A 56,918-nucleotide genomic window follows, 5' to 3' on the forward strand; every position below is an offset into this window, starting at 1 on the left:
CGGTACCCGCTTCGTGGGATCAAGGGCCCGATGGGGACCGCTCAGGACATGCTCGACCTCCTCGACGGCGATGCGGCCAAACTCGAGCAGCTCGAAGCGAAGGTTGCGGAGCACCTCGGATTCGCTCACGTGTTGACCAGCGTCGGCCAGGTGTACCCGCGTTCCCTCGACCACGACGTCATCTCCGCGCTCGTTCAGGTCGGCGCGGGCCCGTCGTCGTTTGCACACACGATCCGCCTGATGGCCGGCCACGAGTTGGTCACCGAAGGCTTCCAGCCCGGCCAGGTCGGCAGCTCGGCGATGCCGCACAAGATGAACACCCGCTCGTGCGAGCGAGTCAACGGACTTCAGGTGATCCTGCGCGGATACGGCTCCATGGCAGCCGAGCTTGCGGGTGCGCAGTGGAACGAGGGCGACGTCTTCTGCTCCGTCGTGCGCCGCGTCGCGCTTCCGGACGCGTTCTTCGCGATCGACGGCATGTTCGAGACCTTCCTGACCGTGCTGATCGAGATGGGCGCGTACCCGGCCGTCATCGAGAAGGAACTGACCAGGTATCTGCCGTTCCTCGCCACGACGCGCGTGCTCATGGCCGCCGTCCGCGCCGGCGTCGGACGCGAGACCGCACACGAGGCGATCAAGGAGAATGCCGTCGCAGTTGCGCTGGCGATGCGTGAAGAGGGCAAGGAGCCCGACCTGCTCGATCGCCTTGCCGCCGACGACCGTTTGCCGCTCGACCGCGTTGCACTCGACGAGGCCCTGGCCGACAAGGCTGCTTTTGTCGGTGCCGCTTCGGCTCAGGTCGATGCCGTTGTCGCCGAGGTGCAGAAACTTGTCGACGCCAACCCCGAAGCTGCGGCGTACGCGCCGTCGCCGATTCTGTAAGGGCTACGCCCCGTGCGCCTTTTCGGTGGTCACCACTACCGAAAAGGCGCACAGGGGCCGGAGACCATGGACTGCATCTTCTGTTCCATCATCGCCGGTGAGGCCGAGGCCAGCGTCGTCTACGACGACGCGAATGTCCTTGCCTTCATGGATATTCGGCCGTTCACATCCGGCCATCTCCTGGTCGTGCCGAAGCGCCACGCCAGTGGATTGTCCACGCTCGATCCCGACGACGGTGCCAGGATCTTCGCCGTCGCGCAGAAGATCGCCGCGGCGATGCGTACCGGATCTCTCCCCGTCGACGGAGTGAATCTGCACCTCTCCGACGGAGCTGTTGCGGGGCAGGAAGTCTTCCATGTTCATCTGCATGTCATTCCGCGAAATCGCGGCGACGGCTTCGGCCTGCGCGCCCTACCTCGCACGCCCAATCGGACAATCCTCGACAGCACGGCTGCCGTCATTCGAGGCGCACTGAACTAGAGGTTCACCCGGTGTGGGTGATTCGCGCCGAGGTTTCTCCCAGCACCATCTGGGTATGGCCGACATCGAACTGACGTATTCCTCCGGACTTGTCCCGAGGGACGGAGAGCTTCCCGCTCGCGAAACCATCGCAACGGTCTTCGACGAGCTCGACTTCCAAACAGCAGTGCAGGCGTACTTGTGGGCCATACCCATCGTGTCCTGGGCTCAGTGGATGGACGTGCATACCAACATCTTCGGAGCAACTGCCTCCGATATCGTCGTCTACCGCTCATATCGTGACCGACTAGGCCTGATCACCGCCAACGCGACGACTCCGTACATCTTGAACTTTTTCGATCTCGGTGCAACGGGGCCGTTGGTGATCGAATTGCCGCCAGGGCCGACCGCCGGGGGCATCGCAGATTTCTGGCAACGAGAATTCGCGGTGCTCGGTGAGATGGGCCCCGATGCAGGCAAGGGTGGCAAGACCCTGGTAGTCGGCCCAGGTCAGAGTGTCGAGGACACAGGTGATTACACCGTTGTCCACTCCCCGATGATGCACATCATGTTCGGCTTCCGCACGCTCGATCCCGACCCGGCGCGCTCGGACGCGTTGGTCGACGCCGTCCGGGTGTACCCATACTCCGATCGTGAGAATCCGACTCCGACGCGTCTGGTCTCACCGGACGGCAAGCCCTGGAGCGGAATTCAGCCGCGAGACCTTCGATACTGGGAACTCCTGCACGACATCGTGCAGGACGAACCTGTCGAAGAGCGCGACCGCTTCCCGATGGCGTGGCTTCGGCAGCTGGGGATTGAGAAGGGCAAGCCCTTCGCCCCGGATGATCGAGTGAGAAAGATCTTGCAACGGGCCGTCGAAGTGGGGGAGGTGTTCGCCCAGGCGAATGCGTTCGTCAAACGCTTCCCCGGTTCGCGCTACTGGCCGGATCGCCAGTGGGACTTGGCGATTGTCCTGGACAACTCAGCTCAGCGAGGGGACAACTACGACGAGTTCTACGAACGCGCGTCGTGGTTCTACGAGGCGGTCACCTTCTCCGAGGCGATGAAGAGTACGACGCCCGGACTCGGGCAGGCGTATCTGGGTAGCTACGCCGACGCCGAGGGGCACTGGTTGGACGGAGGAAAGAGTTACACACTCCACGTACCCGCCGATGTCCCGGCAAAGTTGTTCTGGTCCGCGACGGTCTACTCGGTCGACACACGCTGCCTTGTCGACAACCAGCAGGGCCGAGGCGACCGTGGCTCGCGAGATCCCGATCTTGTTGTCAACGAGGACGGTTCGGTGGATCTCTACTACGGACCTACAACTCCGGTAGGGAAGGAACCCAATTGGGTTCAGACCATTGCGGGTCAGCACTGGTTCTCGTACTTCCGCTTCTACGGACCGCTCGAACCGTATTTCGATCGGACTTGGAAGCTTGGTGACATCGAGCCGGCCTAGAGCGTGGTCTGTCTCACGGACTGCCGATCAGTTCGACAACGGAGTCCAGAAGGACACTGCGCCAGCACAACCAGTCGTGGCCGCCGTCGAAGATCCGACACGACACTTGCGCTCCTGCGGCCTCCAGCGCCTGTGCGACCGCTGCGCTGTGCCCGACCATGTCGGACTCGTGCTTACCTACTTCGAGGACAACGCGTAAACCGTCCGGTACGCCGTCGCGCTCGATCCGTGCGGCTATGTCTCCACCCGGCGGGCCGTCTTCCCCGCGCTTCAAGCCGGTTGGCCACCAGAACGAACCGGACCCGCTGGCGACCAGCGCGAAGTGTTCGGGGAATTCGAGTGCTGCGAACATCGAAGCCAGGCCGCCGAAGCTCTGCCCCGAGACCACCGTTCGCGTTCGATCAGACGAGAAAGGTGTGACGGCGCGCACCTGCGGAAGCAGTTCGTCGACGACTGCACTCCAGTAGTCGCGGTTGCACGGCAATTCCTGCGAACGGCGTTGATTGTCAACGGAATCGATGGCCAGCAGAACGCAGGATTTCAGTTTGCCGGTCTGGACCGCACGATCGAAGGCGGCGCCTGCCGGCATGACCTCGGCCCAGTGACGCCCGTCGAGAAGTATCACGAGCGGCCGTTCTTCGAGCGGTGTCAATCCGTCGTCCACGGTCTCGTAGATCCACACCGGCCGCTCGACGTCCAAAGTCGAACTAGCCCAGGTGAGCTGTACCGACTTCCTGAAAACTGGAGCATCCCAACCGAACTGGACCGGCGCCAAGGGCATCTCGGCGACGGAACGCCTTGTGTTCACACCTGCGGAAAGCGGATTGAGTGGGTCGGCAATTCGGTGCTCGAGCAACCCCAACCAGCGTGTGCGGCGGGTCGAGTCTTCCTTGCCTGCTCCCGGATAGTCGAACTCGTCGACTACGGACTTCGGTACCGGGATGATGCTGTAACTGCTACGCCAGGTGTTCGAGACTTCGGCGGTGTAGAACCACACCGGACTGTCTCCGAGTCGCTGCATCACGCTGAGTTGTTCTGCGTGATGGTCGGTCAGCGAATTTGCATCCAGGTAAACGCGCTCGACCTCGGTCTCCTCGGGCTGACGCCAGAGGAACGTAACTCGAACAGTCTGTGTATCAATGCTTTCGATGATCGGCGTTCCTTGTTGCACTATCCGATTCCAGGACGTCTCGATGTCGGGCGAGGCTGCGAGGGTAGCGGACAATTCGGTCACCGCCTGAGTTAGCATGAGCACAGCCTAACCTAATTTGATGGGCTTTTGAATTCGAGGAGTGGTCCGCCAGTGGGCGTCACAATGAAAAAATCACGCACCCTGAAGGTGCTCTCCGCAGTCTTGGTAGCAGGGTTCGCCCTCGTCGGTTGTAGTTCTGCGGATGCCGATTCCGATGCTGACTCAGCTGCATCGCAGGGTAATTGGCCGCGTACCGTGGAAACGCCGAAGGGGCCGGTGGAGATCACGTCGAAGCCGGAGAGGATCGTCTCGACCAGTGTGACGCTGACGGGCACGCTGTTGTCGATCGACGCTCCGGTGGTGGCTACCGCATCGACGGGACCGAACACCGACGTCTCGGATGCGCAGGGGTTGTTCACACAGTGGGGCGACATAGCAGAAGAACGCGGACTCGCAGTGTTGCCGATGGGCGGTGCGAACGCGGAATCCGTTCTGGCGCAGAACCCGGACCTGATCGTCGTCTCGGCAACTGGAGGTGACTCCGTCGTCGATCTGTACGAACAGTTCACGGCCATCGCGCCGACAATCGTGGTGGACTACGGCGGAAGTAGTTGGCAGGAAGTCGCCGCTGTGCTGGGTAAGGCGACAGGTCTCGAAGACAACGCGGCGGCCACGGTCGCGAAGTTCGACAGCGCAGTAGAGGCCGCGAAGGCCAAGATCACACTTCCCCCGCAGCCGACCACTGCGCTGGTCTACTACGAGGACGGCAGCGGTGCCAACATCTGGACGCACGAGTCGGGGCAGGCGAAGTTGCTCACGGCGATGGGTTTCACGGTCGCCGACATTCCCGAGTCCGCGAAGAGCAGTGAATCCATGGGTAAGCGCAAGGACATCATTCAGGTCTCGGCGGAGAACCTCTACGACGGTATCTCGGGCAACACCCTGATCTTGGTCAGTGCCGACGACGGTGCGGTGAAGGCGGTCGAGGCACTTCCACTGTTGGCCCAGCATCCGGCAATTCGTGATCACCACGTCTATGCCGTGGGTCTGGACACCTTCCGTCTCGACTACTACAGCGCAACCAACATGGTGAACCGGTTGGTCGAGCAGTTCAGCTGAGCCATAAGTACTAGGTCTTTCACCTTCAACTAGTGCTTTGGTAGGAGCCGGGAATCGAACATTCCCTTCACGTTCGCCGAATGTGGGACCAAGTGGTGCGCGCATGCCACCATGAACGTCAATCATCGGATGCGGAATGGGGAGTGGATGTTCGACTCGGCTGGTCAGAATGCCCCGGGGCAAGCCCTGGCATCGCGAGGGTGGGGACGTTTCAACCTGAACAACCCGGCCACGGCGGCCGTGATCGTCGGCCTGCTGAGTGTGCCGTGGGTGTTCGGTCTCGCCAGTCTCAAGACTGAACCCGAGACGAGCAATCGAGTGCTGAGCGATCCGGGAACCGTCGTCGGCATCATGGGTTTCCTGACGGTGTTGACCGTTGTGGCGTGTGCGCGCCGGCGGTACCCGATCGCGTACTACCTCCTGACGTTGGCAGGATCCGGCGGATTGATGCTCTTCCTCGGCAGTCGATCGCTGGGGGCCACGCCGCTTTTCTGGTTCGCGATCATGGCAGTGTCCATCCGAGTGACAGGCATGCGCCTGGTCGGACTGCTGGTCCTCGGAATGGCGATGGACGTGATCTTGGCGATGTATCTCACCGAACGGGACGGGCTGACGGTCGCCGAGGTTCAGGTGGGGGAGTTGCCTCACTTGTTCCTCGAACCGGCGGCAAACACCGTCACGAGTTTTCTGGTCGTCGCAGCCATGGGAAAGATCGTCGCGCGCCTGCGAAAACAAGCAGTGGAGAACAGTCAGGCAGTAGCGGATCTGCACCGGGACCGCGAACGCAAGATTGCGAATGCCGTTGTTGCCGAACGGCAGGACATGGCACGTGAACTGCACGATGTCGCTGCCCACCACATGACCGGCATGATCATCCAGGCTCGTGCCGCCGACAAGTTCTTCTCGAGCAATCCCGAACAAGCACAAGCCCTTCTGGGGGGCGTCATCGAGCAGGGTCAGCGGGCCCTCAACAGCTTGCGGCAGATCGTGGGGATACTTCGCCTGGGTGAGGAAGACCCCGATTTCCCGACGCCCATGGTCTCCGACATCGACGAGTTGGTGGACGACTGCAAGCGCACCATCTCGTCGATCTCGTTGGAGAAGGTCGGCCGCTTCGACGACCTGGACAGCGGAGTCCAGTTGACGTGTTACCGCATCGTGCAGGAGGCGTTGTCGAACGTCCTTCGCCATGCGCCGGGTAGCGAGTCCAAGGTGTGTCTGAGTCGAGAAGCCGGTGCGGTGAGGGTACGGGTGGTCAATACTCTCGGGAATGCTCGCCCGGCCTCCGACGGGCAAAACCTCGGAATTGTGGGAATGCGCGAACGCGCGACGCTCATGGGTGGTCAACTGGACGCCGGACCGAATTCGGAAGGTGAGTGGGCTGTGCAGGCACTGGTGCCGGTGAACGGGAGGATCAACGCATGATCGATGTCCTTATTGCAGACGACCAGCAGGTGGTACGGCAGGGGTTCGAGCTGTTTCTCTCCGGTCACCCCGAGATTCGCGTCGTCGGGCATGCCAAGACGGGAGTCGAGGCGTACGAGCAGGTGCGTGCACTGCGTCCGGACGTCGTGCTGATGGATATCCGAATGCCGCATGGCGACGGGTTGACTGCGACCCGGGAGGTCCTTGCCGAGTTTCCCGGGACCCGCGTCATCGTGATCACCACGTTCGATCTCGACGAGTACGTTTTCGAGGCGCTCGACAGCGGTGCCGCAGGGTTCTTGCTCAAAGACGCCGATCCCGAAGAGCTCTCGTCGGCAGTGTTGACCGTGGCCGAAGGTGGTTCGGTGCTCTCGCCGAGATTGACGTCGAGACTGATCGTGGAGTTCGCGAGGCGCAAGCCGGCACCGATGTCCACGGCGCGCTCCGGATCGGATCACGGTCTCAGTGCGCGTGAGATGGATGTGGTGCAGTTGCTGTCACAAGGCTTGGGAAACAACGACATCGCAGATTCCCTCAGCCTCGAACAGAGCACGGTGAAGTCGCACATCAGCAACATCTGCAAGAAGCTGCAGGTGCGTACCCGTGTGCAGATCGTCATCTGGGCGTACCGAAACAACGTGATCGCCGTATCGCGCTGACGCACGGGACGCTGCGGCGCATCCGCCGCGGCACGGGCAGAGAAGTACACGTGCCCCGGGTCCGATCCCTCGTCGAACCCGGGGCATCCGTGCCACTCAGCCCAGCAGTTTGGCTTTGAGCGTCATGACAGTCGCCGGGCTCAGACCCAGGCCCTCGGTCAGGTACCGATCGACCGACCCGTAGGTCTGGTCCAACTGGGCGAGACCGGCATCGAGATAGCTTGCCTCGACACCCAACAGGGGCTCCATGTTGACGGCCATCTGTTCGCCCAGGCTCGCCGCGATGCCCGCGCGCGTGGCCTTCATGCCTTCGGCTGTGTACTCGTTGGTCAGCAAGTAGTCGTTCATGATCACCGAGCGGTCGACACCGGCGATACTCAGCAGCAGAAACGACGTCCAGCCGGTGCGGTCTTTGCCTGCGGTGCAGTGGAAGACCTGTGCACCTTCGGTTTCCGCGAGACCCGTGAGCAACTGCGCGAACCCGGCTCGCTCCGTCGCTCCGGTGACGAAGGCGCGGTTCATGTCCTGCATCATCGATCGTGAGTCCTCGGGGGACTTGATCTTCGCGATCATCTCGGCGATGTTCCCGGACAGGATCGGAATGTTCTCGTACGCAACCCCGTCGGGCAAGACATCGGGCTTACTGGCGATCTCGGGTTCCGTGCGCAGATCGTAAACCTTTGTCAGTCCCAGCTTTTCGAGATTGCTCATGTCATCGCCCTTGGGCGTGATCGCGTTCGCGCGGTAGAAGACTCCCTTGTTCACGGGCAGGCCGAAAGTTCCCGAGTATCCGGCGCCGGTGCCTGCGACGTCGCGGAAATTGTCGATCCCGGTCAGCCGCGGCGCATCTGGGGTCTGCTCGGAACTGCCGAAGTTGCTGGATCCGAAATCCAGCGAGCCGAACAGCGGAGCCGAGGGGCCAGGTTCGGCCTGCGCGATCGAGGCGCCGAAACCGGTGATGAGAAAGCTACTGGTCAACGCAATGGCCGCGGCAGACCGTAGTGAGCAGGTACGGGTGGATCGGGACATGTGTGAGCCCTTCGTCGAGCGGAGAGAGTGGCGAGTCGATGAGGTATCGCGAAGGCAAGGTAGCGAGTTCGCGTGTCCGATTCGAGAGGAATCTTGCTTTGCTCCCTCTCAGTGGGAGGCGTGCTGCTGTGAGCGTGGGCGGCTCGGGAGGCGCAGTTCATTCCTCGGGAGCTGTGTTTGTGTAAAGGTCCAGTGCCCTGATATTGGTTAGCCTCACCAAATTAATTCCGGAGCAGTCCGGTGCGTTCAGATGGAGTTCAACATGCGGGTTCAAGGTCTGTCGCGGTTTCGCCGCGCAGTGGTGATCGGCGCAGCAGCTGCGCTGGCGGTCGGCGTCGCCGGCTGCAGCAACTCCGAGGAGGCGTCGTCCGAATCGTCGACGACAGCCGCGAGCTCGCAGACCCGTGTCTTCGAGGCACAGAACGGATCCATCGAGATCCCGAGCGACCCGCAACGGATCGTGGCCTGCGGATACGCAGTTCTGCCGCTGATTCAGGCGGGAGCGAACCTGGCAGCAGTATGCGAGTGGACCCGTGAACTCGGCAACATGGACGACAAGACCAAGGCCGCTTACGAAGCTCTGCCGAAGGTCGCACCCGACGGCAACGTCTCCCAGCTCAACTACGAGGGAATCGTCGCTGCCGAGCCCGATCTGATCATCATGGGCGTTCCCGCTCGAGTCGAAAGCCAGCTGGACATGGCGCAGCTCGAGGCGGCCGCTCCCGTCGTCTTCCTGGGACCGACGGTTCCTGCTGATTGGCGAGTACTGGGCGAGCAGTTCGCCGATGCCGCGAATGTCTCCGGCACCTACGGCGAGTTCAAGGACGACTACGACGCCAAAACCGCCGAACTGGCCGCGAAGTACAAGGACAAGCTCGGCTCGCTCACCTTCGGCGGCGTGTGCAACGTCTGCAAGCCGGAAGCCGGCACCTTCTCACGCGAGTACGCGTCCTCGTACACGACCAATCTCTTCGACGGACTCGGACTCCAGTTCCCCGGCACCCCCGCAGACCCTGCCGACATCCACGTCGAACAGGTATCCATCGAGAAGATCGGTGAAAATCTCGGAAATGTCGACGTGATCGTCTACGGCCTCAATGCCGACGGCTCGATGTCGCCCCAGTTGCAGGAGCTGGTCAATTCCGAGCTGTGGAAGGAATTGCCCGCAGTGAAGGCCGGCAACGTCGTCCAGGTTCAGCATTCGCTGGCCGCGACCTATCAGACGGCTCTTCTGACGCTGGATTCGATCGACGAGGGCCTGTCGAAGCTGCCCGCAAACCAGTAGTTCATCGACTGTGACGGTGGCCTCTCGCCTGCTGGCGAGGGGCCACCTGCATATCCGGATGAGCAGGGCGGACAGCTCTCCGATCGGCGAGGACGCTTACCTGTCCCGGCTACCGGGGTTCTGTACGAACTGCGAACGCCCGATAGGGTGACCGGGTGCGTCCTACACTTGATTCCTACACTCATCTGGCCGGTGGCAAGGTCCGTGACCTTTACACGATCGACGACGAGCATCTGCTGCTTGTAGCGAGTGATCGGATCTCGGCCTACGACCACGTGCTCAGCACGCCGATCCCGGACAAGGGTCGCGTGCTCACCGCGATGAGCGTGTTCTTCTTCAACGTCCTCGGTGGCACCAACCACCTGGCCGGCGAGCCCGACGACGATCGCATCCCGGAAGAGGTACTCGGCCGCGCTCTCGTCGTGCGCTCCCTCGACATGGTTCCCGTCGAATGCGTCGTTCGTGGCTTCCTCACCGGCTCCGGCTTGGTCGACTACAACAACACCGGCGCAGTGTGCGGCGTCGCGTTGCCCGAGGGCCTCGTCGAGGCGTCGCGTCTGCCCGACCCGATCTTCACCCCGGCGTCCAAGGCGGCTCTCGGGGATCACGACGAGAACATCAGCTTCGATCAGGTAGTGGAGAAGGTCGGCCAGAAGCTGGCAGTGCAGCTTCGTGAGGACACTCTCGACGTCTATGCCCGCGCCTCCAACTTCGCAGCCGATCGCGGAATCATCCTTGCCGACACCAAGCTCGAATTCGGTCTCGACTCCGCTGGAAACCTCGTGCTCGCCGACGAGGTGCTCACCCCCGACTCGTCGCGCTACTGGCCTCTCGAAGGCTACGAAGCGGGCAAGGTGCAGCCCAGTTTCGACAAGCAGTTCGTGCGCGACTGGCTCACGAGCCCCGAATCCGGCTGGGACCGTAGCTCGGACACGACACCGCCGCCGTTGCCGCAGGAGATCGTCGACGCGACCCGGGCACGCTACATCGAGGCGTACGAGCGCATTTCCGGTCTGTCCTTCGACGATTGGGTCGGTCCCAGCGCATGAGCCTGATCCCGCCGGTCGCAAAGAAGGTCCCCACCGAACGTACCCATCACGGACACACGTTCGTCGATGACTACGAGTGGCTGCGGGACAAGGACAACGCCGAGGTAGTCGCATACCTCGAAGCCGAAAACGCGTACACCGACGAGCAGACGGCCGCGCTCGAGCCATTGCGCGAGAAGATCTTCCAGGAGATCAAGTCGCGGACGCAGGAAACCGACATGTCGGTGCCCACTCGCATGGGTAAGTGGTGGTACTACTCGCGCAGCGTGGAAGGCAAGTCGTACACCGTCCAGTGCCGGTGCCCCATCGCCGGTGAAGACGACTGGACTCCGCCCGACCTGACGCCCGGCGTCGAGCTGGCCGACGAGCAGATCCTCATGGACGGTAACGTCGAAGCCGAAGGGCACGAGTTCTTTTCGCTCGGCGCGTTCTCCATCAGCGAGGACGGCACGTTGCTCGCGTACTCGGTGGACATCGTCGGCGACGAGCGGTACACCTTGCGGTTCAAGAACCTCGAGACCGGTGAGATGCTCGCCGACGAGATTCCCGATACCGCGCCTGGCGCCACCTGGGCGATCGACCACAGTCACGTCTTCTACATGACGGTCGACGACTCCTGGCGTCCGGACACGGTGTGGCGTCACAAGCTGGGAACGCCGCAGAGTCAAGATGTTTCGGTGTTCCACGAGCCCGACGAACGGTACTGGGTTTCGGTGGGGTCCACCCGCAGCGAGAAGTACCTGATGATCTGGGTCGGTTCCAAGGTGACCAGCGAAGGCTGGATGCTGGAATCGGCGAACCCGGAAGGCGACTTCCGCGTCATCATCCCGCGTCGCGAGGGCGTCGAGTACGGGGCCGAGCACGCCGTGATCGGGGGAGAGGACCGCTTCCTGATCCTCCACAACGACGTCGTCGACGGCATCAAGGCCGAGAACTTCGTGTTGGTGGAAGCTCCCGTGTCGGATCCGACGAACGTGACGACGCTGATCGAGCACAGCGCAGACGTTCGTCTGGAAGAAGCCGAAGCCTTTGCCGGACACCTCGTCCTGAGCTACCGCCGCGAGGCGCTCACTCGGGTTGCCGTGTGGCCGTTGACGGATGACGGCTACGGCGAACGCCACGAAATCGACTTCGACGAAGAACTCTTCAGCATCGGCATGGGGTCCAACCCGGAATGGGCGCAGCCCACCATCCGGCTCGGATTCACCTCATTCATCACTCCCGGGCAGGTGTACGACTACTACGTCGCCAGTGGTGAACTGGCACTGCGTAAGTCGCAGCCCGTTCTCGGAGACTTCGATGCGAGTAACTACGAGCAGCGTCGCGACTGGGCAGTAGCCGACGACGGAACCCGCATTCCGCTCTCGATCGTGAGGCGCGTAGGTGCGCCGGAAGGTCCCGCGCCGCTGCTGTTGTACGGCTACGGTTCCTACGAGGCGAGCATCGACCCGTCGTTCTCGGTTGCCCGCTTGTCGTTGCTCGATCGCGGTGTCGTCTTCGTCGTCGCACACGTGCGCGGCGGCGGCGAGATGGGCCGTCACTGGTACGAAAACGGCAAGACGCTCACCAAGAAGAACACCTTCACCGATTTTGTCTCTTGCGCAAAGCATTTGATCGACACCGGTGTCACGTCGGCCGACCGGATGGTTGCCGACGGCGGTAGTGCAGGTGGATTGCTGATGGGCGCTGTCGCCAACATCGCTCCGGAACTGTTTGCCGGCATTCTCGCCAATGTTCCGTTTGTCGACCCGTTGACGTCGATTCTCGATCCGTCGCTGCCGTTGACGGTCATCGAGTGGGACGAATGGGGAGATCCGCTGCACAACAAGGACGTCTACGACTACATGCGCTCGTACAGCCCGTACGAGAACGTGGAAGCCAAGGACTATCCCGCCATTCTTGCGATCACGAGCATCAACGACACCCGTGTTCTGTACGTGGAGCCGGCCAAGTGGGTCGCAAAACTGCGCGCCACCAAGACCGGTGATGCTCCGCTACTTCTCAAGACCGAGATGAGCGCCGGACACGGCGGTGTCAGCGGTCGGTACGAGAAGTGGAAAGAGGTCGCGTTCGAGTTCGCCTGGGTGTTGGACACCGTGGGCGCGAACTAGCTTCTGTGTCAATCAGGTTCGGTGACTGTCAGGTTCTGTGTCAATCAGGTTCTGCGGTAACGAACCTGAGGGCGCCCAGCGCGCCCGTACTCGGTCTCCCGGGTGAGCATGCCGTCGTCTGCCAGCTTTTCCAGGTAGCGCCAGGCTGTCACCCGGGACACGCCGACCGATGCTGCCACCTCTGCAGCGGTCACGGGTCCCTCAGAATCCCGGACAGACGCTGCGACGAGTCCGAGTGTTTGAGACGCAAAGCCTTTCGGTGCCGCTGCTCGATCGTCGGACGTTCGTAGCGCGGACATCGCGCGGTCGATGTCGTGTTGACTGACCGCAGACTCTCCAGCGGGAAGCGCTGCACGATATTCGAGGTAGCGCTCGAGCTTGTCGCGGAATGCTGCGAAAGTGAACGGCTTGAGAAGATAGAGGACGATCCCGCGAGCCACGGCGCTTCGGACCACCTCCAGATCGCGCGCCGAGGTAACCGCGATGATGTCCGGACTGGGCCGCAAACCGCCCAGGGCGGAAGCCACGTCGAGACCGCTGGCGTCGGGCAACCCGATGTCGAGCAGGACCAGGTCGATGGGCTGGTCGGTGGCGTTGGCCGCCGTAACTGCACGCACGGCGGCGTTCCCGGAATGAACCACGCCGTGGACCACGAATTCCGGCACACGCTCGACGTACGAACGGTGCGCCTGGGCGATCAACGGTTCGTCGTCGACTATCAGCACACGGATCATCGCGGTGCTTCCACCTCGCGCAGCGGGATACGGACAACCAGCATGGAGCCCATCGCCGGCTCGCTGGTGAGCGTGCCGCCGTGCCGTTTCACCACTTGAGAGACCAGTGCGAGACCGAGTCCGCGAGAGCCGGATTTTGTGGAGTAGCCACGGCCCTTGGCCTTTTCGAGTGCTTCGGGTGTCATTCCCGGGCCGCTGTCGGCGACGGCAACAACCATCATCGAATCCTCTTCCATTACCGTCACTTCCACCCACGGAGACTCGCTCGCGCGCGATGCGTCAATAGCATTGTCCACGAGATTGCCGACCAGCGTGACCAACTCGCGTGCATTGAGCGAAGGAACCGGACCGAGCGCGGTGTCTTCGGTGATGGTCAGGTCGACCCCGCGTTCGGCCGCTTCACTCATTTTCCCGAGCAGCAGTGCGGCGAGCGCCGGCTCGTGGACCGCATTCATCAGACGATCTATCAACTGTTGGGACACTCGCAATTCATTGGTGGCGAAGGCCACTGCGTCTTCGTTCCGGCCCAACTCGACCATCGTGATGATCGTGTGAAGACGATTTGCACTCTCGTGGGCTTGCGATCGAAGCGACTCGGCAAAACTCCGTACCGAATCCAATTCCCCGAGTACGTTCTGCAATTCGGTGTGATCGCGAATTGTCAGCACGGTGCCAATTCTGTTGCCCTCCCACTCAACCGGGTGTTGGTTGACCACCAGCACACGCTTGTCGGTGAGGTGCACTTGATCCTTCGCGGGAGAGGCGTCGTCGACTCGCATGGTCTCGGGGATGGACGAAAGTGGCACGGGCCCGTCCGGTAGATCGAGGAGGCGACGCGCTTCGTCGTTGACGATATCCACTCGCGCATCTCTGCTTCGGCCTCGCCCGATCACCACCAGACCCTCACCGATGCTGTGCAGGACGGCGTCGTGGTGTTCGTACATGGTGCGCAGTTCATCCGGCGCCATCCCCAGGGTCTGTCGCCGGATACGCCGACTCACCAGAAGTGAACTCAGGAGGGCGGCAAGAAGACCGCCGCCGGCAACGAACAGGATGACCGGAACACTTTGGGCGAACTGCTTGCTGATCTGCTCGCGGGTGACACCGGCAGAAACCAGACCGACCAGGGTTCCGCCGGAATCGTAAACAGGAGTGACTGCGCGGATCGACGGCCCCAGCGACCCGGCGTACGTCTCTGTGAAGGTCACGCCGGCAAGTGCGCGGTCGATGTTCCCGGTGAAGAGTTGACCGATCAGCTCCGGGCTCGTGTGGGTGAACCGAGTGCGATCAGGCGCCATCACCACGATGAAATCGACGCCGGTTGCCTGTCGGATCTTCTCGGTCTGTGGTTGCAGAATCGCGGTCGGGTCCGGACTCGTCAGGGCTGCCGCCGTCGAATCCGACAGGGCGAGAGTCTGCGCTATCGAGCTCACCTGCCTGCGGATCGCGTCGTCGCTGTCTCGGCGTTCGTCGACAACTGCGAGCGCGGCCCCCACACCGATGACCAGCGCCAACAACGCCAATTGCAGGAGCAGGATCTGCCTGGCGACGCTCATACGTCGGCCGGTCTTTCGTTCGACCATCGAGCGCCTCCTGAACGTAATGAACACAAACTTCCGGGCCCACCTGTTTGCAACAAGAATTCTCCACGACTCGAAGTGATCCCGATCACTTCACAGATATCCGATCCAAAGGACACCCCATGAGCAGCACGGCAACAGGGACAGTAGACGGTTCCCCACAGCCCGAGGGCACCAAGGCAAAGCGCGACAAGACGCATTGGCTCTACATGAGCGTCATCGTCGCGGTCATCGGCGGCATCCTCGTCGGTTGGCTCGCACCCGAGTTCGGTAAGTCCGTCGGTGTACTCGGCACGTTGTTCGTCAGCCTGATCAAGATGATGATCAGCCCGGTCATCTTCTGCACCATCGTGCTCGGCATCGGCTCGGTTCGAGCGGCGGCCAAGGTCGGCAAGGTCGGCGGCCTCGCACTCGCCTACTTCATCGGGATGTCCACCATCGCACTCGCGATCGGCCTGGGCGTCGGCAACCTGCTCAACCCCGGCAGCGGCCTGAACATCACGCCCAATGCGGCCTCCGTGGCCAAGCTTGCAGATCAGGCCCACAGCGCGGGCGGTACCTGGGACTTCATCGCGTCCATCATTCCGACGTCGATGCTGTCCTCCCTCACAGCCGGCAGCGTGCTGCAGACTCTGTTCGTCGCCCTTCTGGTCGGCTTCGCGATCCAGTCGCTCGGCAAGTCGGGTGAACCGATCCTCAAGGCCGTCGGATACATCCAGAAGCTCGTGTTCAAGATCCTGACGATGATCCTCTGGCTCGCCCCGATCGGTGCTTTCGGTGCCATCGCCAGCGTCGTCGGCCAGACCGGTTTGAACGCCGTCGTCCAGCTCGGCACCCTGATGATCGGCTTCTACCTGACCTGCCTGATCTTCGTCTTCGGTGTTCTCGGAACGCTGCTGCGCGCCGTCACCGGATTCAACATCTTCAAGCTGGTCAAGTACTTGGCCCGTGAGTACCTGCTCATCTTCGCCACGTCGTCCTCCGAATCGGCACTGCCGCGTCTGATCGCCAAGATGGAGCACGTAGGCGTCGAGCGCACCACGGTGGGCATCGTCGTTCCCACGGGCTACTCGTTCAATCTCGACGGCACCGCGATCTACCTGACGATGGCCTCGATCTTCATCGCCGACGCCATGGGACAGCCACTCGGTTTCGGTGAACAGCTCTCGCTGCTGGTGTTCATGATCATCGCCTCCAAGGGCGCTGCCGGAGTCAGCGGCGCCGGTCTGGCCACGCTGGCAGGCGGACTGCAGAGCCATCGCCCCGAGCTTCTCGACGGCGTCGGACTCATCGTCGGAATCGACCGCTTCATGTCGGAAGCGCGAGCGATCACCAACTTCTCGGGCAATGCGGTTGCGACTCTCCTGGTCGGCGCCTGGACCAAGACGATCGACAAGGAACGCGTCGTCCAGGTACTCGACGGGAAGATTCCGTTCAACGAAGCCACGATGCTCGACGACGAGGACGAAGAAGAGCAGCACAAGCTCGAAACGGCTCCGACCGGCACCAAACAGTCGTTCGTGAGCCATCACTAGAAACGTCCGCTCTGCTGAACGTTTGACTGCGCTGCAGGCGCGGAACCCGATCTACGATCAGTGATCCTGGTCGTAACGATGAAAGAGACCGCCGCACCAACCGTGCGACGGTCTCTTTCTGTTCGTGGCTAGGTGTACCAGGTCGGTTCGGGAATCTCGCCGGTCAGAAAACGACTACCGACTTCACGGCGTTTGTACGCGAGCGGATCGTGAAGGGTATGCGTCCGAATGTTGCGCCAGTAGATGTCCAGGCCGACGTCGTTGGACGTGGCTCGGGCACCGGTCAGCTCGAAGATCTTGTTGCTGATCTCCAAGGAGACGTCGGCGGCGCGAAGTTTTGCGGCCGCGATGCGTACGGCGAGGTCGCCGCGAGCCTGCTCGGTGAGGTTTTCGCGAGCGTCGTGGAGCACTGCGTCGGCCTCACGGCTGACCTGGTCCACGAAGGCCTCCGCTGCCCACAGCTTGGATTGCAAGTCGCCGTAGCCCTCACGGAGGTACCACTCGTCGGTTGCGATTTCGCGGTTGTCACCGCCGTACGGCCATGGACGCGTACGGGTTCGGGTGTACTCGGCGGCAGTGTCCAGTGCGCCACGAGCGATCCCGAGGTAGAAGTTGGCGAACACGATCTCGATCGCCGGGAAGTTCAGGGTGTTGTAGACCAGAGGTTGGAATTCCTTGTCGACAAAGCCTGCCGCACTTGCCCAGTCGACCTCGACGTCGTTGATCTCGACACTGCCGGAATCGGTGAGGCGCTGCCCGAGATTGTCCCAATCACCGCGGAAGACTATGCCGTCCTGAGCAGTCGGCACGATTGCGAACACATGCGTCGCAGTTCCGTCGATGATTCCTTCGAGCACCGTGAGGTCGGTGACTCGGCCGCCGGTGGAAAACGACTTCACACCGTTGAACACCAGGGTGTCTCCGCGGTCCGCGACGGTGAGGTCGGTGTCTCGAGGGTTGACCGCGCCGCCGAAGAAGAATCGGTTGCTCGTGTACAGCTCCTCGACAGCGGAGATCTGCGGATCGGTTCCGACCAATCTGGCTGCCCATGCCCACAGGTAGTGGTATCCGAGCAGTTGTCCGATGGAGCCGTCGGCGCGGGCGATCTCCCGAACCACCTTGTAGGCGGTCTCCCATCGCTGCCCGCCGCCGCCGAACTCGACCGGGCCCAGGAGCGTCACAAGACCACTGTCCTTGAGCAGCTGAACTTCTCGGAACGGTGGTTCGCCGGCTCGGTCGCGGGCGAGTGCGTCGGCGGCAAGGATGTTGCTCACCTCGCGAGCCCGGTCGATCCAGCCCTCGGATGTGTCGGGAACGCCGACGAAGACTTCGGTTTCACTGGTCACGGTCATGCCTGTTCATCCTTTTCGGTCGGTGCGGTCCCGATGGCCCACACGTAAATCGGTTCGGTTCCGTTGATTTCGTAGTCGCCGACAACTTTGGATTTGAAGACGACCGGATTGTGGCTGGCGACGGTGCGGGCGTTGCGCCAGAATCGATCGAGATCGAGGTCGCGGCTGACTCCGGAGGCACCGAGTGCGTCGAAGATCTTGGCCGTGGCCGGCACGACGAGTCCGATCGAGGCGACTTGCCCTCGCCCCGAATCGATTTCGGCTGCGATGTTGGCGGCCTTCTCTTCCTCCGGCGAGCCGGAGAATGCGGCTTCGTAAGCCCATTGGGACGACTGTGCTGCGTGCAGTGCAACGGCCTCGGCTGCAAAGGCAGCAGAGGACACCTCGCCGACAACTTGCTGGATCTGCGAATCCTGCGCGTATCTCGGAGCGTTGCCGTGACTGAAGGTTCGAGTACGAGAGGCAACTCGACGAGAGATCTCGATCGTCGCAGCCTTGGCGATGCCGGCGAGAGTGGCGAGGTGGAACAATTGGTAGAACGCGGTCTGGTATTTGAATCGTGTCGAGAAGTCGAAGATGTTCTCCGGCTGTACAATTGCGTCCTCGTAGACGGACGAACCGGAGCCAGTCGTCTGCTGGCCGAACCCGTTCCAATCGTCACTGTGTGTGACACCGGGTTGTCTCGCCTCGACCGCCGCGATCACGAATGCGCCGGTGTCGGTGCGCTGCGAGTACAGGTCGATCCAGTCGGCGAAGATGGAACCCGTGCTGTAGAACTTTGCCCCGTTCGCCAGGAAATGGTCGGCATCGGGTGCGGGCGAGACCTTGGTGTTGGCTTCGCCCAATGCAACGTCGCCGATTTCGGTCCACGCGTTGCCGACCAACTGTCCCTCCGCAAAGCGTCGGAGCCAGATGTCACGCTCCGGGCCGGGGTCGGCGACCAGTCGGTCTTCGACAAACGCGAAATGTCCGCGCAGGGCCTGGGTGATATTGGAATCGGCGCTCGACAGCTCGACTAGTAAGCGGATCAATTGCGGGATGCTCGCACCGGATCCACCGTGTGTTGTCGGCACCCGAACGGCGCCGAAGCCTGCATTCTTGAGTGCGTCGATCTGTTGGAAGGGAAGCACGTGATCGCGTTCGCGTTCGACGACGCCTTGTGCGATGTCCGCGAAGATCGGACGGAATTTCTCTGCCAGTGTTTCGTAGTCGACCTCACTTTTGATCGGATCAGCAGACCGGGGTACGGCATTCGGCGTCAGTGCGGTGGTCATGGGAAGAATGCAAGCTGTAAACACCAGGGGCGTCGATCCTTCATCGCGACCTGATTCGAAGTGTTGTCAGTCAGCGCAAATCTCGGTTCGATGGCCTGCCGGGCACTCTTGTCGAAATCGAGTGGTCAGTGGGGTTGCTCGCGAACGTGCTCGACGGTCCATCCGCTCCATTCGACGGTCCCTCCGGCACCACAATCATGTCGGAACGGCAGCCCTGGAGGACCGGAGCGAACGACGACGCGAAAGTCTCTCCCCTCCAACCGAAGATCGACAGTCGTGTGTTCTCCGTCGACACTCTCGCTGATGCTCTCGAGTGCGTCCGTGGCGACGATGTCGGTGGCGCGTCGGACTGCGTGTTCGGCGGCCTGAGCGGCCTGTGACAGTGCCGCCCGGCCGCGCAGGTGCAGCAGCTCCAATTCTCCGGCTTGGTATTTTTCGGCTGCATCGATTGCGGAGTTGCCGTCCAGTCGGCTGAAATAGACTGCGGCAGGCCACGCAATCATGTTGGCCGCGAAACGATCTCCGCCGATGTGACTGCATTCCCACACATCTGCGATCTGTGCCGCGTTCAGCGCCGAAACGACCGGGCGGCCGAGTTCCGCGCAGCACGCATCCTTCTTTCCATGCGTGCAGACTGCGAAGAGCGGTTCCGTGCGGGAGCGGCCGAAGTCGGGTTCCGCTCCGGCGGCCATCGATTCGAACGGCAGTACCGACAGGTCCTCGTATCGGTCGACCGCCCCTTCCCGCATCCATTGGCGTGTGCCGTCCGTCCAGGCGAGTACACACGTCGGGGTGAGCACCCGGCGGTTGCGGGTCCGCCGGATCACCACGACACGGATACGGCCCTGCGCTGCGTAGATCTTTTCGGTGAGTGCGACGGGGAGAACGTCGTCAGGGGCGGACGCCGGCCAGGGGCCGGGATGCTCGATCAATACCCACAGATGTGTCATTCCGGCGCGACCGACCATAGGTTCGCCGGCGGTCGACGACTGCCGTGTACAGGCGTGAGGGCGTCGACTGGTTTGCGGATTGGCGACAAATTCCGAAAGGCACTGCATAGATCCTTTCCCCAGGACACCGTCGCTGTGGCAGGGGAGGGAAGACATGATGAGGCTCCAGTCTCGTAGGTTAGGCTCACCAGACTATTGGATGGTGAATCCTTTGCTCAGCCGCGGTGAATGCACGTGGCTGTGACGGTCGGAAGCAGTCGGTAACAGGAGTTTGTGAATGAAACGCAGTAACTCGCGGACGAAGTACATGCTGGGTGGTTTTGTCCTCGCCGCCATAGTGGCAACGACAACGGCGTGTGGCAGTGACGACAAGACGGATACCGGCAGTCAGTCTGCCGACACCGTGCACGCGGTCACCCACGCCCGCGGAACTACCGACGTACCGACGGATCCGCAGCGAGTTGTCGTGCTCGAGCCGGTTCAGCTCGACACGTCGGTAGCGCTGGGCGTGATTCCCGTGGGCACCGCGGTACTCAGCGAGACGACCGGCGTTCCGGCGTACCTCGGTGAGAAGGCGGCGGAGATCGAGATGGTCGGAACCGTCGCGGCACCGAACCTCGAGAAGATCGTCGCACTGAGCCCGGACCTGATCATCGGAACGGAATCGCGGCACGGTGATCTGTACGAGCAGCTCGCTGCCATCGCACCGACCGTCTACATGGCAACTCAGACCGATCCGTGGCAGGACAACGTCCAGTTCGTCGCAGAGGCGTTGAACAAGACCGATCAGGCAGGTGAACTGCTCGGTGACTACACGGCACGCTGCGAGGAAGTGGCGAGCAAGCACAGCACCGAGGGCAAGACCGCTCAGCTGATCCGCCCACGCGACGACGTTCTGACGCTGTACGGACCCACGTCGTTTGCCGGAAGCACTCTCGAATGTGCTGGACTCACGATTCCCGCACGCGACTGGGAGAACTCGATCTCGGTGGACCTCTCCCCGGAATTCGTCTCCGGAGCCAACGCCGACCTCATCCTGGTCACCTCCGCGAAACCGGCCGATGCCGGCACGATGCCGAAGGCCGTGGCCGACAACGCCGGATTCTTCCCGAACCCGCATCTGGTGGACATGTCCTACTGGATCACCGGCGTCGGACCGCTCGGCGGCCTCACCGTTCTGGACGACCTCGATCGCATTCTCGGAGCGTCGAATTAGCAGTGCGCGAAGGAGCAGTGCGTGAGAGAGTCGCTAAGTTGGAGCCTATGACAACTCCAGTACAGAACATCGCGATCAACACCCTCGGTGGCGTGCCCACCTCTTTGGGTGAATACGACGGCCGCGCCGTCCTCGTGGTCAACGTCGCGTCCAAGTGTGGACTGACCCCGCAGTACTCGGCGCTCGAGAAGCTGGCCAGCGAGTACGCCGATCGCGGTCTGACCGTGATCGGTATCCCGTGCAACCAGTTCATGGGGCAGGAACCGGGTACCGCCGAAGAGATCGAGACGTTCTGCTCCACTACCTACGGCGTCACGTTCCCGCTTCTCGAGAAGATCGAGGTGAACGGCGAAAACCAGCATCCGCTGTACGCCGAGCTCACCAAGGCGGCCGACGCCGAAGGCGCTGCGGGAGACATTCAGTGGAACTTCGAGAAGTTCCTGATCGGACCGGACGGCACCGTCGTCAACCGCTTCCGTCCGCGGACCGAGCCTGACGCACCCGAGGTTGTCGCCGCGATCGAAGCTGCGCTTCCCAAGAACTAGAGGTTTCCAAGAACCAGTAGGTGCGCTGAAAACTGCCGCCGGATGATCATCCGGCGGCAGTGTGCTGTTCACCCACAGCTGCCACTATCGGAGTATGTCCGCAGAACTGATCGTGTCGGTATCCGGAATCAGAGACGAGACATGTTATCTCGCTGCCGGATTCGCAGACGAGATGGACACTCGAGGTGTCCGCTTGTCGCTCCTGGTGGCGCCGCGACTGAAGGACAAATACCGACTGGCCGACGACGCGGTGACGACGGCTTGGCTGCGTGAGCGTCGCGAGCACGGCGATGCCATCGTTCTGCACGGCTACGACCAGGCCGCGACCAAGCGTCGCCGAGCCGAGTTCGCCACTCTGTCGAAGCACGAAGCGAAACTGCGACTACTCGCTGCGGACCGCGTTCTCGAGCATGCAGGCCTTCGGACCCGGGTGTTCGCACCGCCGCGCTGGGTGGCATCGCCCGGTGCCATGTCGGTGTTGCCGGAGACGGGCTTTCGCACGATGGCAGGCCTCGGGGCAGTACATGATCTGACCCGCGGAACCTTGCAACGGGGAAGGGTTTTCGGGATCGGCGAAGGCTTCAAGGCCGAGCCGTGGTGGTGTCGCGCATTGGTTCTCGGAGCCGGGCGTGCCGCCAAACGTGGGGGACTGGTCAGATTGTCGATCACGGCCAAGCAGTTGGGAAACGAGGGCCCACGTCAGGCCGTCCTCGACGCCGTCGACCTTGCCCTCTTCCACGAAGCCGACTCGCAGGTGTATCGGTGGAACTCCCCGTCTCAGGAGCTCGGCGCTGCCTGAATTCGGTAGTTGGCAACTATTTGATAGCTACGAGACTATGTCGTCTGTCCGGGTTGTCCGAGCAGGCAGACTCTTCGTGTTTCTCCACTTCCTTGCTGGTAGTAGTGCAGAATGGGTCAAAATCGCATAAAACGGACGATTAATTAGAGCGCTGGGTCAGCCAACTCTCCCACTGCTAGAGTGCGTGCAGTTAATCTGCCGCTAGTAGATGGGATTGGGATCTCGCCATGCGCACGAGAGTGTTCTCCAAGTCGGCCGAGGGTCTTGTCGCCGTGGCTGTGGGCGCAGTCGTCTGTGCTGCGTTCGTTCCGGCGCTCGCGTCTGCCGCTCCGACCGGCGCGGTTCACATGCTGCCGACGGGCAGTGTCGACGGCGGGTCGAGCGGATCGAGCGATGGCGTCCGCACCGCAACCGTCGACGATGAAGGTGAGCAACTCACACTGCGCCTTCGCAAGATGAACCTGCGGGGATCCGAGTTCTCGATGGCTGTGCAAGACAGCGACGGAGAGCTGACCGACGCGGTGATCCCGGCGCCCCGTTCGTACATCGGCAGCGTGGAAGGGCGTCCGGACGCAATCGTCTCGGCCATCGTCGACTCCGCCGGAACACTGCGCGGGCAGGTGATTTTCGATCGTGGTGTTTCGATAGAGTTCGTCGGATCCGAGGTGGTCGGTCGCAGCACGGCGCCGATCGACGCAAAACCCAAGTGGCCCACCGCGGCCATTGCGCCGGCCTCGGCCGCAAGGGTCGGCAAGACGGTCAAGCAGTTCGTGGTCGGACTGGACCTCAGTGGCGAGTGGTACTCCGCGCACGGCGCAGGCAGTGCCGCCGTCGCTCTGGATCGGGCCGAGGAATCAATGGCCCGCACCGCTGCCATCTGGATCAGAGACGTCGGGATTCGGCCGGTCCTCGGTCGAGTTGTCCTGCGGGCAGATTCCGCCGGCGATCCGTACTCGAGCAGTTGTGAAAATCTCGAGCAGTTGGAAGATCTGTGGTCCGATCAGGTCGGGTCGAGTGTCGATCAGGCAACCGTCGTGTGCGCATCCGGTGGCGGAAATGCCTACTACTCGAAGTTCGAACTCGACCACAGCTACGCGCATGTCGGTGCCGAGTCCGACGGCAACTTCAGCCGCGTTCTCCGCCACGAGTTGGGCCACAACTTCTATGCCGACGACTACCACGGCGGCGGCGCCGAGGGATCGACCATCATGAACGGTAACGACCTCTCGCGCTTCGACGGCACCGAATTCGCTGCCATCGTCGATGCGGCGGAGGTTGCCTCGGCTCGACTCGACGACGTCGGTCGGTACACGGCAAGCCCGATCCCGCCGTACGCCGCACTCGACACCGCGCGGGTCCGCTCAGGCGGCACAGTCACCGTCGACGCCGTCGCGAATGATCATGACAGCAACGGAGATTCGATCAAAGTGACCGGCGTCGGGGCGACGTCACTTCTCGGTGGCACCGTGAAGCTCGAAAACGGCGAAGTGGTGTTCGAAGCCGGAACGAAGGCAGGCACCGACAGGATTCTCTACACACTCACCGACGCAGCCGGTGGCACGAGCACCGGCTGGATCATCGTCGATGTGAGTGCGTGAGAACCGAATCAGGCGACTTCGACGCTCGACTCCTCGTCGAGAACTCGGAACTCGGTGCCGTCGGCAGCCATTTCCGAGTAGCGACCGTAGAAGATGCCTGCGGCCTCGTCGCGGATGATCGCTTGATGAATGGGAACCGCAACGCGCGGCGCCACCGCGCGGAGGTAGTCGATGGCCTCCGAGATCTTGAGCCACGGTGCGGCGGCGGGGAGGGCGAGAACGTCGATCTTTTGTTCGGGGACGTAGAGGGAATCGCCGGGATGCATGAACCGTGCCGGGTTGGTGGCGTCACCGAGGAGGAACGCGGTGTTGTCGATCATCGGTAGGTCCGGATGGATGATTGCGTGCTCTCCGCCCGTTCCGGTCACCTCGACGTCGCCGATGCTGAACCGGTCGCCCGGCCGGACGCCGGTCCAGCGCCCACCGAGCTTTTCAGCCGTCTGCGGATCGCTGTAGAGCACGGCGTCGGGATTCGCTTCGGCCAGTTCGGGCAGCCGCGCAGGGTCGGCGTGATCGGGGTGTTGATGTGTCACGAGGATGGCGTCGAGGCCGGTGATGCCTTCGAATCCGTGCGAGAAGTTGCCGGGATCGAAGAGGATCTTCGAGCCGTTCAACTCCACGAGCACACAGGAATGGCCAAAATGTGTCAGTCGCATGATTTCGAGTATGCGCCGCCCCGAAGGGACTCGCAGGCGGGTTTCACAGGTGGTCGCCGTCACGCCCCGATCACTCGATGCGAACCATCTCGGGTCCGCCCGGTAAACTGGCCATCACCCGAGCGTTTCACTCCGGGTTCGCGCACTAGTACCGAGGAGCAGCACGTGGCCCGTGTCGTCGTCGAAGTCATGCCCAAGGCCGAGATTCTCGACCCCCAGGGACAGGCAATTGTCGGGGCACTGTCTCGCCTGGGCTTTGCAGGAGTATCCGATGTCCGTCAGGGCAAGCGGTTCGAGTTGGAGATCGACGGCAGTGTCGAAGACGCCGAACTCGAGAAGATCGCCGAAGGCCTGCTGGCCAACACGGTGATCGAGGATTGGACCGTCAGGCGAGTCGAGGCATGAGCGCACGTATCGGAGTAATCACTTTCCCCGGCACGCTCGACGACATCGACGCGGCGCGGGCAGTGAACCTGGCCGGCGGTGAAGCTGTCGAACTCTGGCACGGCGATGCAGACCTCAAGGGTGTCGACGCGGTCATCGTTCCCGGCGGATTCTCGTACGGCGATTACCTTCGTTGCGGCGCGATCGCACGTTTTGCTCCCGCGATGGGCAAGGTTGTGGAAGCAGCCAAGGGCGGCATGCCGGTCCTGGGCATCTGCAACGGTTTCCAGATCCTCTGCGAAGCAGGTTTGCTCCCCGGTGCCCTGACCCGTAACCAGGGTCTGCACTTCATCTGCCGCGACGAGTGGTTGACGGTCGAAGCCAACAACACGGCGTGGTCCTCGCGATACGAGGCCGGCGCGCAGATCCTCATCCCCCTCAAGTCGGGTGAAGGTCGCTTCCAGGCGTCCGAGAAGGTTCTCGACGAACTCGAGGGCGAAGGCCGCGTCGTCTTCCGTTACTCGGAGGAGAACCCCAACGGCTCGCAGCGTCGTATCGCCGGTATCTCCTCGGCCAACGGCCGGGTCGTCGGTTTGATGCCTCACCCCGAGCACGCCACCGAGGCTCTCACCGGTCCCAGTGACGACGGATTGGGCTTGTTCTACTCGGCCCTCGACGCGATCGTCACTGCCTGATCGCCTGCTGATTTTCACCACTGAACGCCGACCGGAAATCCGGTCGGCGTTCAGTCGTATGTGGGCCCGGTACCCAGGGCTACTGGCTGTAGGAACTGAGGAAGTTGCCGAGTCGCTCGAGTGCCGTCGAGAGATCGTCGGTGTTGGGGAGAGTCACCAACCGGAAGTGATCGGGTTCGATCCAATTGAACGCGCGACCGTGGCTGACAAGAATCTTCTCCGATTCCAGTAGATCGAGAACGAACCTCTCGTCGTCGACGATGCCGAACTTGTCGACGTCGAGCTTGGGGAACAGGTACAGCGCCCCGTCGGCCTGTTGGCAACTGATCCCGTCGATGCTGTTGAGCGTGGTGTGTGCGAGATCGCGCTGGGCCGTCAGCCGACCTTGTGGAAGCAACAGGTCCTCGATGGACTGGCGTCCACCGAGTGCAGTCTGGATAGCGTGCTGCGCCGGCACGTTGGCACACATTCGCATGTTGGCCAGCAATTTGATGCCTTCGATGAAGCTCGACGCCCGCTCGAGTGGTCCGGTGATGGCCAGCCATCCGGCTCGGAATCCGCACACGCGGTAGGCCTTGGACAGTCCCGAATACGTCAGACACAGAACGTCTCGCCCGGTCATCGTCGCAAGGTTTGTCATGGATCGGCCGTCGTAGACGATCTTTTCGTAGATCTCGTCGGCGAAGAGCATCAGATCGTGTTTGCGCGCTAGATCCACGAAGCGTTGCAGCACCTCCGTCGAGTAGACGGCGCCCGTCGGATTGTTGGGATTGATGACGACAATCCCTCGGGTGCGCGGCGTGATCCGAGCTTCCAGATCGTCGAAGTCCGGTGCCCAGCCTTGGCTTTCATCGGTGAGGTAGTGGACGGGCGTGCCGCCGGCAAGTGAAACCGAAGCCGTCCACAAGGGATAGTCGGGAGCGGGAATCAGGATCTCGTCCTCTGGATTGCAGAGGGCCTGCATCGTCAGGGTGATCAGTTCGGACACACCGTTTCCGAGATAGATCTCGTCGACGGTGACGTCGGTGATACCCCGCGTCTGGTAGTACTGGACCACCGCAGTGCGCGCCGAATACAGTCCGCGAGAATCGCAATATCCCTGCGCGGTAGGGAGATTGCGGATCATGGCCATCATGATTTCGTCCGGAGCTTCGAACCCGAAGGGGGCCGGATTGCCGACGTTGAGTCGCAGGATCGTGTGTCCCTGATCCTCGAGTTCTTCGGTCTTGTCGAGAATTCGCCCTCTGATGTCGTACCTGACATTCTCGAGCTTGCGGGCCTGATCGATGGGTGTGTTCACGCGGTTACGTACCTCTCCGGTTCGGGTGGGCGAGTTGTGTTTCAGATGAGAAGGGCGCCTCAGGGTTCGGTCTGGAAACGGACATTGATTCGCGATAGCGCTAGCGGCGAAAGAGGAGTAGCGCTACTATGATTCGACATGTCCAATGATAGCAGTTCGAGGATTGTCGCAGCCTTGCGTGAGTGGATCGCGACGGCTCCTCCAGGCGCGAAGCTTCCGTCCACTCGGTCGCTCGTCAGCCTGCACGGGGCGAGTCCGGTCACCGTGCAGAAGGCGCTGCGAACACTGGTATCTCAGGGGGTTGTGGAGGCTCGTCCCGGTGTGGGGACCTTCGTGCGCGCGGCGCGCGTCGTGCGACCCAACGACTACGGGTGGCAGACAGCGGCGCTTGGATCGCCGAACTATCGTCTGCAGCTGCCCATGGCGCTGCAGTCCACCTCCAACGACGTGATCGCGCTGCATTCCGGCTATCCGGCCCGAGAGCTGTTGCCGGAAGGTCTGGTTCGTGCAGCCTTCACCAGGGCGACGCGAACCGACGCCGTGTTCAATCGGCCCCTCGCTGCCGGGCTTCCGGAACTGCAGTCCTGGTTTGCCTCCGAATTGGGTTCCGCCACTCCTGCCGGGATCACTCCGCCGGGGCCGAACGACGTGGTTGTACTTCCCGGCAGTCAGGGTGGGCTTGCGACGTCCTTTCGCGCGTTGGTGGGGGAGGGGCGTCCGTTGCTCATGGAATCGCCGACCTACTGGGGAGCGATCCTGGCCGCCGCGCAGGCTGGAGTCACGGTCATTCCGATTTCCAGCGGCGCCAACGGTCCTGATCCTGAAGAGCTTTCGCGTGCATTCGAACAGACCGGTGCCCGTGCGTTCTACGCACAACCGAGCTTCGCGAGTCCGACGGGAGCGCTGTGGTCGCCGTCGTTGGCTGACAAGGTTCTCGACACCGTCCGTCGGCACGGCGCATTCCTCATCGAGGACAGTTCGGCGCTCGACTTCGGAATCACCGCAGATCCCAGCCCCATCGCTGCACGAGACGACAGCGGTCACGTCGTCTACCTTCGTGCGCTGACCAAGAGCGTGTCCCCATCGGTGCGAGTTGCCGGATTGATCGCTCGGGGTCCGGCGTACGAGCGGATTCTGGCTGATACACAGGCAGATTCGATGTACGTCAGCGGGATGCTGCAAGCGGTAGCGCTCGACGTCGTGACCCAACCGGCCTGGCGAACGCACTTGCGCAGGCTTCGTCACCAACTCGAGGCCAGACGCGACCTCCTCGTCTCGAGTCTGCGCGAGCACGCGCCGGACGCTCACCTCGATGCCGTACCGAAAGGCGGACTCAACCTCTGGCTTCGGCTCCCGGACACCACGAACGTCGAACGCGTGGTGCAGGACTGCCGGTCGGCCGGCGTCATCGTCGGGGCCGGTGACGATTGGTTCCCGGCAGAACCGACTGGAAAGTTCTTGCGGCTCAACTACGCCGGACCGAACCCGGGTGAGTTCCCCGACGCCGCCCGCATTATCGGCCGAGCAATCACGCAACATATGTAGAACTTCACCTCACTGGTGGTTGACCTGAACTTCCGTTGAGGTTTTATCGTCGTGTGCATGAACAAACAAGCGATGCAGCCACCGGCCAACCAGCCGATCGGATTCTGGACCGCGCGAGCCGGTGAAGCGATTCGCACGCGCACGCGCGGAGCACTCGAAGCGATCGGCGTCACCCAGCCGGGGTGGTGGGTCCTGCACCAACTTTCGCTGCACCCTGAAGGGGTGGAGCGTGCTGTCCTCTTGCGGACGATCGGTCCGAACGAATCCACCGACGTGATCGATGACGCCGTCGACTCTGCCCTCGAACTGGGGTGGGCGCGCGAAGACGGGTCTGTCCTTCGCCTGACTGGTGCGGGCTCCGAGCAGTTCGATCGCGCCGCGCGGGTACAGCAGATGCTGCAGGAAGAGCGGATGCAGGGAATCACCGAAGAGGAGTTTGTCACCACCATCACTGTGCTGCAGCGAACCATCAAGAACGTGGGCGGCGACGCCTGGCACTGGTAGCAGACATTATCTGGGCCCGCTGCCGGGTAGAGCGGCTTCGATCAATTCGACGGCACGGGACACACCGCCCGCCGCTGCGAGTTCTTCTGCCAACTCCGTGCTGCGTCGGCGGAACTCGTCGGCGCTCACCAGAGTCAGCGCCTCACGAAGCTCTACTGCCGTGACGGTAGCGCTGTCGACGCGTACTGCGACACCGGCGTCGACGAGCGAGTCGGCGTTGCCGAACTGATCGACGGCTTGCGGCACTGCGATCATGGGTGTCCCGGTCACCAGTCCCTCGCTGGATCCGCCCATACTCGCGTGGGTCACGAACGCGTCGGCCTGCTGCAGAATCGCGAACTGCGGTACCCAACGGTGTATTTCGACGTTGTCGGGCAATGGTCCGAGATCTGAGATCTGCACCTGCTTTCCGATCTGAAGGACGACGTGCCAGCCGTCCATCTGGCCGAAAGCCTCGACGCAGGTGCGGTAGAAATCCGGATGATCGGTGAATGCTGAACCCAGCGAGATCAACAAGAGCTTGCGTTCGGGATCCGGGTTCACCCAAGGTTGACTGCTCGGTTCGAGTGCGGGGCCGACGAACGTGTAGACGTCGCAGTTCACGCGATCGGCGTTGGGCTGCATCGATTCTGCGATCAGCACGATTGCACGGGGTGGGCGTCCGGTGAACTCACGTGGATCGACCTCGACGCCTTCGGCGCGGAAGAACCGGGTCTCCCGATCGAGCAGGTCGACGCCTCTCGGATCGGAACGAATTTCGTCGTACATCGGTGCGGCGTCGGCTTCGTAACCGTCCCAGGCAACGTACGTCGGCGACAACTGGATGATGGGAACGCCCCACTGCTGAGCCAGTATTCGTGCCGGAATGCCGGCGATGTCGTAGAGAAAGAGGTCAGGGCGATCGTCTTCGTAGATTCGGCGTAGCTGCGGCAGCATCGACTCGTAATCGTCCTGGAAAATCGTCAACTGATCGATCAGATCCCCGTCCCAGCTCTTCTCGGGTTCGGCGCCGTCGGGAGAAGGGACGAGGCTGGGCAGCGTGGAGACGTACGGTGCGAATTCGGCCCCGGTCGCCTCGATGATCTCACGCATCGACTCGTCGTTGGCATAGGTGACGCGGTGACCGGCGGCGACGAGACGCGCGATGATCGCCAGGCTCGGATTGACGTGGCCCGGTGCCGGAATGCTCACCATGGCTATATGTCTGCGGGTCATCGATCACTCCTGCCGTCTGACTGTTCTGGAACAACTCCGGATACCGGACCGAGACTATCCACCAGGATGGGTAACGGCATCTGATTTTTGCCGGGGAAGTACCGTGCGCACTCGAGTAGGACTACGCATCCGAGTGCCGGGATGGGCGAGCAGACTTCGAAGCATGAGCACACCGACAACACCCTCGAAGACCACTGCAGCCTTCTATCTTCAGGCCGGAATAGCCTTTGCCGTCAGTTTTGTCGGCACCCTCCTCGGAATTGCGTATCTTCCGATCGATGCGTGGCAACGCGGATTTCTCGGAATGTCCTTGCTGTTCTTGGTCACCAGTACGTTCACGTTGGCCAAGGTGATTCGTGATCAGCAGGAGGCATCCACAGTCAGGGTTCGAGTGGACGAGGCTCGACTCGAGAAGCTGATCGCCGAGCACGATCCGTTCAAAGCGGCAGCCTGAAACCTGTCGGCAAGGTGAGGATCAGCGTGCTGCCGAGAGGTTGCTCGTTTCGGAGCGCCGACAGATCGCCGCCGTGTGCGAGCGCGAGGCTGCGCGCAATCGTGAGCCCCAAACCGGAACCGTCGGATCGATCACCGCGATGGAAACGGTCGAAGACTGATTCGAGTTGGTCTGCGGGAATTCCGTCACCGGTGTCGGTGACGGACACCGAGAGGTGGTCACCTTCCCGTGCGAGTGTCACCGTCACCGAACCTCCGCTCGGAGTGTGCCGCAACGCGTTTTCGAGCAGATTGGCGAGGATCTGTTCGATTCGTTGGCGATCGACCTCGGCCGTGATCGGTTGAGGAGACAGAGCGGTCGTCAATTCGACTCCACGCTCGGCGAAACGTGGCGCCGCTGCTGCCGTTGCGCTGCAAACGATGTCGTCGATCTTCTCGTCTCGGCGATCGAGTTCGAGAGCGTGTTCGTCGGCCGCGGAGACGTCCGCCAGATCGCAAGAGAGCCGACGCAGTCTTTCGAGTTGATCGCGCATGACCAACCATGAAGAGTTGTCCGTGGGGAGGACGCCATCCTCGATGCCGTCGACGTACGCAGCCAAAGTCGATACCGGAGTGCGTAATTCGTGGGCAAGATCGGCAAGCAGGCGTTTGCGGACCCGATCCGAATGATCAAGGCGTGCCGCCATGTCGGCAAAGGCAGTTTCGAGACGCGTGAAATCGGCATCTACGTCGGACCTGCCGATAGTCACGTCGAAGTTCCCGTCTGCGACGCTTTGAGCCGCCTCCGCCAGCGTTGAGATCGGGGCCGTGATGCGTCGGACGATGTAGACCGCGGCGATGCTTGCGCCCACCAGTGCGACCGCGATCCCGCACAACAGTGCAATGGTCATGGTCTGAGCGAATGCCTCTTCGGTGTGGGTACGGACATTCGAGTCTTCGATGCCGGCCATCATGAGGTGGTTGTGAAAGAGCGGGGCAGCGACGGCAATGGCGACTGCGGCGATGGCGAGGCAGGAGACGAACAGGACGACAAGCTGCGCCAGCAGCAGTTTTCCGCGTAGCCCGAGTTTCTTCATGACGACCCCGTTCATGACGACCGCGTTCATGACGACCTCAGGGAGTATCCGACGCCCCTGACGGTTCTGATGAACCGAGGATCGGTCGCGTCGTCGCCGAGTTTGCGGCGTAATGCACGCACATGGACGTCGACGATGTGCTGGTCCCCGAACCAGGACGAGCCCCACACCGAGGTGATGATCTCGGCCCGACTCCAGGCAGCGTCGGGTCGGGACGCAAGCGCGGACAACAGGGTGAACTCGGTGGGAGTGAGATCGACCAGGGTGTCGTCGACACGGACCGTGCGGGCCACGACGTCGATGTCGAGTCCGGGAGGCGTCGGCAGCACTTTTGGCAGCAAACTCGACGCGCGTGGCCGTCTGAGCAGTGCTTTCACTCGCGCAACCAGTTCGCGGGGGCCGAAGGGTTTGACCACGTAGTCGTCAGCGCCGGCCGCCAGACCCGTCACCTTGTCCGACTCTTCACCGCGGGCGGACAGCATCAGGATGTACGCATCGGAGAAGGTACGGATTCGTCGGCAGACTTCCATGCCGTCGAAGCCCGGGAGCATCAGATCGAGCACTATCAGCGCGGGCTCGAATTCGCGCACCGAACGTACTGCGCTCGGCCCGTCGTGGGCGAGGCGCACGGTGAATCCTTCGCGTGTCAGATAGTTGGCGACAACCTTGGCGAGGGCAGTCTCGTCGTCGACGACAAGAACGCGCCCCGGTTCCTCGCCAGGTCGTAGTTCGGCGCTCATCAGACCGAGGTTAGTCGACTGCGTGTCTGCATTGCTGTCGCGTGGTGGTTTCCACTCGACTGTGAAGATTCGATGAAGGAAGCCTGTTCGAGCCGGTTATCGGGCTTCGCGGTGGATTTTCGCCGGTAACGTGGCAACTGTGCATGTGCAGCACTCTTGTCAAATCAATTGTGGTGCAGTGCATATCGAACAGAATCAATTCTCGGGAGTGAAAACATGTCTTTGACGGTCAGGAAGAGCGCCGCGCGGTTCGTTCCGGTTGTGGCAGCGGCAGCACTGTTGATTGCCGGATGCTCGGACAACTCCGGGGAGAGCATCAACCATTCTTCCGAAACAACCAGCGTCGCAGCACAGTCGGAGATTCCTGCGGGTGTCAATGCCGCCGACATCGAGTTTCTCGAAGGAATGTACCCGCATCACGCGCAGGCATTGGACATGGCCAGAATGGTCGACGGTCGAACCGACAATGCCGAACTTCTCTCTCTTGCAGCGCAGATAGAGGCAGCGCAAGGCCCGGAGATGGCTCAGATGACCGAATTGTTGACGGAGTGGGGACGCCCCGAGCCTTCGTCGAGTTCGATGGAGGGCATGGATGAGTCGGCGCACGCGGGACACGGCGTCGGGATGGCCGAGATGCCGGGAATGATGTCGGCCGACGACATGACCGCCCTCACCGATGCCAGTGGCGCGGAGTTCGACAAGTTGTGGCTGACGATGATGATCGAGCACCACAAGGGTGCCATCACCATGTCCCAGACCGAACTCGACAACGGGCTCGACCCGTCGGCGGAGAAGATGGCAGAAGCGATCATTGCCGGTCAGCAGGCGGAAATCACTCAGATGGAAGCGATGTTGAAGGGGAGTTGAACAGGAGGCCTTGGCCGCGTGACCTTGCTCGGGTGGCTACCTGGGCATACGTTCGAGGCTGATGGCTTGACCGGTGCTGTGCTGCAATCACACGCGAGGGGATGACCGCCACATGGATCACAGTCAGATGGACCATGGCCAGATGGACCATGGCCAGATGGACCATAGCGAGATGAGCCATGGCCAGATGGAGCATGGGGCACACGGTGGTCACGGGGATCACGTCGCACAGTTCCGGACGTTGTTTGCAGTCATGCTGGTCATCGCGGTTCCGGTCGTTGCGGCAGACGCGATGTTCGCTTATCTGGTCGGGTACACACTGCCGGAAAACTCTCTGGTGGAATGGATCTCACCGGTACTCGGCACGGTGATGTACTTCTGGGGTGGCAAGCCGTTCCTCACCGGCGCTGTTGCCGAAATCCGTTCTCGGCAGCCGGGAATGATGCTGTTGATCGCGCTCGCGATCACCGTGGCCTTCTTCGCGTCATGGGCTGCGAGTCTGCACTGGGTGGATCACACTCTCGATTTCTGGTGGGAGCTCGCGCTTCTGATCGTGATCATGTTGTTGGGCCACTGGATCGAGATGCGTTCGCTCAGTCAGACATCGAGCGCCTTGGATTCACTTGCCGCTTTGCTGCCCGACGAGGCAGAACGGGTGGTGGGGGAATCGGTGGAAACCGTGCCCACCGCAGCTCTGGCGACCGGCGACCTGGTGATAGTTCGTCCCGGCGCCCGTGTTCCCTCGGACGGAACGGTGGTCGAGGGAAGCGCCGACATGGACGAATCCATGATTACGGGCGAGTCGAAGACCGTCCGCCGGACTGTCGGAGATCAGGTGGTGGCCGGCACGGTAGCCACCGACTCGGCACTTCGGCTTCGAGTCACCGCCGTGGGAGAAGACACCGCGCTCGCCGGTATCCGGCGCCTGGTCGAGCAAGCCCAGAACTCGTCGAGTCGCGCGCAGGTGTTGGCGGACAAGGCCGCTGCTCTGCTGTTCTGGTACGCACTCGGCGCGGCAGTGCTGACCGCGATCGCCTGGAGTATCTGGGGCACCCCGGAGAGCGCAGTCACCCGGACGATCACCGTTCTGGTGATCGCCTGCCCGCACGCGCTCGGGTTGGCGATTCCACTGGTCGTCTCGATCGCGACGGAACGGGCGGCTCGGGCTGGGATCTTGATCACCGACCGCATGGCCCTCGAGGCGATGCGTAACGTAGACACCGTTCTCTTCGACAAGACCGGCACTCTCACCAAGGGGGAGCCCGCAGTGGTCGGTGTACGCGGTGTCGACGGGTATTCCGATGACGACGTTCTCAGCGCAGCGGCTGCCGTCGAGTTCGACAGCGAACATCCACTCGGGCGCGCCGTCGTCGCGGCGGCGCGGGAGTTGTCGCTCGAATTCACTGCGGGTTCCGACTTTCAGGCGCACAACGGGATCGGGGTTGCTGCGGACGTCGCCGGTGCACGCGTCGGTGTCGGCGGACCGGGGATGCTGCGATCGGTCGGGGCCACCGCGATCCCGGGGACCGAAGAGTGGCTCAGTGACGGGTCGACCGTCCTGCATGTAGTGCGTGACGAGAAGGTAATCGGCGCATTGGCATTGGCCGACGAGATTCGCCCGGAATCAGCATTGGCCGTCGACGCCCTCCATGCTCGCGGTGTGCGGGTGGCCATGGTCACCGGAGACGCGGAGGCCGTGGCCCATTCGGTGGCTCGCAGGCTCGGGATCGACGAAGTTTTCGCCGAAGTGCTTCCGCAGGACAAGGGAGCGCAGGTATCTCGGCTTCAGGCTGCGGGCCACCGCGTGGCGATGGTCGGTGACGGGGTCAACGATGCGCCGGCACTCGCCCAGGCGGATGTGGGCATCGCGATCGGTGCCGGAACCGACGTGGCGATCGCGTCGGCGGGAGTTGTTCTGGCCAGCGATGATCCGCGTTCGGTGAGCTCGGTCATCGAGCTGTCCCGCGCCACCTACCGGAAGATGGTTCAGAACCTTTGGTGGGCAGCGGGATACAACGCGATCTCGGTTCCCCTCGCTGCGGGAGTGCTGGCGCCCGTCGGGTTCGTGCTGCCGATGGAGGTCGGAGCAATCCTGATGTCGGTATCCACTGTGGTCGTTGCCGCGAATGCCCAGTTGTTGAGGCGCTTGGACTTGCGGCAACCACCGGTGACCGCGTTGGAGTCGAGAGTGCTCACATCGCAGTAGCGAGAGGTTGAAGGCGGACTACTGTCGGCTCAGGAACGGAATGAGCGCACGCAGTACAGCATCGGAGTCTGCGACTGCGCTTGCGTGGTCAGCCCCTTCGATCACAGTCAAGGCACTGTCCGGGATCAGCGACGCGAGATGCTCGGTATCCGGCAGGCGCTCGCGATCTCTCGATCCGACGAACAACAACGCCGGTGTGGTGATCCGTTGCAGCACGGCGTCGTCGATGCCGTGCTCCTTCTCTGCGCGGCGCATGTAGGCAGCGAGCGCGAGGGCATCATTGATTCGGAAGGCAGTCGCAGTCTGAGGATCCACCGGTTTGCCGCGCCTCACGCCCCAACCGGTCAGAAATCCCTCGATACCGCCGCTTTCGAGTACGTCGATGCAACCCGGGAAGAACAATGCGTCGAACGCGCCCGTCATCGGTCGGCTGCTACCGCCCCCGACGGTCAGCGATCGCACCCGTTCGGAGTGCTCGACTGTCAGCGACATCACCGAGCGTCCGCCGAACGAGTATCCGAGGACGTGTGCCGGTTCGAACGGAGACTCCGTGTCGAGGATCTCCAGGAGATCGCCGACCACCAGATCCATTGCATACGAATCGGAGTCGTGTGGTTTGTCACTGCGTCCGTGACCCCGCATGTCGACGAGGATCAGACGATATTGCTCCTGAAGTGCCTTGACGTACCCGAAGCCACGCCAGATGGAGCGCGACAACGCTGTGCCGTGCACCATCAACAGGGGTGGGCCATCGCCCACGATCTGATAGGTGATCCGCGCACCGTCCACCGGATTTCTCACGTCGTGCAACACCCGTCCAGTATGGGTGCCAGTTGCTACGCACGTGAACTCGAGTAGTCGTCCGGACCCATTCGACGGATGGCGTGGACTCTCACGAACAGTCGGGCCGTCAACTCGGCCTCCCTCAGAGCTACCGGTCACTGCCCGGCGGGGCAGTACCCACTGTTCCAAGCAATGCATCGGTGGAGGGGTCTGCAGTGCTGACGCCTGCGGCTATGCCCCGAATCAGAGCCTCGAAATCAGCGGCGACGATGGTGACCTCCTCGAACTCCGGCTCTCCTCCACGGACAACCTGACCGTCGGGTGCGAGCGCCAAGTACTCGTACCCATTGCGCACCGACATCAGGACCGGGAGATGAGTGGACCAGAAGGCGTTGATCGCCGCGCGCTCCGCCGGCCCGGAAGCGACCGCCAGGCTCTCGTGCCGGAACGCATTCCAGGGAAACGCCTCATCGCTGACGCCAACGCCACCGGCATAGTTCTCCGCCGAGAGAAACCACACCTGGTCGTCGGAACTGGCAAGTACGGAGAACGAACTCGCCCACACTACGAGTTGGTCACAACCGCCGACCAGTGGTTGCGGAACTGGGGCAGAGGCCGATCGAGTAGGTTCTTCGCGAACCCAACCTGCGAGCGACAGCGCGGCGGTTGCGTCGAGGTGAAGGCACATCGCCCCACGGTAGGCCAGACCGTCGAGCACCGACAGCGTCAACCGTCGGCCTACTCGGGATCGATGTCTCGAATACCAGTCTCGTCCATGCTGATCCATCGCGTTATGCCGATGCCGCGAAGGAACGGCAGATCGTGACTCACCACCACCATGGCGCCGCGAAAATCGGAAAGTGCCTGCGTGAGGTGGGCGAGACTCGGTAGGTCCAGGTTGTTGGTCGGCTCGTCGAGAAGAAGCAGCTGGGGCGCGGGCTCGGCCAGCAGGATCGTGGCTAACGCCGCACGCAATCGTTCACCGCCGGAGAGCGCGGATGCCGATACGTCGGAATCCGTTCCCCGGAAAAGGAACCGTGCCAACTGCCCGCGAATTTCCTCGGCTGTCGCGTGTGGCGCGGCCAACGCGACGTTGTCCGCCACCGAGAGATCCTCGTCGAACACGTCGAGACGTTGGGGGAGCGCACGAGAGGCTACGAACGGAGTCGACGCGGCGAGTGCATCGAGCAACGTCGTCTTGCCGATTCCGTTGCGTCCCACTATCGCAATCCGCTCCGGCCCGGTGATCTGGAGCGATACCACTTGGCCGCTCTGCAACGTCACCTCGTCGAGCCGCGCAACCTGCTGCCCCGGATGAACCTCTGTAGCAGGCAGATCCAGACGAATCTCGCGATCGTCTCGAAGGAGTTCCTCTGCCTCCGACAGGACAGACTTGGCCTCGTCCACCTTCCCGATATGGTTGAGGGCCAGCTTTCCCGCCGAAACTTGGGCCTGACGTTTTCGTGTCTGCGCGATGATCGGCGGCATCCGCTTGTTCTCGAACATCTTCTGCCCATCGCGCTTACGCCGGTCCAGTTTCGTTCGAGCGTCGATCAGCTCGCGGCTCTGCTTTGCCAGATCGGCCTTGGCGTCGCGAACGGTGGCGAGTGCGTTTTCCTGCTCAGCGGTCACGACCTCCTGGTAGTGCGAGTAGTTGCCGCCGAACACGCGTAGATCCCCCCGACGTAGTTCGATCGTGTACTCCGCGGTGTCGAGCAGTTCCCGGTCGTGGCTGACGATCAGTACGGTTCCCGGAAACTGTTGGACTGCAGCATGAACTCGTGATCGAGCGTCGCGGTCCAGGTTGTTGGTCGGCTCGTCCAGGAGCAGTACCTGTGGATTCTTCAGCAGCGTTGCGGTCAGGCCGAGTAAGACGGTCTCTCCGCCGGAGAGGGTGCCGACAGTTCGGCTCAATGCTGCGGTATCCGGAGCCACCTTCTCGAGGCCGAGTCGATGCAAGGTGGAGAGAGCGCTCTCCTCGATATCCCAGTTGTTGTCCACGAGCGCAAAGTCGGATTCGGAGCCGTCGCCGGTTTCGATGCGGTGCAATGCGTTTCGGAGTTCGTGGATACCGAGGATGTCATCCACCCGAACGCTCGGATCGAGTGTGATGTCCTGACGGAGGTAGCCGACCTCGCCGGAAGCGGTCACGGATCCGGATTCCAGTGAGAGCTCTCCTGCGATCAATCGCAGCAGAGTCGACTTTCCCGATCCGTTGAGTCCCACGAGACCGACACGGCCACTGGGGAATACAAAATTGGTGTGGGAAAAGACTGATTCGCCGTCCGGCCAGATGAAGGTGAGATCCGAGAGCGACAGAGAAAGATGGGATTGGGTCATGAGTACTCCAGAGGGTGCTTGGACTGTGCGCCCGGCTCAGCAAGTGCTGATGGGTGCGAGTGCCTTCGCGTGATGAACCTCTAGAGGAGCAACGGCCCGTTTCCTGTTCTGTCGGGAATGATTCGTGTTCCAGGTTAGAACACTCGAACGGTCCCGTGCAATCGAATTATTCTGTGCTGTCGGTCTCGTCGGTGTTCGGTGCTCAGATTTTCGGGCCTTCAGATTTTCGGGCCGTCAGATTTTCGGGCCTTCGGACCGAAGATCGTCGACCTTCGACATCGCTTCGCGGAGTTCGGTGAGCCATTGTTCGCTGTGCTTGCCCGCCAACCGGACTGTCCACATGAGAGCGTCCGCTCGGGAGCGAGCAACACCCGCGTCCACCAGAGTGTCGAGAACCTTGCGTTCGGGCTGACGTAGTCGTGTCATCACCGGAACTGCGAGATGTGTGAACAGGACGGTCTTTTCGTCCAGACGTACACCCCAGGCGACCTTGCGCCCGTAGCGAGCCTCGGCCTCGTCGGCGATGCGCATCCGGTCGGCGCGCGTGGTTTCGCGAAAGCGTGAGATCCTTCCGTCCGCGGCGGCCTCGCCACCGTCGACTGCCGGGAGTTCACCGATCACGACGATTTCTTCGCGGTCGACCTGGACGTCGGCCGTTCCGGTGAACCAGTCATCTGGAAGTCGACCGGCAAACCAGTCGGACGCATCACTCGCGTCGGGAACCGACGCCTGTTGCCAACCTCCGGGACGGCCGAACCTGCGGTCGCCGGAGTTTTGTGAGTTCTTCATGGCGTTCTCCTCGGAGAGCTGGTGGAGTGTGGCGTGCGTTTATTGCACTGATTACATGATTACACCGATAGTCGAACTGGCGCCACAAATTCGGGCATGATCGGAGTCGTGCGCCTTTCACACGCTCGTCAGAGCTTCCGAACTTTCCGTCGTCCCGTGGCTGCCGTGGCTCTGGGGGTATTGGCCGCAGGATCGGTAGTTGCCTGCAGTTCTGGCCCTGACCAGCCGAAATCAGTGGCAGAGGAGTTCGCGTCCGCGCTCACGTCCGATGACGTGCAAGCGGCGGCAGCCCTGACCACCGATCCGGCGGCGGCGTCGACTGCGATTTCGGCCCTGATCGACGGACTGGGCAAGGACGAGGGAACATTCACCGTCTCCGACGCCACCGAGTCCGGAGATTCCGCGGGAACATTCACACTCGACGCGGCGTGGAAGTTCGGCGAAGGTCAGGACTGGAACTACTCGACGCAGGGAAACGCGTCGAAAAGCGGGGACAACTGGCTGATTCAGTGGGACCCGGCGCTGTTGGCTCCGGACCTGACCTCCTCGACGACCCTGCGCTACACACCCACCACCGGTGCTCCGCCGTCGGTGCTGGACGCGGCGGGCCAGCCGATCATGGAGCAGCAGGTGGTGACGTTGGTCAATCTCGATTCTGCCGCGGTGCCCCCGGTGGACACGGCAGCCGTGGCGGCCCTTCTCTCGCCCGTCGCGCCGACGATCACGGCGGCATCGCTGAGCGGCGATCTTGCGTCGGCAAGTGGGAAGCCGGTCACCGCAATCACTTTGCGGGCCGAGGATCTTGCACCGATCGAGGAGAGGTTGGCGGCGATTCCCGGAGTGAGCTTGGCGCCGCAGGCTCGGTTGCTCTCGGTGGACAAAACTCTGGCGTCGCCGACTTTCAGTGGGTTGTCCGATCTGTGGCAGGAGGGGCAGGACAAGTCCGCGGGCTGGGCGGTACAGCAGGTGAAGCAGAACGGAACCGTCACCACCGTCGCCGGCCAAGACGGGCCGGTTGCTCCGAACATCGCGACAACGATCGACCGACCGATGCAACTCGCGGCCGAGAATGCGCTCGCCGGGGTGACACAACAGGCGGCGATCGTTGCGCTGCAGCCGTCGACCGGAGCGGTGTTGGCGGTGGCCCAGAACGCCCCCGCCGACGCACAGGGCCCGATCGCTCTGACCGGCCTGTACCCACCGGGTTCGACGTTCAAGACCGTGACGACGTCCGCGGCCCTGCAAGCCGGCGTCGCTACACCGGACACCGTTCTGCCGTGCCCGGGTACCGAGAACATCGAGGGCCGTCAGATTCCCAACGACGACGAGTTCGACCTCGGATCGGTTCCGCTGCACACCGCGTTCGCGAAGTCGTGCAACACCACAATGGCGAGGATGGCCGTCGGTCTGCCCGCCGATGCTCTGCACAAAGCGGCGCTGCAGTTCGGGCTCGGCGTCGACTACGTCACCCCCGGACTCACGACGGTGACGGGCAACGTCCCTGACGCGAACACCCCCGCCGAACGCGTCGAGTCCGCGATCGGACAGGGCACGGTGACCGCCACGCCCTTCGGGATGGCTCTCGTGGCGGCCTCGATCGCCAACGGAACGACACCCGCGCCGATGTTGGTCAAGGGACAGCCCGGCGTGGCAGATCAGACCGTTGCACCGGCTCCCGCGGAGGTGACCGAACAGTTGCGGGTGATGATGCGCGAGACCGTCACCGGCGGTACGGCGACGTCGTTGCAGGACATTCCGGGGCTTCTCGGCAAGACCGGCACGGCCGAAACCGAGGGTGGCCCGGCACATGGGTGGTTTGTCGGAATCAAGGGAGACCTCGCATTTGCGGTATTCATCGCGGGTGCGGACAGCTCTTCGCCTGCAGTGCAGGTAGCGGGCACTTTTCTGCGCTGAAACCTGTTTTCCGTTGCAGTTGGATCACACCGTCGTAGCTCAACCGTGACACGTTCGTAGGCATCCCGTGCTTGTTACTCGTGTGACAGAAGTAAAGAGTTACATGCATGGGGCCCGGAGGACAGCACAACCGTCGTGGAAAATATGTCGTTGCGTCGATAACTGCTGTCGTTCTGACAGTGGCGCTCGCGTCGTGTGTCATCGGTGGGGAGAAGAAATCCGACGCCGCCTCGGTGGTGGAGGACTTCGTCACCGCCCTCAACAACCACGACGCCGAAGCTGCCGCGGCGCTCACGTCGTACCCCAACGCGGCGCGGCCGTCGATCCAGCAGATGTTCGACGGACTGGCCGCCAAGTCCACCGACTTCGACGTCGCTCAGGTCATGGATCTGGGTAGCGACTCCGGACTCTTCACACTCGACGCGTCCTGGAACTTCGGCGAAGGCAAGGACTGGAGCTACCAGTCGCAGGGTGAGGTTCGTGATCTGTCGGTCGGCTGGCGTGTGTCCTGGGACCCGTCGGTCCTCGTCCCCGACCTCGGCAACGGTCGCACCGTTTCGTACACCCGCACGGACGCAGCGCCGCCGAAGGTAGTCGACAGCACCGGCACCCTGCTCATGAACGAGCAGACCATCAACGCGATCACTCTTGACCCGGCCACCATGCCGGACCCCGTCGACACCACTCGTCGCCTCGCCACGGTGCTCGAACCTGTCGCACCGTTGGTCACTTCGGAGTCGATGTTGGCCGACCTCGCCGCAAACCCCGGCAAGCCCGTCACCGCCGTACTGCTCCGCGATCCCGACTACGCCTACCTGGAAAGCGATTTTGCGATCCCAGGTGTCGTCGTGGTCAAGACACCCAAGCTGATCGCCTCCGACCGTCGCATCAACTCGCCGTTGCTGGACCCACTGCGGACCGTGTGGCAGGCCAATCGCGACGCCACCGCCGGCTGGGCGGTCAATCTGGTCGAGCCCAACGGATTCCCGATCAAGCAAGCCGGCTTCCAGGGACCTCCCGGCCCCGACGTCGCCGCGACCCTCGACTCGCACGCTCAACTCGCCGCGATCGAAGCTGTCGTCAGTGCAGGTACTCCTGCGGCCATCGTCGCGATCCGCCCGTCGGACGGCGCCATTCTGGCTGCCGCACAGAACAATCAGGCCATCGAACAGGGCCCGATCGCCTTCACCGGGTTGCGCCCGGCCGGCGGTGCCCTCGATCTGGTCCGTCTCGCATCGTCGATGCAGAACGGCGTCGACCCCGGCGCCGTGTCAGCCGAGCAGTTGGCCGACACCGGGCAGCAACTCGGACTCGGCAACGGCTTCCACATTCAGGGACTCGAACAGCAGACAGCAGTGCTTGCCGCGAACCGCCCCGGCGTGGACCAGGCGATGAACAACGTCATGGCCAACAAGACGTCCAACGACGCGAGCACACCGACGGTAACTCCGTTCGGAATGGCGATGCTCGCGGCATCGATCGCCCGCGGCAGTGCCCCGATGCCGATGATGGTCTTCGGACAACCGGCTACCGCCGACGTCACGCCGACGGCGTTGCCCGGCGACGTCAACAATCGTCTGCGTGACGCCATGCGAGGCGCCGGCGGACTGGCTGGGTACCCGGACATGATGGCGGCCGGTGCAGCGAGCGGTGACGATCGCTGGTTCTACGGATCACGCGGAGACTTCGCGTTCGCGGTGTTCGTCGCAGACGCCGACGGCGGCGATCGAGCAATGCAGATGACGGACAAGCTCTTCCAGGAACTCGGCAAGCCTGCCGACAAGTAGTACCGGGCACCGCGAGTAGATTCCTGGTTCGTGAACCTGCTCGATTTCCTTTTCCTCGTCGTAGCGGGTTTCTTCAGCGGTCTAGTCGGTTTTGTCACCGGTCTTGCATCGATCGTTTCGTATCCGGCGCTGCTGAGCGTCGGGCTCTCACCGGTCAGCGCGAACATGACCAATACCGTCGCGTTGGTGGCCGTCGGCGTCGGAGCGTTGGCGAACTCGTCCCGTGAAGTTGCCGATACCGGTCCGAAACTTGTTCGCTGGTCTCTCTATTCGGCGGCCGGTGGCATCATCGGTGCCCTCATCCTGTGGCTGGCACCGGAAGGTTCGTTCGAATCCGTTGTGCCGGCGATGGTCGTGTTCGCCTCGCTCGCGCTGCTGCTGCAACCGAAGATTCGTGAGTTGTCCGGCGGCGGTGACCGCCCCGGAATCTACTCGGCAGCACTGTTTGCCGTCGCGGTTTACGGCGGCTATTTCGGTGCCGGTGCCGGAGTCATCTTCCTGGCTGCGACGCTCATCCTCACTTCCGAAACGGTGTGGCGTGCAACGATCCTGAAGAGTTTCTTTCTCGGCATCGCCAATCTTGTGGCTGCACTCATCTTCGCATTCTCCGGACAGGTGCATTGGGTGGCCGCGTTGGCGATGGCGCTCGGCGCGTTGGCCGGAGGTTGGTGTGGCCCGCCCGTCGTCAAGAAAATCCCGCCATCGGTACTGCGTGTGGCAGTAGCGATAGCGGGATTCGTGTTGGCTCTGTGGTTGTGGGTGAAGTGAGCCCGTCTACTTCACGCCCTGCATCAGCTTCTTGATCCACGGCGAGGCAAGAGCAAGAATCACTCCGATTCCGATCGACGAGAAACCGATGATCAGGAAGAACGGGCGACTGTCGTCGATGTCGAAGTAACCGGCCAAGGTTCCCGCCATCGAAGAACCCAATGCAACGGACAAGAAGAACAACGCCACCATCTGAGTGTGGAAATGCTCGGGCGCGAGTTTGGTTGCAAGGGAAAGGCCGACGGGGGACAGGAAGAGTTCCGCGAAGGTGAAGAGCAGAAGCACACCGGCAAGGCCGAGGAGCGGCGCACTGTTCGGTCCGCCCCCGGTGATCGGGATGAACGCCAGGAACGCCAGACCCATCGTGCCGGTACCGAGCGCGAACTTGATCGGCGACGACGGCTGACGGTCACCGAGTTTGGTCCACATCGCTGCGAACACACCGGCAAAGATGATGATGAACACCGGATTGATCGACTGTACCCACGTCGGCGGGAAGTCCCAACCGAAGAGATTGCGGTCCAGGAGCTTGTCTGAGATCACCGGCACGGTGGTGAACTGCTGCTGAAACAGCGACCAGAAGGCCGCGCTCGCGATGAACATCGGGATGAACGCAAAGACTCGACTGCGTTCGACCTTGGTGACCTTCTTGCTGGTGAGCATGAGGAGGAAGTAACCGACCGACGCGACGATCGTGAGTCCGACAACGACGTCGGACATGTTGTCCGCCGTGATCAAACCGGTGACGGAGGCGACCGCGACGACGACGATCGCGGCAATGCCGATCCCGATGTAGAGTGCGCGCTTGTCCGCCGGCAACGGGTTGCCTGGTTCGGCACCGATTCCGTGAAGATGCTTGCGGCCCAGCGTGTACTGGATCAGGCCGAGCGCCATGCCGACGGCAGCGAGAGCAAAACCGGCGTGGAATCCCCAGGCGTCCTGGACAGCTCCGGTGAGCAGCGGACCGACAAGACCGCCGATGTTGATGCCCATGTAGAAGATGGAGAATCCGGCGTCGCGGCGAACATCCTGTTCGGAATAGAGATCTCCGACCAGAGAGGTCGCATTGGCCTTCAAGCCGCCGCTCCCGAAAGCGACCATGACGAGGCCGACGCCGACACCCCACATGCCGGGAAGAACCGACAGTGCGATGTGGCCGGCCATCACCAGCGAAGCACTGTAGAAGAGCGTGCGCTCGGAGCCGAGCAGTCGGTCGGCCACCCACGCCCCGAGAATCGTCGACAGGTAGACGGTGCCGCCGTACGCGCCGACGATGCTGGTCGCTGCCGCCTGGCTGATGCCGAGGCCGCCGTCGCTGACGCTGTAGTACAGGTAATAGATGAGGATGCCTTGCATCCCGTAGAAGGAGAACCTCTCCCACATCTCGACGCCGAACAGGTTCGCCAGCGCAAAGGGTTGGCCGAAGAACCCCCGGTCTTCCTTCTCGCTACGTTCGACGGGCTCCGTAGTGTTGCTCATCCGAAAAGTGTCCTACGTGCTCGGGCATTTCGGGTGGTTCCGAGCCGTGGAGTTTGGTTACGACTTGGTGCGGATTCTCACTACCAGCGGAGCGAGTGCGCGCCAACCGAGAAGGAACGCGCCGAGGACCAGCGTCGCGACGACGATGAAGCTGAACTGGGTGCCCTGGCCACTCAACACTCGCAGGATCATCCCGAAGACGACGGCGCCGAGCCAAACGACAACGCCGGTGGGAACAAGGAGAACGGCGTTGAACTTGTCGCGGTAGAGCGCGAACGTGGCAGCCCATCCGATCACCAGGCCGGTCAGGAAGGGCCAGGATGTCTTCGCCAGACCGGCGAGCGCATTGGCTTCTTCGTGGGTACGGCGCCCTATCGCGCAGAAGATTATGACAAGAATGGCGTCGATCAGCAGGAATGGTGCGTACTTCTTCACGCTCACACCATACGACTGTGCGCCTTTATTAACCGCGGGCGGTTAATAAAGGCGCACAGTGTTGTTAGGCCTGGAGGCCGGCTTCGATCTCGAGGGTGATCGTGATCTTGTCGCCGACAACTGCTCCGCCGCCTTCGAGGGGCATCTCGATGGAGATGTCGAAGTCCTTGCGGTTGATGACGGTGGTGGCCTCGAATCCGGCGACGGGGCCCTGGCCCATGCCCGGGTTGACGCCGTTGAACTCGAGGTTCAGCTCGACCTCGCGGGTGACGCCGTGGAGCGTGAAGTCGCCGGCGAGGACGAAGTCGCTGCCCTTGGATCGCACCGCGGTGGACTTGAAGGTGGCCTTCGGGAACTTCTCGACGTCGAAGAAGTCAGCGGACTTGATGTGGCCGTCGCGCTGCTCGTTCTTGGTGTTGATGGAGTCCACGGAAATCTCGGCCTCGACGGCGGGGGTTCCGTCTTCGGCAACGGTGATCGTTCCGGAGAACTCGTCGAACGTTCCACGAACCTTGGAAACCATGAGGTGGCGAACCGAGAATCCGACAGTGGAGTGGACGGTGTCGATGACCCAGGTTCCGGCGGTCAAAGCGGGCAAGGTTGCGGTGGTCATGGAAGCTCCTGAATAAGTAGTTGAATGTTCAAGTTCTTGTAGCTTCAACTATGGACCCCAGGAAATCCTTCCGCAAGATCATGTGAGCTGCATCACAGTGTTTGTGCTTGCGGCGTAGACCGCGTGAAGCGCCGACGCTGTCACCGACTGATGCACCGCAATGCCCCAGCGCCCTTCGGCGTTCACCACGCACTCTGCAATGGTGACTGCCGAATTCGCACTCCCGGAAGAATTCGTGTTGCGGGGCAGTGAATGCTGGGTGAGCGAGACGACCTCGACGGCTGAGCCCTGTTCGGTCAGGATTTTGCTCAATGCCTCGACCGGCCCGGACGCACTGGCCGCGGCGGTGACCTCGCGCCCGTCGCGATCGATGGCAACGAACAACTGATCACCGTCGGCGGTGTGTTCCAGTGAGTACCGACGCACTCCTCCGTTGTACCCATACTCGCGCAGCAGCAGTTTCCACAGCTGGTCGGCGGTCATTTCGGTGCCCGAGTCGTCGGTTTCGAGCTGCACCCGCGAGGCGAAGTCGATCTGCAGGCGCCGGGGGAGTTCGATCCCGTACTCGGTCTGCAGCAGATATGCGATTCCGCCCTTGCCCGACTGGCTGTTCACACGAATGACTGCCTGGTAGTCGCGGCCGACGTCGGCGGGGTCGATCGGCAGGTAAGGGACCGCCCAAGGCGCCGATCCCGGATCGACGCCGGCAGCCTCCGCGCTCTCGTAGTGATGCGCGAAGCCCTTCTTGATCGCGTCCTGGTGGGTTCCGGAAAATGCCGTGTACACGAGATCGCCGCCGTACGGGTGGCGTTCGTGGACGGGAATTCTGTTGCAGTACTCCACCGTTCGACGGATCTTGTCGATGTCGGAGAAGTCGATTTCCGGATCGACGCCCTGTGCATGCAGATTCAGCCCCAGTGTGACCAGGTCGACGTTGCCCGTCCGCTCGCCGTTGCCGAACAGGCATCCCTCGACGCGCTGCGCGCCGGCCAGCACTGCCAGTTCGGCGCACGCAACGCCGGTGCCGCGGTCGTTGTGCGGGTGGACCGAGAGGATCACCGAATCGCGTCGGGCCAGATTCTGGTGCATGTATTCGATCTGATCGGCATAGATGTTGGGGGTGGCGATTTCGACTGTGGCAGGGAGGTTGTGGATGACCGGGCGATCGGGGCTGGCGTCCCAGAGTTCGGTGAGACTGTTGCAGACCTGCAGGATGTAGTCGGGTTCGGTGAGGTTGAAGACCTCGGGTGAGAACTCGAATCGCCAGCCGTCGTGGCCTTCGCCGCCACGAGCAACGTCTTGCGCGGCGCGGAAAATCATGTCGTGCAACTCTTCTCGCTCCTTGCCGAGAACGACGTTTCTCCACGTCGGCGCAGTCGCCGTGTACATGTGGACGACCGCGTCAGGCAGCCCCTCGATCGATTGATATGTCCGTTCGATCAAATCCGTACGCGCGGCAGTGAATACGACGATGGTGACGTCGTCGGGAACGAGATCGAAGCGCACCAGGTTGCGAACGAAATCGAAATCGGTCTGACTCGCGGAGGGGTAGCCGGCCTCGATTTCCTTGTAGCCGATTGCCACCATCAGTTCGAACATTCGACGCTTGCGTTCGGGGTCCATCGGTTCTGCGAGGGCTTGGTTGCCGTCACGCAGATCGACGGGCACCCACAGGGGCGCCGCGGTGGTGCGATTGGACGGCCACGTCCGCTCGAAAGTCGGAATGTCGACGCGATCCCACGCGGCGCGATAGCGCTCGGACGGCATGGGTGACGGCTTCTGGTTGTTCCAGCGGTTGGCTCGGGTAGTACTCATCTTCGGTTTCTCCTGCGGTCGAGTCGAGAGACCGGCATGGCGAAACCCCGCGGAGGGGTGCCGGTCTTTCAGGCCCCGCCGCGGCAGTCGAGAAGGAGTGCTCCTGTAGCCATGCGGGCTACACTAGAACGAAATCACTTATCAGACAACCTGAGGAGTTCACGTGTCCCCGATCGTCGAGCGTCGGCTGCTCACCGACCAGGCCGCGGAGTTGCTACGCGCGCGGATCGTGAGCGGTGAATGGGAAGTCGGCGCCAAACTTCCAGGTGAAACCACTCTTGCTGCGCAGTTGGGTATCGGGCGGTCCACTATCAGGGAAGCAGTGCGGACTCTCGCGGGCCTCGGCATGCTCGAATCGCGGCAGGGCGCCGGGGTCTTCCTACGGAGTACGACGCCTCCGGATCAGTGGCCCCGAGTGCTCGAAGCCGAGGCGATCCTTCACGTCGTCGAGGTGCGCAACGCGGTCGAGATCGAAGCAGCTCGCCTCGCAGCGCAGCGGCGCGATGCCGTTGACGTCGCGGCTCTGCGGCAAGCGCTCGACGGTAGAACTGCCGCAGCGCACTCTGGCGACGCAGCGTTCGTCGACGCCGACATCGCCGTCCACCGAGCAGTGGTGGACGCGGCACACAATCCCGTGCTGTCGGAACTCTTCGAGACCTTTGTACCGCGTCTGCGGGCTGCGTTGATCGAGTTGATCGCGGTTCTGGACCTGCATCCCCACAGCCAGCCCGATGCGGACGAGCATCGAATGTTGGTGGACGCCATCGAAGCCGGCGACGCGGAGGCAGCCGTACGGATCAGCCGGGCACACCTCGACGACATGGCGGCAGCGTTGCGACGCTAGACGCCCGGCTGTTCGCGGCGTTCGAACTCGAGGTCCATCTCGAGGTCTTCGTGGTGGGTTGCACGGAAAGTGATCAAGAAGACGATCCAACCGGCGACAGCGACCCCGACGAAGCTGACCATCCGATATACAAACCATGCCGCAATTGCCTGCGCTCCACTGGCACCGGCGATCGTCAGCGCGGTGATCAGTGCGGTGTCCACGTAGCCCAGCCCGCCGGGCAGCAGCGGAATGCTGCCGACTGCTTTGGCGGCGGTAAAGGCAATCAGGAGCCCCGCGAAGGAGGGTTCCGCGCCCACCGCCCAGCATGCGAAACCCAAACAAGCGACATCGGCGACACGATGGATGGCCGACCACCCGAATGCGATGACCGAGTCGGTGCGGCTGAGCTCGACCGAATCCAGTTGCTTGAGGATTTCGGACCAACGGTGCATACCGCGCCCGGTCGGGTTCTTGCGAGAACGGTTGTACAGCGCCAGAACTCGGTGCCCGATGCGCTCGATGCTGCCGGGATTCTGGGCTATGTATCGCAACGCCAGAAACAGTGCTGCCATGCCGACGAGCGAAATCGTCAGCGTCACCGGGCTGACCTTGGTGCCGAACGCCGCCGCGCCGGTAGCGCCGAGTAGTGCCAGAGTCGCGGCGGCGATGACACCGCACATCGCCAACTGCCAGGATGCGACAACCGGTGTAGCGCCCCACTTTCGAGTCTGCTTGTACGTGAACGCAGTGGAGAAGACCTGGCCCGCAGGCAACGTCAGCGCCATTGCCGTACTGGCATAGATGACCGAGAGGTTCTTGAGGTGACCGGCAACCACACCAGCGGCATTGAGCAGACGTTGTTGAACGGACGCGTAACCGCTGAGTGAAATGAGTTGGGCCGCGACGCACGCGGCCACCCAACCCCAATGGATTTCGGTCAGGACCCGCCAGGCCTCACTGAGCCTGGGCCAGAGATATGCGCCTTCGACTATCAGGAGGGCGATGAGTGCTATCCCGAGCACCCACTTCAGCCACCAGAAGCGCCCTCTGACCCGACTGGTCTCGGCCACGGGCGAGCGTGGTCGTCTCAGTCGCCGTGGGGTGTTTCCAGGCTGAGCCATCGACTCACCCTAACCAATTTGATCCGGATCGACCTCTGGATACTTTTCGGGCCACGCCAGATGCGTCAGTCGTCGGCGCCCACGCAGTTGGACTTGCTCGCCGAGTTCCCACTCGGCCTGTTCCTCTTCGTCGGCGAAGTACAACGCGCTCGTCGACGCCAGCACCCGGCTGGGCCGAAGTTTCGCGAGCTCGGTGAGCCGTGACGCTTCGTTGACCGGATCACCGATCACGGTGTACTCGAAACGTTCGGCAGCACCGATGTTGCCGGCGACCGCGAGCCCCGCGCTCACACCGATTCCGACGTCGAGGCCGGTGATGTCGTTGAGCTTGAACCGCAGCTCGCGAGCCGCAGCGAGGGCTGCCGTCGGAGCGTCGGGTCGATCGAGTGGTGCACCGAAGATGGCGAGCGCTGCATCACCCATGAACTTGTTGACAAAACCATGGTGACGATCGATGACGTCGACGACCACACGGAAGAACTCGTTGAGCAGTTCGACCACTTCACCCGGCGGGCGCTCGGCCGCGGCACCGGTGGATCCGACCATGTCGACGAACAGAACTGCCACGAATCGAGTTTCGCCGCCCAGCTCGGTACCGAACTTCAACGCGCGCCGGGCCACGTCCTCGCCGACGTGCTGACCGAACAGCTCACGCAGCAGACGACGTTCGTCGGACTCTTTCATCATGCGGTTGAAGCCGACCTGCAGCCGGCCGATCTCACTGCCGTCGAACACCTCGACGCGTACGTCGGTGGCGCCGCGCTGCACCCGCTCGATGGCGCGTCGCAGTTGGCGGATCGGATCGGAGATCTGGGTAGCCGTCAGCATCGACAGCGCAAAGGCCTGCACGATCGCCATGATCGAGATGAGCAGGATCGCCCACGCGAGCGAGTCGGGGGAGAACTCGAGATCGGTCGTGAGCTGCGTCGAGCACAGCAAGATGATGCCTGCGACGGGCATCAGCGTGCCGAGTCCCCAGGTCATCGCCAGCCGGGTTCCGACGCCAGGCGCCATGGTCCGATCGAATTCGCCCTCGCTCAAAGCCTGGGCGGCGACCGGACGCAAAATGCGCTCACCGAGCATGTAAGTGAACCCGAAGGTCGTGGTCGCGGCCATACACACCGTCACGATCACGGCGATCGCGAGTCCGGGCATCTCGGTGATGGTCAGGAACACGAAGATGATGCCGCCCAGAATCCACAGCACCAGGTGGACGATGGCCTGGCGAAGCGGCGCGTGCAGTGCCGCCATCTGCTCGGACCTCGTGGGTGGACCCCCGCGCAGCCGCCAACGGATGACCGACTTCAACATCATTGCCGCCGCCGTAAGGCTGACGGCGCCGGCGAATGCCAGGTACACGCCGAAGATCGCAAAATTGCGGACCCGGTCGGCAACTATCGCGTCGGACTCCTGGATCGGCACGCCGTACCGGACGAAGGCAAAGACCAGTACCGCGCCGATCAGATTGGCTGCGAGCATGGAGAGCATATAGAGGGGCCACCGGCTGCGGATGGTCACCGCTATTGCTCTGTATGAGGCCCGCACAGGGTTCAATTTAGCTGGCAGAGGTCGAAGTGTTGGTACGCGCGTCCGATTATTCGTCCGCTCACCTGTGTCGGCCGGGCCGGTTAGGCTCGCGATGTGAACGCAAACAGGGGGCGTGCGGAGCGAGCATCGAGGATGAACAAACCCATCTCCGCCGACGCTCGGGCGGTGCATCCCGGCGTGCGCATCGCTGCGGAATGGTCGTGGCGCCTCATTGTGATCTTCGCCGGACTGTTGGTTCTCGGGTACGTCGTACTCCGCCTCGAAACCGTGCTCATCCCGGTGGGGCTGGCTCTGCTGGCATCAGCTCTGCTGATCCCGATTGTCGATCGGCTACAGGTGTGGGGTGTTCCCCGCTCGGCAGCCGTCATCGTCGTTCTGCTTGCCTCGATCGGACTGGTCGCGGGAATCATGACGTTTGTCGTCGAGCAGTTCATCGACGGGTTGCCCCAGCTCACCGACCAGTTCACGGCCAGCGTCACGCAAATTCAGAACTGGCTCACCAGCGGTCCGCTGCACTTCAGCGAGGATCAGATCCGCCAGGCAGGTGATTCGGTCGTCAAGTCGGTGCAATCCAATCGTGAGTCCCTGACCAGCGGCGCCTTGACCACGGCGACAGTAATCGGCGAGATCTTCACCGGGGCATTGCTGACGCTGTTCACTCTCATCTTCTTCCTCTACGGCGGCGATCAGATCTGGCAGTTCGTCACCCGGATCGTTCCCACCGACGCGCGTCGTCGCGTACGGATCGCCGGTTCTGCAGGTTTCGGGTCGCTGATCGGCTACGTGCGCGCCACGGTCGCGGTTGCCGCCGCCGACGCGATCGGTATCGGTGCCGGCCTGGCGATCCTCGGGGTGCCGCTCGCCCTGCCGCTGGCGTCGTTGGTGTTCATCGGCGCGTTCATTCCGATCGTCGGTGCATTTCTGACCGGTTTTCTCGCGGTGCTTGTCGCTCTGGTCACGAAGGGTTTCCTGACGGCGCTGATCGTCCTCGGCATCATCATCGGCGTCATGCAGCTCGAAGCGCACGTGATGCAACCGCTGTTGTTGGGTCGCGCTGTTCGACTGCATCCGCTGGCAGTCGTTCTCGCCATTACAACGGGCATCGTTCTCGCTGGAATCGTCGGCGGGCTCTTGGCTGTCCCGATCGTCGCGGTCCTGAATACCGCTATTCGTTCCCTCCTCGCCGACGACCCGGACATCGCGTACGCCGAACTGCACGTCGAAGATCCGGAAACCCCACTGTTCCCCGCCGAACCCGACGAGCCGCGCGCCGAGCCTCGCATCGTGAACCCCACTCCTCCCGATGACTGAGCCCACCCGCCGTCGTCGGCTGCACTATCAGCCGACCGTTCGCGAGGCGTCGGGCGTCGACACCGACCCTGATGCCCCGCTGTGGCGGGCGGCGCAGGCATTTCGGCTCGTCACGCTGGTGTACGCGATCAGCTACCAGTTCGCCTCGGCCTCCGACTACACCAACTCTCGGCTCAGCTGGTTCTTCGTCGCTCTGATGGCCGTGTGGACCGGGGTGTCGGCACTGTTGCTCGGGACATCCGGTGCTTTGTTCGGGAAGAAGCTGCCGCGGTATCAGGTGGTGATCGCCGATCAGGTGGTCGTCATCTTGCTGATGGCGTCGACGAGGCTGGTCTCCGACCACGAGTGGTATCAGAATCACCAGACGCTGCCCACCACGCTGTGGGCCACCAACGCGGTCATCTCCGCGGCAATTCTCGGCGGGCCGTGGCTCGGTATGGCGTCCGGAGTTGTCATCTCGGCGGCCAGCGCGATCATCCGCGACCAGGTCAACCTGGACCTCTGGCGCGATGCGACGGCTCCCGTGCTCGTATCGGTCGGCCTGGCGTTGGGCTTGGCCACCACCACCGCTCGGCGCTCGCATCGACAACTCGAGCAAGCCGTCCGTCTGGCGGCGGCCACCGAAGAGCGCGAGCGTTTGGCACGCGAAGTACACGACGGCGTTCTGCAGGTGCTGGCGATGGTGCGCAGGCGAGGTGCGGCACTCGGCGGCGAGGCAGCTGAACTGGCTGCTCTGGCCGGTGAGCAGGAGGTCGCCTTGAGAATGCTGATCTCCGAGCAGGTTTCGGGCGCCGCGGCAGACGTCGGCGGACAGACAGTGGATCTGTGTCCGCTGCTGACCACGCAGGCAAGCACGTCAGTGTCGGTGTCGACGCCCGCGCACCCCGTCGTGATCGAGCGTGATCGAGCCATCGAACTGGCAGCCATCGTCGACAATGCTCTGTCCAATGTCGGGCTGCACGCCGGGCCCGCGGCGAAGGCATACGTATTGCTCGAAGATTTGCCGGACGAGGTGATCGTCAGCATCCGCGACGACGGCGTCGGAATCCCCGAGGGTCGCTTGGCGCAGGCCGAAGCCGAAGGCCGCATGGGAGTATCGAAGTCCATTCTCGGCCGAGTGCAGGTGCTCGGCGGCACTGCAGTCCTGCAAACCGGGCCGGGGGAGGGCACCGAATGGGAGATCAACGTTCCGAAGGGGAAAAGTGAGCGCGGCTGACGAACATGGCGAGAATCCGGTGACGGTGATGGTCGTCGACGATCACCCGATGTGGCGCGACGGTGTCTCCCGGGACCTCGAAGCTGCCGGCTTCACCGTGAGCGCCACGGCGGAGGGTGTTGAGAGTGCGCGCCGCCGGGCCGCCGCCGTGCAACCGGCGGTGGTTCTGATGGACATGAACCTGCCGGACGGAAACGGTGCCGACGCCACCACCGCAATTCTCGAGGTTTCGCCGAAGAGCAAGGTACTGGTGCTTTCGGCCTCTGCCGAACGTGACGACGTCCTCGACGCGGTCAAAGCCGGAGCGTCGGGTTACCTGGTCAAGAGTGCTTCGGTGGCGGAACTGCTCGAGGCCGTGCGAGCGACTTTCGACGGACAAGCCGTCTTCACCCCCGGCCTCGCCGGATTGGTGCTCGGTGAGTACCGCCGGATGTCGACGGCACCGGCCGACGATCGCGCACCCGAGCTGCCTCGGCTCACCGACCGTGAGACCGAAGTGCTCCGTCTTGTCGCCAAGGGGCTGAGCGCAAAACAGATCGCCACGAGGCTCTCGCTCAGCCACCGGACCGTCGAAAACCATGTGCAGGCAACGCTTCGGAAGCTTCAGTTGGCCAATCGCGTCGAGCTCACGCGATACGCGATAGAACAAGGTCTCGAATAACGTTTATCCTGGAAATCATGGAGGCCAGGAATCTACGCGTATCCGATGCCGAACGAGAGCATGTCGGCGAGCTGCTGCAGAAAGCTGTCGGTCAAGGGATGCTCTCGCTCGGTGAGTTCACCGAGCGCATGGACACTGCCTTGGCCGCAAAGACACGAGGTGAGCTCAACTCGGTTCTCGCCGATCTTCCGGGCATCACACTGATCTCCGACTACGACCCACCCGCGTATCCCAATGCGGGTCAGCCGATGTACCAAGGCCAGCCCTACCCGGCGCCGACGTACCAACCCCAACCGCCGCCGGTTCACCCGAGCCCGCCTTACCGCGCTCCCGTCGGGGCTCCGGTTGTAGGTACTTACGGAGCGGCAAATGCTGCCGTGATCCGTGGACGAATGGCGACGGTGACGCGGAACGGTGCCTGGATCGTTCCACCAGCTGTCGTGGTCGACACCAGAATGTCCAGTGTGACTATCGATTTCACGCGTGCGGTGATGCAGACGCAGGTCGTGAACATCTCGATCGACGACTACGCCAGCTCGATTTCACTGATCGTTCCCGAAGAGGCGACGGTGGACATGAACGGTGTCGAGGCAGTCGGGGGAAGCGCGTCGAACAAGGTTCGTTCCGGCCCACAGATGGGCCCGCTGCATCTGGTGGTGCACGGCAAGGTGCGATTCGGCAGTGTCACCGCGAAGCATCCCTTCGGTACCACGATCCGAAAGATGTTCGGCTCCTGACCTTTCAGTGATACGCGCGGGTCAACATCTCGGCGACGCACACGGGCTTGTCACCGTGTTCTCGTTCGAACGTCTGCGTCACCGTGATCTGGACACCGCCGTTGATCGGTTCGACTTTGCTCAACGTCGCGCGCATGCGGACACGAGAGCCGACCGGAAGCGGAGCGGGCAACCTGACCTTGTCGAATCCGCAGTTGAGAGCAAACGCAAAACCTTCGAGCGAGAACATTGCGTACGAGAACTTGGGGCCGAGTGAGAGCGTGTAGTTGCCGTGCGCGATGGTTCCGCCGAACGGCGACTCCTTCGCGCGATCCACATCGACGTGAATCCACTGATCGTCGCCGGTGACCCGGGCGAACTCGTCGATGGACTCCTGGGTGACATCGTGCCAGTCGCTGACGCCCAGCTCTTGGTTCAGGTTGGCGCTGAGGTCTTCTGCTCCGGTGAGTACAAGCATGAATCTTCCTTCGATCGGTAGGTGCTGACAGTCGGTCAGTGACTTTCGATGCCGAATCCCACACCGTGTGTCTGTGCGATCTCGGCGGTGGCAACGAGATCGAATTCGATCCCGAAGTCTGCTTCTACCCGCGCTGCAACCGATTCCGCGGCGGAACCTGCTTCGGCCAGTAGTTTCGGCATCAGTTCGAACAGGTCTTCCATTCCTCCGGGCGTGATGATTTCGAGAATCCGCGCTGGAGCGTCGCCGGGATTCCACACGGCGTGCCACTGGCCACGCGGTTTGAAGATCATGGCGCCGGTCTCCGCGTAGACGACCTCGTCTCCGACCATCGCTGCGACGCGGCCACTTTGAACCACCGTGTACTCGTCTTCCCGGCTGTGGCGATGGACCGGTGAGGTCATCGAATGCGGAGCGAT

The 56,918-nt window shown here is 62.5% G+C and carries 53 protein-coding genes (2 of these 53 cut by a window edge); 29 read left to right on the plus strand and 24 right to left on the minus strand.

The window, feature by feature from the left end:
• The 3 genes from purB to G9U53_RS10105 form a co-directional block, all read left to right on the plus strand.
• Positions 1–882: the 3' portion of an adenylosuccinate lyase gene (gene purB / locus G9U53_RS10095; protein ID WP_058039170.1), read on the plus strand. Its footprint begins 540 nt before the window's first position; 882 of the gene's 1,422 nt are visible here — the last part of the coding sequence; its start codon lies beyond the left edge, outside the window; its stop codon occupies positions 880–882.
• 66 nt (positions 883–948) lie between these two features.
• The gene (locus tag G9U53_RS10100; RefSeq protein WP_042920316.1) at positions 949–1,362 is read left to right on the plus strand and encodes an HIT family protein; all 414 of its coding nucleotides are present in this window, start codon (positions 949–951) and stop codon (positions 1,360–1,362) included.
• A gap of 55 nt (positions 1,363–1,417) precedes the next feature.
• On the plus strand, positions 1,418–2,806 hold the full coding sequence (locus G9U53_RS10105) for a DUF1254 domain-containing protein (protein ID WP_058039304.1): 1,389 nt from the start codon (positions 1,418–1,420) through the stop codon (positions 2,804–2,806).
• Between the two features lie 13 nt (positions 2,807–2,819).
• On the opposite strand, the gene fes is transcribed toward G9U53_RS10105, so the two are convergent.
• On the minus strand, positions 2,820–4,055 hold the full coding sequence (gene fes / locus G9U53_RS10110; RefSeq protein ID WP_165638629.1) for an enterochelin esterase: 1,236 nt from the start codon (positions 4,053–4,055) through the stop codon (positions 2,820–2,822).
• A gap of 66 nt (positions 4,056–4,121) precedes the next feature.
• Here fes and fepB point away from each other — a divergent pair, with 66 nt between their 5' ends.
• The 3 genes from fepB (at position 4,122) to G9U53_RS10125 (ending at position 7,201) form a co-directional block, all read left to right on the plus strand.
• Positions 4,122–5,117: a Fe2+-enterobactin ABC transporter substrate-binding protein gene (gene fepB, locus G9U53_RS10115; RefSeq protein ID WP_054188018.1), complete on the plus strand. Its 996-nt coding sequence runs from the start codon at positions 4,122–4,124 to the stop codon at positions 5,115–5,117.
• Between the two features lie 147 nt (positions 5,118–5,264).
• Positions 5,265–6,542 (plus strand): histidine kinase, encoded by a 1,278-nt coding sequence (locus tag G9U53_RS10120; RefSeq protein ID WP_007734428.1) that lies wholly within the window; start codon positions 5,265–5,267, stop codon positions 6,540–6,542.
• Complete coding sequence (locus G9U53_RS10125) at positions 6,539–7,201, plus strand: response regulator transcription factor (protein WP_003945911.1); 663 nt, start codon at positions 6,539–6,541, stop codon at positions 7,199–7,201. The genes G9U53_RS10120 and G9U53_RS10125 overlap by 4 nt, the downstream gene beginning before the upstream one ends.
• Positions 7,202–7,297: 96 nt before the next feature.
• On the opposite strand, the gene G9U53_RS10130 is transcribed toward G9U53_RS10125, so the two are convergent.
• The gene (locus tag G9U53_RS10130; protein ID WP_054781000.1) at positions 7,298–8,230 is read right to left on the minus strand and encodes a tyrosine-protein phosphatase; all 933 of its coding nucleotides are present in this window, start codon (positions 8,228–8,230) and stop codon (positions 7,298–7,300) included.
• Between the two features lie 250 nt (positions 8,231–8,480).
• Between G9U53_RS10130 and G9U53_RS10135 the strand changes: the two genes are divergently transcribed.
• The 3 genes from G9U53_RS10135 to G9U53_RS10145 all read left to right on the plus strand — a co-directional run bounded on the left by G9U53_RS10135 (position 8,481) and on the right by G9U53_RS10145 (position 12,675).
• The gene (locus tag G9U53_RS10135) at positions 8,481–9,515 is read left to right on the plus strand and encodes an ABC transporter substrate-binding protein (RefSeq protein ID WP_165638630.1); all 1,035 of its coding nucleotides are present in this window, start codon (positions 8,481–8,483) and stop codon (positions 9,513–9,515) included.
• A gap of 155 nt (positions 9,516–9,670) precedes the next feature.
• A complete protein-coding gene (locus G9U53_RS10140) occupies positions 9,671–10,564 on the plus strand; it encodes a phosphoribosylaminoimidazolesuccinocarboxamide synthase (RefSeq protein WP_003945463.1) in 894 nt (297 codons plus the stop codon).
• Entirely contained in the window at positions 10,561–12,675 is a 2,115-nt protein-coding gene (locus G9U53_RS10145) for a S9 family peptidase (RefSeq protein ID WP_165638631.1), read from the plus strand. Before G9U53_RS10140 ends, G9U53_RS10145 begins: the two co-directional genes overlap by 4 nt.
• A 44-nt stretch (positions 12,676–12,719) precedes the next feature.
• On the opposite strand, the gene G9U53_RS10150 is transcribed toward G9U53_RS10145, so the two are convergent.
• Together G9U53_RS10150 and G9U53_RS10155 are read right to left on the minus strand one after the other, a co-directional pair.
• The gene (locus G9U53_RS10150; protein WP_003945570.1) at positions 12,720–13,409 is read right to left on the minus strand and encodes a response regulator; all 690 of its coding nucleotides are present in this window, start codon (positions 13,407–13,409) and stop codon (positions 12,720–12,722) included.
• The gene (locus G9U53_RS10155) at positions 13,406–14,992 is read right to left on the minus strand and encodes a sensor histidine kinase (RefSeq protein ID WP_064688544.1); all 1,587 of its coding nucleotides are present in this window, start codon (positions 14,990–14,992) and stop codon (positions 13,406–13,408) included. Before G9U53_RS10155 ends, G9U53_RS10150 begins: the two co-directional genes overlap by 4 nt.
• A 119-nt stretch (positions 14,993–15,111) precedes the next feature.
• Between G9U53_RS10155 and G9U53_RS10160 the strand changes: the two genes are divergently transcribed.
• Complete coding sequence (locus tag G9U53_RS10160) at positions 15,112–16,524, plus strand: cation:dicarboxylase symporter family transporter (RefSeq protein ID WP_165638632.1); 1,413 nt, start codon at positions 15,112–15,114, stop codon at positions 16,522–16,524.
• A 128-nt stretch (positions 16,525–16,652) separates the two neighbouring features.
• On the opposite strand, the gene G9U53_RS10165 is transcribed toward G9U53_RS10160, so the two are convergent.
• The 3 genes from G9U53_RS10165 to G9U53_RS10175 all read right to left on the minus strand — a co-directional run bounded on the left by G9U53_RS10165 (position 16,653) and on the right by G9U53_RS10175 (position 20,100).
• On the minus strand, positions 16,653–17,876 hold the full coding sequence (locus tag G9U53_RS10165; protein WP_054188015.1) for an acyl-CoA dehydrogenase family protein: 1,224 nt from the start codon (positions 17,874–17,876) through the stop codon (positions 16,653–16,655).
• On the minus strand, positions 17,873–19,150 hold the full coding sequence (locus tag G9U53_RS10170; RefSeq protein ID WP_042452652.1) for an acyl-CoA dehydrogenase family protein: 1,278 nt from the start codon (positions 19,148–19,150) through the stop codon (positions 17,873–17,875). Before G9U53_RS10170 ends, G9U53_RS10165 begins: the two co-directional genes overlap by 4 nt.
• Positions 19,151–19,275: 125 nt before the next feature.
• The gene (locus tag G9U53_RS10175) at positions 19,276–20,100 is read right to left on the minus strand and encodes a sucrase ferredoxin (RefSeq protein ID WP_235808454.1); all 825 of its coding nucleotides are present in this window, start codon (positions 20,098–20,100) and stop codon (positions 19,276–19,278) included.
• 277 nt (positions 20,101–20,377) lie between these two features.
• Here G9U53_RS10175 and G9U53_RS10180 point away from each other — a divergent pair, with 277 nt between their 5' ends.
• From G9U53_RS10180 to G9U53_RS10195, 4 genes are all read left to right on the plus strand, one after another.
• On the plus strand, positions 20,378–21,316 hold the full coding sequence (locus G9U53_RS10180) for an iron-siderophore ABC transporter substrate-binding protein (RefSeq protein ID WP_042452648.1): 939 nt from the start codon (positions 20,378–20,380) through the stop codon (positions 21,314–21,316).
• Between the two features lie 47 nt (positions 21,317–21,363).
• The gene (locus G9U53_RS10185; protein ID WP_003945816.1) at positions 21,364–21,861 is read left to right on the plus strand and encodes a glutathione peroxidase; all 498 of its coding nucleotides are present in this window, start codon (positions 21,364–21,366) and stop codon (positions 21,859–21,861) included.
• A gap of 94 nt (positions 21,862–21,955) precedes the next feature.
• A complete protein-coding gene (locus tag G9U53_RS10190) occupies positions 21,956–22,660 on the plus strand; it encodes a DUF2334 domain-containing protein (RefSeq protein ID WP_007734443.1) in 705 nt (234 codons plus the stop codon).
• A gap of 227 nt (positions 22,661–22,887) precedes the next feature.
• Positions 22,888–24,258 (plus strand): Ig-like domain-containing protein, encoded by a 1,371-nt coding sequence (locus G9U53_RS10195; protein ID WP_165638633.1) that lies wholly within the window; start codon positions 22,888–22,890, stop codon positions 24,256–24,258.
• Between the two features lie 8 nt (positions 24,259–24,266).
• Here the strand turns inward: G9U53_RS10195 and G9U53_RS10200 are convergent, their stop codons facing one another.
• Entirely contained in the window at positions 24,267–24,914 is a 648-nt protein-coding gene (locus G9U53_RS10200) for an MBL fold metallo-hydrolase (protein ID WP_054781003.1), read from the minus strand.
• A gap of 165 nt (positions 24,915–25,079) precedes the next feature.
• On the opposite strand from G9U53_RS10200, the gene purS reads away from it, so the two are divergent.
• On the plus strand, positions 25,080–25,319 hold the full coding sequence (purS, locus tag G9U53_RS10205) for a phosphoribosylformylglycinamidine synthase subunit PurS (protein WP_003945817.1): 240 nt from the start codon (positions 25,080–25,082) through the stop codon (positions 25,317–25,319).
• Complete coding sequence (purQ, locus tag G9U53_RS10210) at positions 25,316–25,993, plus strand: phosphoribosylformylglycinamidine synthase subunit PurQ (protein WP_003945887.1); 678 nt, start codon at positions 25,316–25,318, stop codon at positions 25,991–25,993. The genes purS and purQ overlap by 4 nt, the downstream gene beginning before the upstream one ends.
• A 79-nt stretch (positions 25,994–26,072) precedes the next feature.
• Here purQ and G9U53_RS10215 read toward each other — a convergent pair whose 3' ends face one another.
• Entirely contained in the window at positions 26,073–27,293 is a 1,221-nt protein-coding gene (locus G9U53_RS10215) for a pyridoxal phosphate-dependent aminotransferase (RefSeq protein ID WP_003945423.1), read from the minus strand.
• A gap of 138 nt (positions 27,294–27,431) precedes the next feature.
• On the opposite strand from G9U53_RS10215, the gene G9U53_RS10220 reads away from it, so the two are divergent.
• Positions 27,432–28,838 (plus strand): PLP-dependent aminotransferase family protein, encoded by a 1,407-nt coding sequence (locus G9U53_RS10220; protein WP_042452643.1) that lies wholly within the window; start codon positions 27,432–27,434, stop codon positions 28,836–28,838.
• A 57-nt stretch (positions 28,839–28,895) separates the two neighbouring features.
• Positions 28,896–29,342, plus strand: coding sequence for a hypothetical protein (locus G9U53_RS10225; protein WP_116057186.1), 447 nt, complete (start codon positions 28,896–28,898; stop codon positions 29,340–29,342).
• A gap of 6 nt (positions 29,343–29,348) precedes the next feature.
• On the opposite strand, the gene G9U53_RS10230 is transcribed toward G9U53_RS10225, so the two are convergent.
• Positions 29,349–30,557 (minus strand): macrolide family glycosyltransferase, encoded by a 1,209-nt coding sequence (locus G9U53_RS10230; RefSeq protein WP_165638634.1) that lies wholly within the window; start codon positions 30,555–30,557, stop codon positions 29,349–29,351.
• A 163-nt stretch (positions 30,558–30,720) separates the two neighbouring features.
• On the opposite strand from G9U53_RS10230, the gene G9U53_RS10235 reads away from it, so the two are divergent.
• Positions 30,721–31,011 carry a YiaA/YiaB family inner membrane protein gene (locus G9U53_RS10235; RefSeq protein ID WP_003945505.1) on the plus strand — a complete coding sequence of 97 codons (291 nt, stop codon included), beginning with the start codon at positions 30,721–30,723 and terminating at the stop codon, positions 31,009–31,011.
• Here G9U53_RS10235 and G9U53_RS10240 read toward each other — a convergent pair.
• Both G9U53_RS10240 and G9U53_RS10245 read right to left on the minus strand, forming a co-directional pair.
• Complete coding sequence (locus tag G9U53_RS10240; protein ID WP_082654874.1) at positions 30,995–32,116, minus strand: ATP-binding protein; 1,122 nt, start codon at positions 32,114–32,116, stop codon at positions 30,995–30,997. The two genes, G9U53_RS10235 and G9U53_RS10240, sit on opposite strands and share 17 nt — an antisense overlap.
• Positions 32,113–32,826 carry a response regulator transcription factor gene (locus tag G9U53_RS10245; protein WP_162114322.1) on the minus strand — a complete coding sequence of 238 codons (714 nt, stop codon included), beginning with the start codon at positions 32,824–32,826 and terminating at the stop codon, positions 32,113–32,115. Before G9U53_RS10245 ends, G9U53_RS10240 begins: the two co-directional genes overlap by 4 nt.
• 216 nt (positions 32,827–33,042) lie before the next feature.
• On the opposite strand from G9U53_RS10245, the gene G9U53_RS10250 reads away from it, so the two are divergent.
• Together G9U53_RS10250 and G9U53_RS10255 are read left to right on the plus strand one after the other, a co-directional pair.
• On the plus strand, positions 33,043–33,693 hold the full coding sequence (locus G9U53_RS10250; protein ID WP_054188009.1) for a DUF305 domain-containing protein: 651 nt from the start codon (positions 33,043–33,045) through the stop codon (positions 33,691–33,693).
• A gap of 157 nt (positions 33,694–33,850) precedes the next feature.
• Positions 33,851–35,899 carry a heavy metal translocating P-type ATPase gene (locus G9U53_RS10255; RefSeq protein ID WP_242692486.1) on the plus strand — a complete coding sequence of 683 codons (2,049 nt, stop codon included), beginning with the start codon at positions 33,851–33,853 and terminating at the stop codon, positions 35,897–35,899.
• Between the two features lie 18 nt (positions 35,900–35,917).
• On the opposite strand, the gene G9U53_RS10260 is transcribed toward G9U53_RS10255, so the two are convergent.
• From G9U53_RS10260 to G9U53_RS10275, 4 genes are all read right to left on the minus strand, one after another.
• Entirely contained in the window at positions 35,918–36,688 is a 771-nt protein-coding gene (locus tag G9U53_RS10260; protein WP_003945805.1) for an alpha/beta fold hydrolase, read from the minus strand.
• Between the two features lie 142 nt (positions 36,689–36,830).
• On the minus strand, positions 36,831–37,412 hold the full coding sequence (locus tag G9U53_RS10265; protein ID WP_232329987.1) for a hypothetical protein: 582 nt from the start codon (positions 37,410–37,412) through the stop codon (positions 36,831–36,833).
• An 8-nt stretch (positions 37,413–37,420) separates the two neighbouring features.
• A complete protein-coding gene (locus G9U53_RS10270) occupies positions 37,421–39,022 on the minus strand; it encodes an ABC-F family ATP-binding cassette domain-containing protein (protein WP_165638635.1) in 1,602 nt (533 codons plus the stop codon).
• A gap of 234 nt (positions 39,023–39,256) precedes the next feature.
• Positions 39,257–39,811: a hypothetical protein gene (locus G9U53_RS10275; protein WP_003945732.1), complete on the minus strand. Its 555-nt coding sequence runs from the start codon at positions 39,809–39,811 to the stop codon at positions 39,257–39,259.
• 96 nt (positions 39,812–39,907) lie between these two features.
• Here G9U53_RS10275 and G9U53_RS10280 point away from each other — a divergent pair, with 96 nt between their 5' ends.
• The 3 genes from G9U53_RS10280 (at position 39,908) to G9U53_RS10290 (ending at position 44,280) form a co-directional block, all read left to right on the plus strand.
• Positions 39,908–41,725, plus strand: coding sequence for a penicillin-binding transpeptidase domain-containing protein (locus G9U53_RS10280; protein ID WP_192711986.1), 1,818 nt, complete (start codon positions 39,908–39,910; stop codon positions 41,723–41,725).
• Between the two features lie 107 nt (positions 41,726–41,832).
• Entirely contained in the window at positions 41,833–43,512 is a 1,680-nt protein-coding gene (locus G9U53_RS10285; RefSeq protein ID WP_165638636.1) for an NTF2-like N-terminal transpeptidase domain-containing protein, read from the plus strand.
• 30 nt (positions 43,513–43,542) lie between these two features.
• On the plus strand, positions 43,543–44,280 hold the full coding sequence (locus G9U53_RS10290) for a sulfite exporter TauE/SafE family protein (RefSeq protein ID WP_003945554.1): 738 nt from the start codon (positions 43,543–43,545) through the stop codon (positions 44,278–44,280).
• Between the two features lie 6 nt (positions 44,281–44,286).
• Here G9U53_RS10290 and G9U53_RS10295 read toward each other — a convergent pair whose 3' ends face one another.
• From G9U53_RS10295 to G9U53_RS10310, 4 genes are all read right to left on the minus strand, one after another.
• Entirely contained in the window at positions 44,287–45,759 is a 1,473-nt protein-coding gene (locus G9U53_RS10295; protein WP_003945468.1) for a peptide MFS transporter, read from the minus strand.
• Between the two features lie 57 nt (positions 45,760–45,816).
• The gene (locus G9U53_RS10300; RefSeq protein WP_042453523.1) at positions 45,817–46,194 is read right to left on the minus strand and encodes a DUF3054 domain-containing protein; all 378 of its coding nucleotides are present in this window, start codon (positions 46,192–46,194) and stop codon (positions 45,817–45,819) included.
• A gap of 64 nt (positions 46,195–46,258) precedes the next feature.
• On the minus strand, positions 46,259–46,807 hold the full coding sequence (locus G9U53_RS10305; protein ID WP_003945643.1) for a YceI family protein: 549 nt from the start codon (positions 46,805–46,807) through the stop codon (positions 46,259–46,261).
• 78 nt (positions 46,808–46,885) lie between these two features.
• On the minus strand, positions 46,886–48,622 hold the full coding sequence (locus G9U53_RS10310) for a 2-isopropylmalate synthase (RefSeq protein WP_064688535.1): 1,737 nt from the start codon (positions 48,620–48,622) through the stop codon (positions 46,886–46,888).
• A gap of 163 nt (positions 48,623–48,785) precedes the next feature.
• Between G9U53_RS10310 and G9U53_RS10315 the strand changes: the two genes are divergently transcribed.
• Positions 48,786–49,466 (plus strand): FadR/GntR family transcriptional regulator, encoded by a 681-nt coding sequence (locus G9U53_RS10315; protein ID WP_007734477.1) that lies wholly within the window; start codon positions 48,786–48,788, stop codon positions 49,464–49,466.
• Here the strand turns inward: G9U53_RS10315 and G9U53_RS10320 are convergent.
• Positions 49,463–50,569, minus strand: coding sequence for a TIGR00374 family protein (locus G9U53_RS10320; protein WP_064688534.1), 1,107 nt, complete (start codon positions 50,567–50,569; stop codon positions 49,463–49,465). The two genes, G9U53_RS10315 and G9U53_RS10320, sit on opposite strands and share 4 nt — an antisense overlap.
• Positions 50,570–50,578: 9 nt before the next feature.
• On the minus strand, positions 50,579–52,057 hold the full coding sequence (locus G9U53_RS10325; protein ID WP_003945952.1) for an adenylate/guanylate cyclase domain-containing protein: 1,479 nt from the start codon (positions 52,055–52,057) through the stop codon (positions 50,579–50,581).
• 192 nt (positions 52,058–52,249) lie between these two features.
• Here G9U53_RS10325 and G9U53_RS10330 point away from each other — a divergent pair, with 192 nt between their 5' ends.
• From G9U53_RS10330 to G9U53_RS10345, 4 genes are read left to right on the plus strand one after another with little or no spacing between them, the layout of a single operon-like run.
• Entirely contained in the window at positions 52,250–53,428 is a 1,179-nt protein-coding gene (locus G9U53_RS10330) for an AI-2E family transporter (RefSeq protein WP_007734480.1), read from the plus strand.
• Complete coding sequence (locus G9U53_RS10335) at positions 53,421–54,644, plus strand: DUF5931 domain-containing protein (RefSeq protein ID WP_007734482.1); 1,224 nt, start codon at positions 53,421–53,423, stop codon at positions 54,642–54,644. The genes G9U53_RS10330 and G9U53_RS10335 overlap by 8 nt, the downstream gene beginning before the upstream one ends.
• A gap of 28 nt (positions 54,645–54,672) precedes the next feature.
• A complete protein-coding gene (locus G9U53_RS10340; protein WP_042453521.1) occupies positions 54,673–55,305 on the plus strand; it encodes a response regulator transcription factor in 633 nt (210 codons plus the stop codon).
• Positions 55,306–55,322: 17 nt separating this feature from the next.
• The gene (locus G9U53_RS10345; RefSeq protein ID WP_007734485.1) at positions 55,323–56,042 is read left to right on the plus strand and encodes a DUF1707 domain-containing protein; all 720 of its coding nucleotides are present in this window, start codon (positions 55,323–55,325) and stop codon (positions 56,040–56,042) included.
• Positions 56,043–56,046: 4 nt separating this feature from the next.
• Here the strand turns inward: G9U53_RS10345 and G9U53_RS10350 are convergent, their stop codons facing one another.
• Positions 56,047–56,499, minus strand: a complete 453-nt coding sequence (locus G9U53_RS10350; RefSeq protein WP_003945664.1) for a MaoC family dehydratase — start codon at positions 56,497–56,499, stop codon at positions 56,047–56,049.
• A 35-nt stretch (positions 56,500–56,534) separates the two neighbouring features.
• Positions 56,535–56,918, minus strand: the 3' portion of a protein-coding gene (locus G9U53_RS10355; protein WP_165638637.1) for a cupin domain-containing protein. It continues 144 nt past the right edge of the window; only the last 384 of its 528 coding nucleotides appear in the window; the start codon falls outside the window, past its right edge — the gene reads right to left on this strand; it ends in the stop codon at positions 56,535–56,537.

This window comes from Rhodococcus sp. D-46 (assembly GCF_011290655.1).
GTDB lineage: Bacteria > Actinomycetota > Actinomycetes > Mycobacteriales > Mycobacteriaceae > Rhodococcus_F > Rhodococcus_F qingshengii.

Bases quoted from the DNA above. Each gene is read 5' to 3' on its own strand.
- G9U53_RS10185 (WP_003945816.1), top strand. From the start codon at position 21,364: ATGACAACTCCAGTACAGAACATCGCGATCAACACCCTCGGTGGCGTG.
- G9U53_RS10335 (WP_007734482.1), top strand. From the start codon at position 53,421: ATGACTGAGCCCACCCGCCGTCGTCGGCTGCACTATCAGCCGACCGTT.
- G9U53_RS10230 (WP_165638634.1), bottom strand. From the start codon at position 30,557: ATGACCCGCAGACATATAGCCATGGTGAGCATTCCGGCACCGGGCCAC.
- G9U53_RS10195 (WP_165638633.1), top strand. From the start codon at position 22,888: ATGCGCACGAGAGTGTTCTCCAAGTCGGCCGAGGGTCTTGTCGCCGTG.
- G9U53_RS10120 (WP_007734428.1), top strand. From the start codon at position 5,265: ATGTTCGACTCGGCTGGTCAGAATGCCCCGGGGCAAGCCCTGGCATCG.
- G9U53_RS10305 (WP_003945643.1), bottom strand. From the start codon at position 46,807: ATGACCACCGCAACCTTGCCCGCTTTGACCGCCGGAACCTGGGTCATC.
- fes (WP_165638629.1), bottom strand. From the start codon at position 4,055: ATGCTAACTCAGGCGGTGACCGAATTGTCCGCTACCCTCGCAGCCTCG.
- G9U53_RS10200 (WP_054781003.1), bottom strand. From the start codon at position 24,914: ATGCGACTGACACATTTTGGCCATTCCTGTGTGCTCGTGGAGTTGAAC.
- G9U53_RS10280 (WP_192711986.1), top strand. From the start codon at position 39,908: ATGATCGGAGTCGTGCGCCTTTCACACGCTCGTCAGAGCTTCCGAACT.
- G9U53_RS10250 (WP_054188009.1), top strand. From the start codon at position 33,043: ATGTCTTTGACGGTCAGGAAGAGCGCCGCGCGGTTCGTTCCGGTTGTG.
- G9U53_RS10270 (WP_165638635.1), bottom strand. From the start codon at position 39,022: ATGACCCAATCCCATCTTTCTCTGTCGCTCTCGGATCTCACCTTCATC.
- G9U53_RS10235 (WP_003945505.1), top strand. From the start codon at position 30,721: ATGAGCACACCGACAACACCCTCGAAGACCACTGCAGCCTTCTATCTT.
- fepB (WP_054188018.1), top strand. From the start codon at position 4,122: ATGAAAAAATCACGCACCCTGAAGGTGCTCTCCGCAGTCTTGGTAGCA.
- G9U53_RS10105 (WP_058039304.1), top strand. From the start codon at position 1,418: ATGGCCGACATCGAACTGACGTATTCCTCCGGACTTGTCCCGAGGGAC.
- G9U53_RS10125 (WP_003945911.1), top strand. From the start codon at position 6,539: ATGATCGATGTCCTTATTGCAGACGACCAGCAGGTGGTACGGCAGGGG.
- G9U53_RS10130 (WP_054781000.1), bottom strand. From the start codon at position 8,230: ATGTCCCGATCCACCCGTACCTGCTCACTACGGTCTGCCGCGGCCATT.
- G9U53_RS10100 (WP_042920316.1), top strand. From the start codon at position 949: ATGGACTGCATCTTCTGTTCCATCATCGCCGGTGAGGCCGAGGCCAGC.
- G9U53_RS10320 (WP_064688534.1), bottom strand. From the start codon at position 50,569: ATGGCTCAGCCTGGAAACACCCCACGGCGACTGAGACGACCACGCTCG.
- G9U53_RS10160 (WP_165638632.1), top strand. From the start codon at position 15,112: ATGAGCAGCACGGCAACAGGGACAGTAGACGGTTCCCCACAGCCCGAG.
- G9U53_RS10220 (WP_042452643.1), top strand. From the start codon at position 27,432: ATGTCCAATGATAGCAGTTCGAGGATTGTCGCAGCCTTGCGTGAGTGG.
- G9U53_RS10180 (WP_042452648.1), top strand. From the start codon at position 20,378: ATGAAACGCAGTAACTCGCGGACGAAGTACATGCTGGGTGGTTTTGTC.
- G9U53_RS10295 (WP_003945468.1), bottom strand. From the start codon at position 45,759: ATGAGCAACACTACGGAGCCCGTCGAACGTAGCGAGAAGGAAGACCGG.
- G9U53_RS10310 (WP_064688535.1), bottom strand. From the start codon at position 48,622: ATGAGTACTACCCGAGCCAACCGCTGGAACAACCAGAAGCCGTCACCC.
- G9U53_RS10245 (WP_162114322.1), bottom strand. From the start codon at position 32,826: ATGAGCGCCGAACTACGACCTGGCGAGGAACCGGGGCGCGTTCTTGTC.
- G9U53_RS10275 (WP_003945732.1), bottom strand. From the start codon at position 39,811: ATGAAGAACTCACAAAACTCCGGCGACCGCAGGTTCGGCCGTCCCGGA.
- G9U53_RS10340 (WP_042453521.1), top strand. From the start codon at position 54,673: ATGGTCGTCGACGATCACCCGATGTGGCGCGACGGTGTCTCCCGGGAC.
- G9U53_RS10145 (WP_165638631.1), top strand. From the start codon at position 10,561: ATGAGCCTGATCCCGCCGGTCGCAAAGAAGGTCCCCACCGAACGTACC.
- G9U53_RS10345 (WP_007734485.1), top strand. From the start codon at position 55,323: ATGGAGGCCAGGAATCTACGCGTATCCGATGCCGAACGAGAGCATGTC.
- G9U53_RS10225 (WP_116057186.1), top strand. From the start codon at position 28,896: ATGAACAAACAAGCGATGCAGCCACCGGCCAACCAGCCGATCGGATTC.
- G9U53_RS10135 (WP_165638630.1), top strand. From the start codon at position 8,481: ATGGAGTTCAACATGCGGGTTCAAGGTCTGTCGCGGTTTCGCCGCGCA.
- G9U53_RS10175 (WP_235808454.1), bottom strand. From the start codon at position 20,100: ATGACACATCTGTGGGTATTGATCGAGCATCCCGGCCCCTGGCCGGCG.
- G9U53_RS10350 (WP_003945664.1), bottom strand. From the start codon at position 56,499: ATGCTTGTACTCACCGGAGCAGAAGACCTCAGCGCCAACCTGAACCAA.
- G9U53_RS10165 (WP_054188015.1), bottom strand. From the start codon at position 17,876: ATGACCGTGACCAGTGAAACCGAAGTCTTCGTCGGCGTTCCCGACACA.
- G9U53_RS10325 (WP_003945952.1), bottom strand. From the start codon at position 52,057: ATGCTCTCCATGCTCGCAGCCAATCTGATCGGCGCGGTACTGGTCTTT.
- G9U53_RS10190 (WP_007734443.1), top strand. From the start codon at position 21,956: ATGTCCGCAGAACTGATCGTGTCGGTATCCGGAATCAGAGACGAGACA.
- G9U53_RS10155 (WP_064688544.1), bottom strand. From the start codon at position 14,992: ATGGTCGAACGAAAGACCGGCCGACGTATGAGCGTCGCCAGGCAGATC.
- G9U53_RS10285 (WP_165638636.1), top strand. From the start codon at position 41,833: ATGGGGCCCGGAGGACAGCACAACCGTCGTGGAAAATATGTCGTTGCG.
- G9U53_RS10330 (WP_007734480.1), top strand. From the start codon at position 52,250: ATGAACAAACCCATCTCCGCCGACGCTCGGGCGGTGCATCCCGGCGTG.
- G9U53_RS10170 (WP_042452652.1), bottom strand. From the start codon at position 19,150: ATGACCACCGCACTGACGCCGAATGCCGTACCCCGGTCTGCTGATCCG.
- G9U53_RS10240 (WP_082654874.1), bottom strand. From the start codon at position 32,116: ATGAACGCGGTCGTCATGAACGGGGTCGTCATGAAGAAACTCGGGCTA.
- G9U53_RS10255 (WP_242692486.1), top strand. From the start codon at position 33,851: ATGGACCATAGCGAGATGAGCCATGGCCAGATGGAGCATGGGGCACAC.
- G9U53_RS10150 (WP_003945570.1), bottom strand. From the start codon at position 13,409: ATGATCCGTGTGCTGATAGTCGACGACGAACCGTTGATCGCCCAGGCG.
- purQ (WP_003945887.1), top strand. From the start codon at position 25,316: ATGAGCGCACGTATCGGAGTAATCACTTTCCCCGGCACGCTCGACGAC.